Origin of the sequence: Kitasatospora sp. NPDC001261, assembly GCF_042896795.1 — a bacterium.
In the GTDB taxonomy this organism is placed as follows: Bacteria; Actinomycetota; Actinomycetes; order Streptomycetales; family Streptomycetaceae; genus Kitasatospora.
Window position 1 is genome coordinate 1 of sequence record NZ_JBIAXP010000046.1, and the last position, 40,627, is coordinate 40,627.

Consider the following 40,627-nt stretch of genomic DNA (forward strand, 5'->3'; position numbering starts at 1 on the left):
GCCCCTCAAACGCGTCCAACACCGCAACTGGCCACCACCAGTCCCCGCAGTCATCGCGATCACCAGAGCAGCCACAACCTAAGTCACTGGCATTGCGGCTAGACCAGCGCGCTCCAGTACGGGCAGCGGACGTACGGCAGCGGCGGCGCACAGCGGTCGACGCTCCCGGACAGCACCGGGCCCCGCTCCGAGCGGGCCACTCCGGGCGAGCTCGCCGTCAGCCCGGCCTCGCCCGACTCGCCGAAGCGCAGCTCCAACCGGTAGCCGTCCGGCGTGGCCGCGGCGACGCCCGGGCGGTCCCGGCCGGCGTTCAGCGAGGTGATGGTCCAGCCGCGTCGCCGCCAGTGCCGCTCCACCACGTCCGCCAGCGCCGCCCGTCGGGACAGCGAGACGACGGTGAGGAGGTCCCGGCCCCGGGTGACGTACCAGAGCAGCTCCGACTCGCGCCCCGGCAGCGGCAGTCGTGCCCCCGCCCGCGCGGGCGCCCCCTGCCAGACCGGCGCCGGACGGACGGCGTCCAGGGTGTCCTGGAGCAGCGTCTCGCAGCGTTCGGTGGCGTCGAGTTGGTCGATCGTCACCTCCGGCCCCGACTCCGCCCCCGACTCGGACTCCGACCGCCGGACCGGCGCGACCCGCGCACCGCCGGGGCGGCCGGGGCCGCCGCCACCCGGGCATCCGACGTTCAGTTCGGCACCACCTGACTGCACAGGGCCCTCCGTACTCCCCCGGTGTTCAACCCGGGCCGGCATTCCGTCACTGCTTGGACGGCGGGCGGGTACGGGCAGTTCCCCTCCCGGTTCCGTCCCTCACCGTTCCCACACCTTCAAAATGCACTGCACGGTGCAGTTGAATCACTGATCTGCACTGTGTAGTTTACTTCTCGGGCCGACCGGCCGGGCCGGACCGGCCCACCGGCCGCACCCGGCAGGCCTTCTGACCCGCCGTCCGACCCAGCCATCGAGAGGACCCGCCATGCCCGTCATCACCGTCGGCACCGCCCGCATCCCCTACCGCGTCGTCGGCGACGGCCCCGACACGCTCGTCCTGGTGCACGGCACCGGCCCCGGCTCCGCCATGTGGGACGGCCTGCTGGACTCCTTCACCGACCGCTGGACCGTGCTGCTGCCCGACCTCTCCGGCAGCGCGGCCGCCGAGGACGACGGCGGCCCGCTCGCCCTGGAGACCCTGGCCGCCCAGGTCGCCGCCGTGATCGAGGACGCCGGCCGCGGCCCCGCCGACGTCCTCGGCTTCTCGCTCGGCGCCGTCGTCGCCACCGCGACCGCCGCCCTGCACCCCGGGCGGGTCCGCCGCCTGGTCGCCGCCGCCGGCTGGATCAGCGCGGAACAGGACGAGTACCTGCGGCTCTCCATGGCCACCTGGCTCTCCCTCGCCGACCACCCCGCCGCGTTCGGCGGCTACGCCACCCTCACCGCCTTCAGCCCCGGCTTCCTCGACCGGATCGGGCGCGCCGCCGTCCAGGCCAACACCGCCTACATGCGGCCGACCCCGGGCACCCTGCGGCACATCGCCCTCAACCTCGGCCTGGACCTCGGCCCGCTGCTCCCGCGCGTCCAGGCCCCCGCCCTGGTGATCGGCTGCCGCCAGGACTCCACCGTCCCGGTGGAGAACGCCCGCCGGCTGCACGCCGCCCTGCCCGGCAGCGCCTACGCCGAGTTCGACACCGGCCACATCGTGCTCGCCGAGCAGACCGGGGCGTTCACGGGCGCCGTCCGGGACTTCCTCGTCGCCGCGTGACCGCCCGCCGCACGACCACCCGCTGAACGCCGACCACCGAGCGCCGACCGCCGGGAGGGAGCGAACGGCAGCGCGCGGGCGGCCCGTCCGGCGGGCGCGCACGGCCCGGGCGACCGGCGCGTGGAGCACACCGTTACCCGAGAGGCAAGCCCTGCTCCAGAAAGGCCGATTACCGCGCATGGTGATCCTTATCGAATTGACTGAACGTCAACTTCAAAGGTGAGACTGCCTTGTCAGCAACATTCGCAAGGAGACCACCATGCGCATACTCTTCACCGGCCCCGCCGCGGCCGGTCACCTCTACCCGATGGTGCCCACCGCCCAGGCGCTGCGCGCCGTCGGGCACGAGGTCCTGTTCGCCACCGGGCAGCCCGTCGAGCTGATCCGCTCCGCGGGCTTCCCCGTCGCCCAGGTCGGCGACGGCCGGGGCCTGCGGGAGATCATCGAGGAGGCTCTCGGCGGCAAGGTCCAGTACGTCAACCGGGACAAGACCCAGGAAGAGATCCTCGACATGGCGGCCGCGATGTTCGCGCACGCCTCCCGCCCCGACGTGGACGGCCTGCTCGCGGTCGCCACCGACTGGGGCGCCGACCTGATCGTCCACGACTCCTTCGCCGCCGCCGGCCCGCTGGTCGCCGCCCAGCTCAAGATCCCGTCGGTGGTGCAGAACTTCGGTGCCAGCCCCGGCCGCCCGATGGCCGACCTGGTGGCCTCGCACGTCTCCGACCTGTACGAGGAGCGCGGCCTGACCGCTCCGGGCGTCACCGCGGTGCTCAACCTCGGCCCGCTCGGCGGCGACCCGGACGGCCTGCCGATGCGCTACGTCCCGTACAACGGCGGCGGCATCGTCCCGGGCGAGTTCCTCCGCAAGCCCGAGCGCCCGCGGGCGGTCGTCACCCTGGGCACCGTGCTCGCCGAGATCGACGGCGTCCGCGCGGTGGTCCGCCTGGTCGAGGCGGCGGCCGAGGTCGACGCCGACTTCCTGCTCGCGGTCGGCAACGCCGACCTCGCCCCGCTCGGCACCCTGCCCGCCAACGTCCGCGGCCTGCCCTGGGTCCCGCTCAACGAGCTGCTCGGCCGCGCCGACGCGCTGATCCACCACGGCGGTTCGGGCACCATGCTGACCGCCCTCCAGGCCGGCCTGCCCCAGCTGCTGCTCCCCCAGGGCGCGGACCACTTCCTCAACGCCGACGCCATCACCGCCACCGGTGCCGCCCTGAGCTCCACCTCCGAGGCCGTCGACACCCCGCTGCTCACCCGTGTCCTCACCGACGCCGCGCTGCGCGACGCCGCCCACCGCCTCCAGGCCGACAACGCCGCCCTGCCCACCCCGGCCGCCCTGGTCCCCGCCCTGGAGGACCTCGCCGCCCGCCGCTGATCCCCCACCCCGTTGCCGTCGGCAGCCGCGGCGCCGCAAGGCCTCGCGACTCCCGGCGGTACGGCGGGCGACGCCCCTTCTCGACGAGGCCCCGCCGGCCGCGCCCCCGCGATGCCCTCGATTACCAGCTGGAAGCACCCCCGAACCAGATCGATCTCGGCCACTTCCACGCACCGCCGCCCCGAGCACAAGCGCACCCACCGCCCACCGGCCCCACCGCCCGCCGGGCGGCACCACGGCCAGTGCCCCGGGCCCCGTCGCGGCCGGGGGAACCGAACAGGCTACCGCCATCGACGTGTTCGACCGTCTGCGCGACCGGATCGACGAAGAGCGGGGTGCCGCACCAGGCGTGGAGGTCCGTGAACCCCCTTGCAGGTGCTGCCTCGCCGGCTCCGGCCGCACCCATCCCTCGACAGCGCCCGGGCCGGCCTCCTCATCCGCACCTCCGCCGTGCCCTGCCCCTTGCCGCCTGACCGACCACCCTCCCGGACGCCACGACCATCTCCCGGTCGCTCGGTAGAGGCGCCTGCCCTACACCACACCCGTGCCCCATGAGGCGGATTTTGATGTTTCTGTGCACAGGCGCCGAGGACTCGTCATCGTGGCGGCACTTATCCGGCTTATGGAGGAATTCGATGACAGTTCATGTCTGCCACAGCACAATCGAGGCAATCAAAGCCCGTGTCGAAAGCTCGAACGGGGCCGTCATGATCTCGAATGCAACTGTCCGCGCCCTTGAAGAAAAGGAACGCCTCAGGGTGGAGCGACTGCAGAGGGTGTTCACCTTGCTCCGTGCTCGCGGGCTTGAGTGCTACCCGCAGGTACCGCTGTATGCCAACGAGTGGTGGTCGTTCCTGGTGTACCGCCGAGATCCTCTGACAGTCAACCTCCGCACCGCATCGGCTGATTCAACGACGAGGGCGGCTCTGATCTGCGCTATCGACGCGCTCAGCAAGCCTTACTGGCACGAGCAGGCACCAAGTAGCTGGGACCTGCACAAAGCGCTTCGGAAGCTGGGCGCCGCTTCCGTCGATCCGCCCCGCCGCAGCGAGCGACACCTTTCAGTCGCCTGATACGAGGCCCAGAGGCACTCCGAACCAACAGGCTGACGCGGAAATCGATCGGTCAGCGCTCCGTCGTCCACGTGGATCGCACACCGCCCCCCAGCACACACCACCGCAGCTGTCGACAGGTTCCGTCGCTGCGGTGGGCAAATGGATCCAAACCCGACAACGACTCATATGTCGCGAACGCCGCAGGTCAAATGGCCTGCGGCCTTCACATGGTTCGGCTGTATCGGAATGGACGCCACTCGCAAACCCGGATCCGTTCGGGCCCGGTCAGCCCGTCTCCCGGACCAAGGCGCGCAGCGTGGCGGTGTCAAGCACGTGGGCCCTGGAGGGGAGGAGCCGATGGGGCAGGGCGGTGCGCGCGGGGTCGAGCGCGAACGGGCCGGCGGCGGGGGTGGTGGTCATGCGGATGTCCTCCGTGCGGGTGGTGTGCCGGGTACGGCCTCCGGTCGCGCCCGGCCGTCGGCCCGGGGCAGCAGGAGCGGCGTGGCGAGGATGAGCAGTCCCGCGACCACGAGGGCGGTGCGCGGTCCGGTGGCGGCCGCGAGCAGCCCGCCGAGCGCGGTGCAGACGGCGATGGACGCCTGCTGGCCGATCGACCAGGCCGACAGGGTGCGGGCGACCAGGTGCTTGGGCGTGCGTTCGAGCCGGTAGGTGGCGAGCACCGGGTTGAACAGGCTCATGTTGACGATGATCGCCAGCTCGACGGCCATCACGGTGACCAGGCCGACCACGCCGGGGCGGACGAAGGCCAGGCCGATCAGCCAGACGGCGCGCAGGGTGCCGACGGTCCGGAACACCCGGTCCCGGCCGTGGCGTGCCACGACCCGCCGGGCCAACCGGGAGCCGATCAGCCCGCCGAGGCAGGGGGCGGCGAAGGCCAGGCCGTACTGCCATGGGGCGAAGTGGAGTTGGCGGAGCAGGAGGACGGCGAGCACCGGCTCGGTGGCCATGATCAGGCCGGAGACGAGCATGTTGTTGAGGTAGAGCGCCCGCAGACCGGGGTCGCCCAGGATGTGCCGCCAGCCGTCGAGCACCGCGCCCGCCCGCACCGTGTTCCCGCCGGTCCGCCGCGGCGTCTCCTCCCGGCCGCGGATCGCGGTGATGCTCAGCGCGGAGAGCAGGTAGCTGAGCGCGTCGGCCACCACGGTGGTGACCGGCCCGAACCGGCCGACCGCCGCCCCGCCCAGCGGCGGACCGATCGCGATGGAACTCCAGTTCGTGGACTCGAACCGCGCGTTGGCCACCAGCAGGTCGTCCGGCCGGACGAGGGCCTTGAGGTAGGCGCCGCTGGCCGCGCCGAACGCGATCCTGGCCGCGGCGACCACGATCGAGACCACCAGCAGCTGGACGAAGCCCAGCCCTCCCAGGGCGTACGCGACCGGGATCGACGCCATGGCCGCGAACCGGACCAGGTCCATCGCGATCATCACCGGACGCTTGCGCCGGAACTCCACCCACGGCGCGAGCGGCACCGCGATCAGCGCGCCCACCGCCGGCCCCACCGCGGACAGCGCGGACACCTCGGCCGGTCCGGCGCGCAGCACCAGCACGGCGATCAGCGGCAGCGCCCCGAACCCCAGCCCGGACCCGTACGCGCTCACCGCGTACGCCGCCCACAGCCAGCCGAACCGCCGGCCCAGCCGTTTCCCACCCGTCATGCGCGGTGCGCTCCCCTCGACGTCCCGACCCCGACCGGACAAACCGGAGTTGACCGGTGAGAGCCAACCGGGAGGCACCACGGCCGGTCAAACAACCGTTTCGCCCACCCCGCACAACCACAGGTTGTTCTCTACAGTGGATCGGCGTGGACCTCGAAGCAGTGCGCACCTTCGCCGCCATCGCGGAAGCCGGCCAGTTCCAGAAGGCCGCCGTCGACCTGTCGATCACCCAGCAGGCCGTCTCCAAACGCGTCGCCGCACTGGAGCGCGACCTCGGCGTGCGACTGTTCACCCGCACCCCGCGCGGCGCCGAACTCACCATCGACGGACAGGCGTTCCTGCCCCACGCCCGCGAACTGCTGCGCGCCGCCGAACGCGCCGTCGCGTCCGTACGGGCCGGCCGCCGCCCGCTGCGCGTCGACGTGCTCAACTCGCGCGGAGCCGTCTCGGGCCTGATGCGCGACTTCCACCGCGCCCACCCGGACATCGACCTCGACGTGCTGATGCTGCACGACATCGAGACCGCCGTCGCCGCCGTCCGCTCCGGCGCGATCGACGCCACCTTCCGCGCCGTCGCCATGCCCGGCCGGCCGCTCCCCGAGGACATCGCATCCGTCCGGGTGCTCGACGAACCGCTCCACCTCCTCACCGGCCCCGCCCACGCCCTGGCGGGCGCCCGGACGCTGACCGTCGCCGACCTGGCCGGCCACCGGATCTGGATGCCCGGCATCGTCCCCGGCACCGAGTGGGGCGCCTACTACGCCGACCTCGTCGCCGAGTTCGGCCTCACCATCGAGGCCACCGGCCCCAACTTTGGCTCCGACGCCCTCCTCGACACCATCGCCGACACCCCGGCCCTCGCCACCTTCATGAGCGAGCGGACCCGCCTCGTCTGGCCCGCCGCCCACGGCCTGCGCCGCATCCCGGTGACCGACCCGACGCCCGTCTACCCCCACTCGCTCCTCTGGCACCGCGACAACCCCCACCCGGCCCTCCCCGCCCTCCGGGCCCACCTCGCCACCACCGCCCCCACCCCCGGCACCCCCGGCACCTGGACCCCCGCCTGGACCCACCCCCACTGACCGCCCCGACCGGCCCCGGACAACGCGAAAGCCCCAGGCCACTGGCCTGGGGCTTTACTGCTGGAGCGGGCGACGAGAATCGAACTCGCGCTCTAAGCTTGGGAATCTTTGGGCCTTCGGGCCCAAAAGTGCTCTTGACCTGCGGCGATACCGACGCCATCACCCCTCCGGCCACCCGGCGCAGACCGCTGCTGACCGCCGCTCTCCGCCCGTTCTGGCACAGATCTGGCACGACGCGGCTCAGGTCTACGGCCGGGAACGAGGTCACTGGTCCACCAAGACGGTTCCAGGAACAGTCTCAGGGAGCAACACAACGCGGGGCCGACTCGAGCTGATCACTGCAACGACCGCGGCCACCAGAACGACGGCAGCGAGTGCTCCACTAGGTGCGCTGCCGCCCACGCGGGTACACCCTCGCCGGCAGGCCCCACGGAAGTCAGCGCAGGCGATGTGGCCGGCAGCGCCGCACCAGCCAGCGATTCCTTACCCGACACCCTGATGCAACCGCGCACGTGTCGGCGAGGTCGAAACACTCCCACCACATCGACGCCGAGGAGTTCTACCGCACACTCGCCGTGTCGTCGTCAACGACACCGACACCCTGAACAACAAGCCCCGATGAGGGGAGGACTACTACAACTTGCGGCCAGACGCCCTACGAACGCCTCAAGCAGAAGACCGAGACCCACGTGTAACCGAGCTCCGGCAAATGCACACCCTACCGTCTTGCGGGCAGCAGAGCCGGGCTGACAAGCCGGTGCGCGGCCCACGGATCATGGGATGCACAAACCACAAGCAAATTTGTGGGTGTCATAGAGCCAGTCGGATTATGCGGAGCCACGAAGAGTTCGGAATTCTCTAGTCGAGCCGTGCAGCCAGCTGCCGCCTCGCAGCGCCCCCGTGCGGCTACGATACGCAGCATCCACAGCGGCTGGGGAATAGAGACAAAACCCAGCGTAGGATGATTCATTTCGCCAGCAATCCAGGCCTTTGCGTCATAAAAGCTCCAAAGGCTGCTCTTTGTGACGTTACACCATCCACAAGTAAGGCGCAGATTACTTTCATCCGTGACCCCGCCTTCCGCCACCGGTATTTCGTGATCGAGTTCAATCCTGAGATGACGCCAATTCGCCCCTCTGGGGCGAGTGAAGTCGACCATACTAAGTGGCGCCAAATTCGCGCGAGTTCTCCCGAGCAAGAGGTCTCGCGCGTGAATGCTGAAGGAGTAGCCGCAGAGATAGCATCGCTGGTCAGGACCATTGCTCAGCCATACGGCCACCTTCATGGAACGTGTTATGCGCTCCCGCCCAGCCCCCCTCAAAGCCACGACTTCGCGCCAAGCAAGTGATGCCAGCTCAGTCGCAGCACCGTCAATCTCATCAGCTGGGGAATCTCTGCAGAGCGACGTCAGAGATGTTCGCACTTCCTTGAAGACGTGACCGATATTACTAGTTCCGCGAGCATGGCGACGGACATCTATGATTCCCTCCAAGAACCAGCGCCCTACGGTCATGGCATAGTCGGCGCGCAGTAGCCACTCATTCTTGCCAAGAATTCCAGAGGGGGCGTTTAGCTGAGCAATCCGCCGCAACCCATCTTCGGTCCACCGTGTTGGAAATGCATCCGCGAGAACCTTGTAGAAATGCTGGATCTCATGCGTGTCCATGGGCTTTACGGCTTATACTTCCGAGGAAAACCAGCCGTCGGGACCTTTCGATATTCCTGCCAATTCTGCGCCCACAGCCTCTTCACGGGGGCCTGATCCTTCTTGATGTTATCGAGCTTCCAGTCCCTATTGAAGTATGATTCACTAACTCGCCCACTCCTAAGCCAGCTTTCAAGCGCCGTTTCGAATGCGGAAAGATCCGAAAGAGGCTCTTCTTGGGTGTACAGAAATTCAAAGAAGTCGGCAGCAAGGATCGTCAAGGAGATCTTATTGAAAAGATTGCTCTTAGCAGTACTTCCCCAGCCATTGAACGTGTCAGGGTGTGCCTCATCCCCGAAATAGTCCCGGATTCGGCAGAAGAACCCGATGAAGACGGCCCTCCAAGGGCCGTCAGGGCGCGACCAGTCCGCGAACTTCTCCTCGTCAGTGCCAGGATCCACCAATCCACTTTGGGGGAGGAATTCTGCTCTCCAGGCTTTCGCGTAGTCGACCTTCTGGTTATACGGTCGCCCTCCCCGCAATTCTCTGAAGATGGACACCAGGCTGCGCAGCACAGTCCACTGAAGAAGATCAGGATGATCTCCTTGCAGGCCCGTCTGGACCACACCACGGAACGGACTGTCAGCTGAACGAGTCAGATAGGCTACAGCCTGGGAGTCTTCCAGCTTGATTCCTGCGGCGCGAAGGCGGTCGGCTACCGCATCCATCTCGTTGCGACTCAGACTGGTGGAGACAATCGTTCCCAGGAGCGCTTGCCCCATAGGAGTAGCCCGCTGGTTGACTATGATGAACTGGAATACGTGCTCGCTTGGGCTGTCGTCCATCAGTAGGGAAATCGGGAGATGGCGAGAGTTGCCAAGTATCACCTGGCGCTCAGCCTGATCCGGGTCTATGCCCGACCTTACTGCCTGAAGGATCTCAGCCTGGCCGCTTGGGCTCTGCGCATAAGCCACAGCGGACTTGGCGGCGCCACGCAATCGATGCTGCCCATCTACCAGAGCCACAGGTTTCAGGTAGCTGCAAAGGGAATCCTTAGTAAACCCTTGGATTTCTTCGGCGTCATCGACGCCCCGCTGCTCCAGCACTCGCAGCCGGGCACGCAATTCTGCATAGAAGTCGACTAGATGGGTTTCCTCGGAGAGCATGACGGAAGCCGTCGCCTCCGCCTCGTCGATGGAAGAATCATCCGATTCCAAAACGTCATCGACTTCGCGTTCATATTCGTCAGATTCGTCCTGCGGATCCTCGGGCGTGCCCTGAGCGCTCTCGAGTCGCGCTAGTTGAGCAACTCGCTGTTCATCAAGCGGGGCATCTCTTAGGCCGTCTACGCGTGACTCGAGAATCGAGATCAGGCGTTTGAGGATTGCCGCCATAGACAGCTTAGAGTAGTCCTCTTGCGCAATGCACAACCGACCAAAAGGGGAACCGGGGGAGCTGGGCTTGAACTCTACTCGTTGCCTATCTTGGGGGGCTCCAAGAAGAGGGTTTTGGACCACATTGTTAGGATCCTTGAAGAATTTGACGAGGTCATTGACGCGGCTCTGCTTCTCTTCGCGCTGGAAGCCAACCATTTCCCCATTGGTGAGCTTCCTACGTTGTGGAACTCCCGCCCACTCTTCTACCTCTATCGCGGGGGCCGCGAAGAAGACTAGTGCTTTCCCGCCATTGGTCTGCTGTACGAGAAGAGCGTCGTACTCCTTCACGTCAGCGTCGTTTCCGCTCACTGCACGTCCTCCGCTCTATGCTTGACGCAGCGCCAGGCAAGCAAGGGTCTCGAAGAGCCCGATGCTAGCACCGCGCGCCCGTCGCCTCGGTGAGCGGCTTCGGCCACTCAGTCAGCGGGACTGATGCACGCTCAGGATCAAAGACCAGGTGGCTAAAGTGCCTGGTCGAGGTGGTTGTGGACGTCGTCGGTGGTGGCGAGGATGTTAGTCCGGCCGGCAAGGCAGGACAGGCTAACGACAGGCCTTGGCCCAAAGCTACTCAGGCCGAGACCCCAGGCAAGGCTCGGTCCCGCCAGGCTCGTGGGGTATGTCCTTCGTCGACCGAGTGTGTGAGGTCGTGACTCAAGTGGTCCAAGCGCGCTGGAAAAGTGACCGCCGGCTAACCGCAATCAGCCGGAGAGGCCTGTCGGTTCCAGCCCGCCAGGCGGTCATGGACAAACAGATCCGCCCTGGTCACGCGGTGCTCGACTACGGGTGCGGGCGCGGGGAGGACGTGCAGTCGCTCCGGAACATGGGGTGCGAGGCTGTGGGTTGGGATCCGTTCTACCAGCCTGACGGGCGCCTCGAGCCATCCCCAGTGGTACTCCTGACCTACGTGCTGAACGTCATCGAAGACCCGGCCGAGCGGAGCCGGACTCTTCAGCGCGCTTGGGAACTGGCAGGCACGGTACTGATCGTCTCCGCACGCCTCACCTGGGAACGGGCGAAGGTCACCGGCGAGGAGTTCGGTGACGGCCTGTTGACCCGGCGCAACACCTTCCAGCACCTGTACGGTGCCGGCGAACTGCGGACCTACGTGGAGGAGGTCACTGGGGTCAGGGCCGTCTCGGCCTCGCCAGGGACCATCTACGCCTTCAAGGAGGACTCTGCGCGACTGAGCTACCTCGCGCGCCGGATCATCACTGACGACCAGTGGCTGTCCTCGGACGACACGACGTCCGCGATCGCCTCATTGGTCGACCACGTCGAACGGCGGGGACGCCCTCCACGGCTGGAGGAAATGCCCCTGCCGATGGCCCAGCAGCTGGGGCAGCTACGCCCACCCGACATCCATCGGCTCGTACGCGAGTCAGCCGATCCCGCCAAGGTGGCAGATGGCGCCAAGCGCTCCACCCTCAACACCCTGCTGTTCCTGGCCGTCGAACTCTTCAATGGCCGGGGCCCTTTCACCAGCCTGCCACTGACCGTGCAGCTGGACATTCGAGCGTTCTTCTCTTCGTACAAGGAGGCCTGCCAGCGAGCCGACCGGCTGCTGCTCAAACTGCGGGACGACACCTACGTCCGCGGAGCCATGAATGCTTCCGCAGTCGGGAAACTGACCCCGACCGCGCTCTACGTCCATCGGAGAGCAGTGGAACGGATGCCGACGGTGCTGCGGCTATACGAGCACTGCGCATCGATCGCTGCCGGCAGGCCGCAGGCGTGGACGGTTGCCAAGCTCTGCCACCGCGGCCGCGCTGTCAGTTGGCTGGACTACCCCGACTTCGACAGCGATCCGCATCCACGCCTGCTGACGTCCTACCAGGTTGACTTGGGGACCTTCGAGGCCTCCCACCATTCGTACGGTGACCGCGACAACCGGCCGCTGCTGCACCGCAAGCACGAGTTCCTCCACCCCGACGACCCGGACGCGGCCAAGTACCGGCGATTGACCGAATCCGAGGTCCGGGCCGGCCTGTACGCACGTCCGCACCTGATCGGGACCGAGAACGGGTGGGAGAACGAGCTCGCACGGTGCGGATGGGTACTGCGCGGGCACCGGCTCGTCCGGGCCCGGCAGTGACGCTCAGGCCCGGGGACGCAGTTTCTCGACGCCGCGGGCGAGCTCGGCGACGTCCAGTCCCTCGGTCTGCGCCGGGAACCACGAGAACCGCAGTCCGTTGGAGACCACGTTGCCGGGCAGGCCCATCGCGGTGAGCACGTGGCTGGGGGTGTACGAGGCGCTGGTGCACGCGGATCCGGTCGCGACGGCAACCAGGTCCTTGAGCATGACGAGGAACGCCTCCGAGTCGACCTCGTCGAAGGAGAGGTTGAGGATGTGCGGGACGACGTGGTCCTGGTCACCGTTGACGTGAAAACGCAGGTCGGCCAGTCCCTCGAGAAGACGGGACCGCACCTCCTGGGCCGAGGCCCGCCACTGGGCTCGCTCGTTCTCGAAGATCCGCGATGCCTCTGCCAGACCCATGATCAGGGGAACGGGCAGGGTACCCGGACGCAGCTTCCGCTCCTGTCCGCCGCCGAACATGATCGGCTCAAGAGGGGGCCGCTCGTCGTCGAGGTTCTCCCGGCGGCGAGTGACGAGAGCTCCCACGCCCTTCGGGGCGCCGATCTTGTGTCCGCTGATGCTGATCATGTCGATCGGTGCAACCAGATCCTCCGGGATCTTGCCGTACCCCTGGGCCGCGTCGACGTGCAGGTACGTCGCCGTGGTTTGCAGTTCGCGCGCGAGATCGGCGACCGGCTGGATCACCCCGGTCTCGTTGTTCACGTGCATCAGCGACACGAGGAGGGTGTCTGGCCGCAACCTCTCCATGACGGCCTCCACCTCGACCCTGCCGGAGGGGCCAGGCTCGATGAAGTCCACCTCGAACCCACGGCCCGCCAGGTGCTGCAGCGGCTCCAGGACCGCCTTGTGCTCGATGGCGGAGGTGATGATGTGCCGCCGCCCGGTCTGCTCGCCGTGGGATGCGAGCCCCAGCAGTGCGATGTTGTTGCTCTCCGTGGCACCACTCGTGAAGATCAGCTCATCGGTTTCGGCCCCCACCGTGCCGGCCAGGTACTCGCGGGCCCGTTCAACTGCCCGCTTGGCACGCGTCCCGTACTCGTGACGACTCCCTGCGTTGCCGAACTCCGCGGTCATCCAGTGCAGGACGACATCGGCCACGCGCTGATCCACGGGCGTCGTAGCCGCCGCGTCGAGGTACGTCACCATCGAACCAAGCCACCTTCGAGCGTTATTTTGCACGTCGTGTACGTCATTTACCTGACGTACGATAGCGTGATCGGGTGGGTTCTTCAGTTGCTTCTCAGTCTGCCGAGCCGGCGACGTCGGCCGGTTTCGAGTACGTCTTCCCGGCCATCCGCGGCATCCAGGCGGGGCGCGAGTTCTACGTGTCCATGTGTCCGCTGCGACTCATCCCGAAGATCTTCCTCTTCGACGAGGACGAGCTGGCCCCCGAGGTTCGGGCTCAACGGATCTTGAACAAGGGGCGCCTTCCGGCGTTGACCCGCTACATCGTCGACAACCCCGCCGACTACGTCTTCAGTGCGCTGACCGCCTCCGTCGACGGAGACATCCGCTTCGAAGGCATCGCGGACAGCGGCGTGGGGATGCGCGCCGGGCAGATCCGGATCTCGATGGCCGCCCGGTTCCTGATCAACGACGGCCAACACCGGCGTGCCGCGATCGAGCAAGCGCTGAAGGAGAACCCCGACCTCGGCGAGGAGACGATCGCTGTGGTGTTCTTCCACGATGTCGGTCTCGCCCGTTGCCAACAGATGTTCGCCGACCTGAACCGGCACGCCGTACGGCCACCGCGTTCGATCGGAGTGCTGTACGACCACCGCGACGACCTGGCATCCATCGTCCGGCTGCTGGCGATGCGGGCACCCGTGTTCAAGGGGCACGTGGAGATGGAATCGAGCACGCTGTCCCAGCGCTCACGCAAGCTGTTCACCTTGAGCTCCGTGTACTACGCCACGCAGTCGTTGCTACAAGGCCTGGAGATCACCAAGGACCAGTCGCGGGAGGTGGCCGAGGCGTACTGGGACGCGGTCGACGTGGCGATCCCGGAGTGGAAGCTGGTACGACACCGGGAACTGTCGGCTCCGGACGTCCGCCGCGACTATCTGCACAGCCACGGGATCGCGTTGCACGCGATGGGGCGGGTGGGCAACTCGCTGTTGCGCAAGTCACTGACGCCCCGGACCTGGACCCCGGCACTCAAACGCCTGTCGTTGGTGGACTGGTCGCGCGCCAACACCGACTGGGAGGGGCGAGCACTCGTGGCCGGGCGGGTGTCCAAGAGCCACCAGAACCTGACATTGACCGTGAACTACCTGCGTCAGCACCTGAAGCTCGACCTCAGCGCCGAGGAACAGCGTGTCGAAGACGCCTACCTGCGAGGAGATTCATGACCACCCCGAAGCCGGCGGCGTTCCAGGACAGGCCCCTGGCGGAGGTCGTCGACGAACTGACGGACGAGATCCGAGAGCTCTACGTCGCCGACGACGTTCCCTGGGTGATCGGGTACAGCGGCGGAAAGGACTCCACTGCTGTCCTCCAGCTGGTGTGGCTCGCGCTGAAGGACCTGCCGGCCGAGCAGCGCGCCAAGCCGGTCCACGTGATCAGCACGGACACCCTGGTGGAGAACCCCGTCGTCGCGGCGTGGGTCGGCCAGTCGCTGGACACCATGCGCACGGCCGCGCAGGAACAGCAGCTCCCCATCGAGTCCCACAAGCTGACGCCGGAGATCAAGGACACGTTCTGGGTCAACTTGATCGGCAAGGGCTACCCGGCGCCCCGGCCGAAGTTCCGCTGGTGCACGGAGCGGTTGAAGATCAAGCCTTCGAACAGCTTCATCCGACGCGTCGTGCGTCGGCACGGCGAAGCGATCCTCGTACTGGGCATCCGCAAGGCGGAGAGCCAGGCGCGGGCGCGGGCGATGGCCCGGCACGAGAAGCGGCGGGTCCGCGACCGCCTCTCGCCGAACGGCAACCTCCCTAATTCCCTGGTCTACAGCCCGATCGAGGCATGGTCGACCGAGGAGGTGTGGGCGTTCTTGATGCAGTACCCCAACCCGTGGGGACACAAGAACAAGGACCTGCTGACGATGTACCAGGGTGCATCAGCCGATTCCGAGTGCCCCCTGGTCGTCGACGACAGCACGCCCTCGTGCGGGGACAGCCGCTTCGGCTGCTGGACGTGCACGCTGGTGGAGCAGGACAAGTCGATGGCTGCCATGATCAGCAACGACGACGAGAAGCAGTGGATGCGGCCCCTGCTCAAGCTCCGCAACGAGCTCGACGACGTCAAGAAGGAGAGCGAGACGCGGGACTTCCGTCGGATGAACGGGAACGTCCAGCTGCTCGGCGACGGCGACCGGACCATTCCCGGGCCCTACAAGCAGTCGGCCCGCGAGGACTGGCTGCGCAAGCTCCTCGCCGCCCAGACGAAGGTCCGGAAGAAGGCCCCGGAGCACGTCCGCGGCATCGAGCTCATCTCGATGGCGGAGCTGCACGAGATCCGCCGGATCTGGGTGTTCGAGAAGCACGAGGTCGAGGACTCGCTGCCGGGCATCTACGAGCAGGCGACCGGCGAGAAGTTCCCGGGGCTGCCACTGGACGAGCAGCTCGTCCTGGGGGCGGAAGAGATCGGGCTGCTCAAGGAAGCTTGCGAAGAGGATGTGATCCACTTCTCGATGACCCGCGAGCTCCTCGCGATCGAACGCCAGTACCGGACGATGACCCGCCGAGCCGGCCTGTTCGAGTCCCTGGAGAAGGCCATCAAGAAGGGCTACTACGAAGACGCGGACGACGCGCTGCAGTTCGCGAAGAGGCTGAAGGAACTGCGCGAAAGTGACCCGACCCAGCTGGCGCTGAACGAAGAGACCACCACCGATGCACCTGCATAAGCTTACGCTCCACGACTTCGGCGCCTACCAGGGCCGCCAGCACCTGGACCTCCGGGTAAAGCCGAAGCGCCCGATCGTGTTGATCGGCGGCCTCAACGGCTGCGGCAAGACGACCTTGCTCGATGCGATCCAGCTCGTACTGTACGGACCGCGTGCTCGGTGCAGCGGACGCGGTAGCCGCTCGTACGACGCCTATCTGCGTGAGAGCATCAACCGCTTGGCCGACCCCGCCCGTGGCGCCGAGCTCCGGCTGGAGTTCTCGATCACCGTGGAAGGGCGCCTCCGTACGTACGAGGTCGCCCGGACCTGGGCCGTCAACGGCAAGAGCGCACGGGAGAACCTCACCGTCACCGTCGACGGTAGGTACGATGCCACGATCAGCGAGAACTGGGCCGAGCACGTCGAGGAAATCCTGCCCCTCGAAGTCGCTTCACTCTTCTTCTTCGACGGCGAGAAGGTCGAGCAGCTCGCCGACCCCGAGCGCGCCGCGGACGTCATCGAAGCGGCGGTCCAGTCCCTCCTGGGCGTGAGGGCTGTCGAACAGCTGCGGACTGATCTGCTCGCCCTCCAGCGTCGGCAGCGGCTGTCACAGGAGGACCAGGGCGTCCTCGACCAGATCCAGGACCTGAAGGCCAGGTCACAGGCCGCTGCCCAGGAAGTGTCGGACCGGAGTCAGGACCGGGCGCAGGCCACATCGCTCCGTGACAGCGCCCAGGCGGCCCTCGAGAAGATAGAGCGGGACTTCGAACGCGCCGGCGGACGGCTCTTCGAGGAGCGTCGCAGGCTGGAGACTGCCAAGAAGGACACAGGGGACCGCCTGGCCGCGACGCAGAAGGCTCTGCGCGGCCTCGCTGAGGGAGCACTACCGCTGCTGCTGGTACGCGATCAGCTCGCCACACTGCGTGAGCAATCAGTTCGCGAGCACGAGGCGCACGAGGCACAGCAGGTCGTGGGCATTCTCGAATCCCGCGACGCGTGGTTGGTCGAGCAACTGCCCGACAACGTGCCCGGCACGGTGCGCACCACGCTGAAGAAGAAGCTGACCGCAGACAGGAAGAAGCGCGCCTCGGCCGCTGAGCTGACGGTCGACCTCGGCCTGCCCCGCAGCCTCGCACAGAAGCTGTCCGCACTGGACGATGTGCTGCCAGCGGACGAGAGCCGCGCACGAGAGCTCTTGGAGGAAGCCCAGAAGACGGTGCACGAGCTGGAGCAGGCCGAACGCCAGCTGGCAGCGGTTCCCGACGAGCAGCAGATCGAGGCCCTCATCCACGCCCGCCAGAAGGCCGTGGAGGACGTGATCGTCGCCCGAGCTGCTGTCGAGCGCGCCACGGAACTGGTGGCGGAGGCACGGATTCACCACGAGCGCCTTCAAGCGGACCTCGAACGTGCACGGGAGAAGCGGGCTCGGACGTTCATCCGCGAGGAGGAGCTACAGCGCATCGTCACCTATGCCGAGAAGGCCCGCGCCACCCTGGAGAGGTTCGGCTCAGCCCTCTTGCAGAAGCACATCAGCAGCTTGGAAGTGGCGGTCCTGAAGAGCTTCCAGACCTTGATGCGCAAGAACGGATTGATCAAGGACCTGAGGATCGACACCGACAAGTTCACGCTCGCGCTGGCCAACAGCGACAAGGAGCCCATCGATCCCGCACGGCTCAGCGCTGGCGAACGTCAGCTCCTTGCGATCTCCCTGCTGTGGGGACTGGCGAAGGTGGCCGGCAACCGCTTGCCCACCGTGATCGACACCCCGCTGGGCCGCTTGGACAGTCGGCACCGTGAGCACCTCGTCGACCGGTACTTCCCGCATGCAGGACGGCAGGTCCTCCTGCTGTCCACGGATGAGGAGATCGACGAGAACCTCCTGCGCCGACTCAAGCCCTCCATCGCCCACAGCTACGTCCTCGAGCACGACGACACCACCTTCACCACCCGTGTCACGGGGGGCTACTGGTGGACCGAGGGAGCCATGCATGCCGTCTGAAGTCACCATCCGGCTCTCCCAGGCCGCCAAGGACCAGCTGGCCTGGCTCAAGCGTCACACCGGGTTGACCCAGTGGAACGAGCTGTGCCGGTGGGCGCTCACGCTGTCCCTTCGCGACCCCTCCCCCCCGCTCGTCCGGGACATCACCACGGACTCCAACGTGGAGATCTCCTGGAAGACGTTCGCGGGTCCGCACGGGGACATCTACCTGTCCCTGCTCAAGCAGAGGTGCGCGGCCGACGGGGACGAACCCACCGACCCTGCCGTGAGCAAGACGCTGTTGGTCCACCTGCACCGCGGCATCGGCGTCCTCGCCGGTCGCCAGGATCTGCGCTCCATCCAGGACCTCATCGCCATCGCGGCTGAATAGACCGAGGCTCACAGGCCCGCTCCCTCCGGTTCCTTCGGAGGGAGCGGGCCTGCTTCGTTTCAGGGGTCACCGACGCTCCATCAAAAATCGCCCGCACCGTGCGCAACAACTCCGCGTCCCACCCGACCTACTTGGATGAGGGGGGTTCAAGACCGAAGCTGCCATCGGATTCGGCAAGACGCCCTCACCCGTCAGTCCCGCCGCGTACGCTAGGGCGACAACTCCACAACCCCGCTTCACCTTTCGGACGTGAGCCACCGCATGGGGCCCACCACCAGACACCGGAGCGAACGATGATCAGCCACCCCGTCGCCGGGGCGGTCAAGGCTCTGCAGAAGCAGGCCTTAGCCAGTCGCGACATGTATCAGCTCGACCGCATCGACCGTGCCCTGGACGAACTCCTGCGCAATCCGTCGGAGGACACCAGCCCCGCGCCGTACCGCGTGAGATCAGCCATGGGGCACGCCTACGAAGCGTTGGAGCGCCGCCGGGCCATCGCTCCCAGCGTCCCGCTCGACCCGGAACGCACGGATGGTGGTCACACCGACGCCCGCTACCCGGTCGTGGAGATCCTCGCGTGGCTCGAGTCGGAGCCCAAGCTCGCCGCCGGCGAGCGCGTCCTCCTCGACGAGCTCGCCCGCGGACACGACGCCGCGTCCATGGCCCGACGTCACGGCGTAGCTCTGCCCCGCATGCGCGAGCGGATCAGCCGGGCGCGCCGTCGCGCCAGGGCTCTGTGGCAGGCCGCGGAGGAGACTGCGTGACGCCCCGGCCCCTACGGCTGCGACCCTGGCTCGTACGCGCCCTCATACCGCCCCGCCTGATCGGCACTTACGTCCTGTACACCGCCGGCGGCATCCCCACCTATGTCGGCAGGAGCGACACCGACGTACGCCGCCGACTCCTCCGACACTGCACCGACAAGCACGGCGACTACTTCACCTACGACGTGCACCCCAGTGCAGTCAGTGCCTACGACGTCGAATGTGCCCTCTTCCACCTCCTGGCTCCCGGGGTGTCCAACCGCATCCACCCTGACCGGCCCGACTTCCACCCCACCCCCTGCGCGTTCTGCCTGCCCCGGCGCACCCGCCTCCACCTCCAGCCCTCGGGACACCCCGAGCACCTGGCCATCGACGCAAGCTAAGGACCCACGATGACGACCACACCACTGTTCCTCTCCCCAGACGGCCACCGCGCCGAGCTCATCCAGGTGGACCGAGCACTGGACTCCATGCGCGACGCGGGCTTCGACCTGACTGCCGCCATCGGTGAGCCGCTGGACAACTCCATCGAGGCCGAGGCCACCTTGATGCGCGTCCTGCCGGTGTTCGGCCGCGGCAAGAAGACGATCGACAGCATCCTCATCGCCGACAACGGCATCGGCATTGACCCCACTCAGATGCACCACGTTCTCTCGATGGGCTACAGCAGCCGCTACGGGCAGCGCCAGGGCCTGGGACGCTTCGGTGTCGGCCTCAAGCTCGCCGGCCTCAGCCTGGGCGAGCGAATCGACATCTACAGCAAGCGGACCGGCAACCCGAAGGTCTTCCACAGCTACATCGACCTCGAGGAGATCCGGGACGGCAAGCAGCACTTCATCACCACCACCGAGGCCGAGGAGGGCTGGCCGGCGGAAGCCGCCAAACTCATGGTCGGGCGCGACGACCGCCCCTTCGCGTCCGGCACGGTCGTGGTGTTCGGGAAGATCGACCGGCTCGCCAGCGGGGGAACCTACGGCACCTCTCTCGAACAGAAGATCTCCGATCTCCGGAAGTTCATCGCCCGCGCCTACCGGACCTACATCGACACCGGCCGGGTGTTCGAGCTGGACGGGAAGGTCACGACGCTCCACGACCCGCTCTTCCTGCGGGACAATCCCAGGATCATCTCCCGGTACAAGCCCCTGGACCCCCGCGGTGAACTCATCGAGGAGACCGATCTGGAGGTGGACGGTCACAAGGTCCACGTCTCCGTCGCCATCGTGCCGAAGGAGTTCCGCCCCTGGCAGGGCGCCGGTGGTGAGGTGGACTTCAAGGGGCAGGACATCAGCGACTTCCACATCAGCGCCGACAACACCGCGAAGATCAGCATCCTGCGCAACGGCCGCGAGATCTACTACGACGTCATCCCACGGCTGCTGGAGGGCGGACGCGGCGACAAGGTCCTGCGCTACGTCGCCGTCGAGGTGAGCTTTCCCGCCGAGCTGGACGAGTACTTCCAGGTCCGCAACGTGAAGCGCGGTGCGGAGCCCGTGGACAAACTGCGGCGCCAGGTCCGTGAATGGCTCAGGCCCCCGGTGAAGCAGGCGCTCCGACAGGTCCGCGCGGTCTGGAAGGAGACCGAGACGCAGCAGCGCTTCGCGAACGGCGAGCACAGTTCCAGCATGGACACCGCATCCAAGGTGGTTCCGGCTCTCCCCAGCGGCCTCGCCGGCCGCGGTGCGACCCCGGAGCTCGAGGAGAAGGTGGTCCAGCAGGCAGCCGCGGACATGGGGCTGGACGCCGACGCCGACGCGGGCAAGATCGAGAAGCTGCGCGAACAGATCAACTCCAGGCCCATCACCGTCCTTGACGCGCAATGGCCGGGCAAGGAGTTCCTGGTGATCCACCACCTCAACGGCAAGTCGGTGGTCAAGCTGAACCACCGCCACGCGTTCTTCGAGAAGGTGTACGCCCCGCTCAAGAAGGTTGCCGACGAGGGCGCACAGGGCATGGAACCGGAGGAGATCACCGACCTGGCTCGCCGTGCGGAGGCCGCGATCGATCTGCTCTTCATGGGCTACGCGAGGGCGGAGGGGATGTACGAGGACCCGGAGCGCTTCGACGACCTCCGAACCTACTGGGGCATGTTCACGGAGGCCCTGCTGCGGGAGGAGTTCAAGGACCAGTGACCGGCCGTGGTGGTGCACTCCACGGAGTACACCACCACGGCGGCAGCCGCACATCCCACGCACCCGTCAACCGCAGCCCGCACGATGTCCACAGTGACGCTCGCCCTGTGGCGGGCGGTGTGCTCGGAAGTGGCCGCTGCAGCAACCCTCGCCGCCACGCGGCACGACCGTTCTCAGAGAGGCAACGCAAGGATGTTTGGATCGGGTTCCAAGATCACGTTCCGGGACTACGTGCAGGGCACGTGGGGGAGCTTCGACACCCCCGCTGGCCGGGTCGACTACATCATGACCAAGGCACGGCTCGGAGGTGATGCGGACGCGCCGGAGCGGCAGCTCACGAAGAGCCTGGCCCCGGTCCGCGAAGTCATGGACGCCGGCGACCTGGACTTCAACCAGCTGCTGCAACGCGATCTGGACGACCACCGGGTGGCGATCAACCTGATCCCGTACTTGCTCGAACAGAAATCCACCGGGCCGGCCTTCTTCCCTCCGATCGTCGCCGTGCTCCTGCCGTTCCAGAAGAAGCGGCCGACGGCCTTCCCGGCACTCGATGCCCCTCGCCCGGTGGACCACGACGACGCGCCCTGGCAGGAGGAACGGGCCGGTAGTGCCTTCCGGGTCCACCGTCTCCTGGACTCCGACGGCGAGTTGCACGGGGCGAACCTGGGGAAGCTCTGGTGGAACGAGTCGGAGTCGAGCCTCGTTGTCCTCGACGGTCAGCACCGGGCGATGGCTCTGTTGGCCATCGAGCGCACTCTCTCCCGCACTTGGCACGGCAGTGGTGCACAGTTCCGTCCCTTCTACGAGCACCAGGTCGAGCACCTGCTCAGCAAGCACCAGGTCTCCGAGGTCGACTTGGCGAAGATCGAGGTTCCGGTGACCGTCTGCTGGTTCCCGGAGGAGACCGGCGAATCTGCGCGACCGCACGAAGCAGCCCGCAAGCTGTTCGTCGACGTCAACAAGGAAGCTCGCCCGCCGAGCGAGTCGCGGATCATCCTGCTGTCCGACGGCGAGCTGTCCAACGTCCTCACCCGCAGCATGCTGAGCGCACTGCGCGGTCGTAGCGACGACCGCCTGCCGCTCTACGCCGTGGAGTACGACAACCCCGAGGTGAACACCAGCCGGCCCGCACGCTGGTCGGTGATGACGAACATCCACCTGCTCAAGATGGCGGTCAACCGCTGCATCTTCGGCCCGCCCAAGTACCTCACCAACCTCGCCCAGCCGTTCGGAGGCAGGGAGAAGGCGGAGGAGCGCGACCGCTTCATGCGTGCCCAGCTGGACCTCGTCAGCCTCCTGCCGGACTACGTCGACGACGCTGGATACCCGTACACGCTGGACGAGATCGGGGACGCCAAGTTCCCGCTCGGCCGTGCAGAGGCACTCACCAGCAGGTTCATGGACACGTGGGGACAAGCGATCCTGACCGTCCTGTCCCGGACCGCCCCCTACGCGGCCCATGCGGCCAGTCTCACGAGCTTCAAGGAGAGCTGGCACACCACGAGCACGCACGCCTCGCTCGCGCACGACGCCTTGTTCGGCGGTGTCGGGATCTACTGGACCCTCCGCGACAGCTACGACAACTACCAGACCAACCGCTCCGAGGAGGGGTCGAAGCCACCGAAGTCGGACGTGATCCGGGCCTGGGAAGCCCTGAGGGAGCAGGAGAGCGAGTTCGACAAGTACCGCGCCCACGAGTACCTCGGAAACACCCGGCCCGAGACGGTCAGGCGTTGCAAGATCGCCTACAGCGTCTTCAACACGCACGCCTGCCAGCTCGGCATGGTCATGACTCTCGGATCCCTCTGGGAGTTGCGCAAGAACCAGCCCGGTGGGGCCGACCTCAAGGACCTCCCCGCCTTCGCCGAAGCCCTGACCAAGGCGTGGAACGAGTTTTTCCAGATCGACCGCGGCCGCGTCCGCGACCGCAGGTACGCCTTCAGCAAGGACAGCAGCAACCGGCTCAACCAGATCACCAACATGGACACCCCGAATGCGGTGTACTTCCGGTACTTCTGGATGCAGGCCCTCACCATCCCCTCGGTGTGGCAGCACCTTTCCCCGTGGCTGACCGACCGGGAGGCCTTCGATGCGGGGCTGGGCCAGGCTCGACGCCTCTACCTGGACCTGTGCATCAAGCAGCAAGGCAAGGCACTGGAGCTCAGCCAGCCGACGCTCGACCGGACCAAGCGTGCCGACCAGGCGGAGAAGGTGGCTACTGACGCCCTCAAGAAGGCGCTCCGCAATTGGTTCGGGGTGACGGACGAGGAGTTCGAAGCATGGCGGACCAGCCAGCCGCCCCGAGCCATCCAGCCGGAGCTGGACCTCGGGGACGCGTCCGCCGACGACGGAGATGGCAGCAGCGAGTAACTACTTCTCGAACAGGCCCAGCGGGAAGGTCGATCGTTCCTCCATACGGGCCGGCCGGAAGGTAGCACCTGATCACCTCTTCGGCAGTCCAGCCCTGACGTCTCTACGTCAGGGCTGGACGAGCAAAGTAGGACGGGCAAGCCTCGGGGCCGCGCGCTGCGGCCGCCACCAGCCGCCAATCAGATTCTGTCGACCGGACAGGGCTCGAGGTGGCCATGTCGAATCTCCCAGGCGCTCTTGAACGGCGCACACAGGGCGAAGGCATCCGAACCCATTCGCACCAGAGCGTGTGAGCGTGTCGTCGCAAGGTACATGCGCTCTGGCCGGGGCGATTCGGCTGGATCTGCACTTCTGGCGTAACGAGCGGTCCCAAGGTGCAGAAGGAAAGGGCACCCACCCTCGCGACTGGTGGCGGCGAACTGCGCGCACTCCAGGTGCATCGGCGGGTCGAGCGTGAGCCGATTTCTCATGACCCCGGGGCCACCAATGACGGCCCGCCAGTACAAGAGCGGCTTGCCGCACAATCCGCAGAGATTGTCACGCATGCACTCCAGCCGGCGTTCACCATCCACCTGGGTGAAGTCCGGCACGCCGCCAGCCATCAGCACGGTGACGTAGGTGACGGGATAGCCGCGTGAGTCTCGCTCCAGATGGGCGAGCCCCTGAGGGAGGGGCGAGCGAAGTCTGAGTTGGGCAGCGGTTTCTCGGTCCATGAATGGGCAGTCCAAGCGATTGGAGCGACAGGGACGGTCGGGTTCGGACAGCAACCCGCCACCAGTCCCGCTGGTGAGTTTCTACTCCCACTCAACTATTGAGATTCTACTCTCAAAAAGGGGATCTGCAAGCGCCCCAGCTAACTGAAGTGGAACCGACCTGCCCGACCAAAATGGGCTCGCGCTTCCGCACTGCGACACCATTGTCAGAGCAGTGATGGCCCAACGTAACGACTGCCGCTGGATATCCACTGAGCCGATGCCGGCAAGCATTGGGCCAAGCCGTGCCCCACTGTTGCCGATCGCCCCCGTGGCGGCCGAACGCGGGGCTACATCCGGAGCGTGTCAGGGGCGATTTTGCTCAGCCCTGCGTGACGCTCGAATCCCTCTAGGCTTGATCACCGAGCCCTCCCACCGCCGCCCGCGCAATGCGGAGAGGACCTCCTCATTGATCTCCCAGTCGATCTGACGGGCGCCCTCCCGCAAACGCGGTGCCGCTTCGACGATGCGCTCCAGCAACCACAGCGGTGAACCGGAAAGGCTGTAGTCCGGGGCGGGAAGCCGACCCCGCTGGGTCGCCATGGTGACGATCGGCTGCTTCGTCAGCCCGAACAGAGCCATGATCTCCGCGTGCCCTGCCAGCGGAGGAACCTCCCCTGCGTCGAAGACCATCCGTCCAGGGGCCTCCGCCTCCTTCAACCGGTCTAGCGCTGACTGGTCGAGGGGTTTCGGACGAGGTGTTGTCTCCCCGAATCGACACGCAAAGCCCAGCGGCCAGTACGCAGAGCCGGAGACGACGACTGCCTGGGAGTAGTCAAGCACGCCGCGGTGCACCCACTTCGCAGGCATGTCCGGCTTCACCCCGTACAGGGCAGCGAACTCCTGGACACCCACGAGGAACGGCTTGGGCTCCACCGCCTGTTCGGGCATGGTCGCTCAGTGATCCTCTCCGGGCCCGTCGGGTGTCGGAGTAAGGATATTGGGGGGCTCACTGACACGATGCCCTCGGCCCAGAGTGTGCTGCCCTCATCGCGGATCGCGTCCGAGTCCTTGCCCATAGGATCCCCTCCCCGCAAGAAGTGGCAGTAGACCTTCCACTCAGCTGCTGAGAATCGTCGAGAACCGAACCGGTTGCTGCGTTGTCCCAACGTGCGGACTGCGTCCGCAAGCACCTGTTCCTACGCCGCCAAGACCGCGCACTCTCCCTTGCCTGTGCTCAAACTGCAGGTGCCAGGAGCCGTGTTCCGCTAGCCTGCGTGAGGTGACAGATGCGACCTTCGACGCTCCTAGCGACGCTCGGTACAGCGAGATTGCAGAGGACCTGGCGGTTCTCGGCGAGGCTTTCGGGCTGGGTGAGGTTCGGGAGTGCCGCTTCCTGTCGGCCGGCTTGATGAACGGGAACTGGCGGCTGGATACGGCCAAGGGCTCGTTCGCGTTGAAGCGGATCATGGACGTGCCGTTGGCGGTGGCGCGTCGGAATCTTGCTGTGCTGTCGGCGCTGGCCGATGATGGCCTGCCGGTGGGCAGGGCACGGCTCTCCTCGGCCGGGGAAGCGGTGGTCGAGGTCGCTGGCCGCGGGTACTGCCTGATTCCGTGGATGGAGGGGAGCCACCTGCCGGGTACGGCGCTGTCGATCAGGCAGGCCGGTGACCTCGGTGTTCTGCTCGGTCGGATCCACCGGAGCTTGAACGGTGAGCGGCTGGCTGGCCTGCTGCCGCCAGGGCCGGAGCAGATGACCGTCTCGGTGACCACGTCCGTCGAGGCTCACCGGGAGGCAAACCGTTTCCTCGCCCTGATCGCGGGGCTGGTGAGCCGGACGGCGTTCGACGTCGAGGCGTCCGTAGCGTTGGCCGAGCGCAAGGCGCTGCTGGAGAAGTACGGGCACGAGCGCCCTGCCAGCGAGGTGGCGGTCGGCCCGGTGGGGTGGACGCACGGTGACGTGCAGCACCGGAACGTGCTGTGGCGGGACGGCGGGATCGCCGGGGTGATCGACTGGGACCGGATCCGGGTTAGGCCGTTCGGCGAGGAGGTCGCCCGCACCGCCACGGTGCAGTTCGGCGGTGAGGACGGCTTCCTCGACTTGGAGCGGACTTCCGCGTTCGTGGCCGGCTACCGGTCGATCGTGCCGATCCCGGTGCCGGCGCTGGCGGACGCGGTGGAGCGGCTGTGGTGGAAGCGGATGTCGGACTACTGGCAGCTGGTCTTCCACTACGACCGCGACGACCATTCCTGCGACCACCTGTTCCTGCCCGCCGAGCGCTTCCTGGCCTGGTGGACGGAGCGGCGTGCGGACGTGCAGGAGGCGTTCGCGGCTATGCCGTGAGCACGGTGCGGGACAGGACGGTGGCGAGGGCCTCGGCCACCTGTTCCATGTAGTCCGGAGCGGGGATCTGCGGCACCTTGAGGACGATCATCTGGCGCAGGGCCTTGTAGTAGTTCGGCAGTGCTTCCCCGCTCGGCGGCTGGTAGGGGCTGTCGGAGAGGTGGGGCCAGTAGCGGGCGGCCAGGTCGAGACGTTGCAGCAGCGGGGTCTGGGTCCAGTCCTCGTACTGGGAGCGGACGGGGATGCCAGCGGCCCGGCACTTCTCGTGGAGCGCCTTCGGGTCGGGCACGCGGACGTTGATCGTCAGCGGGGTGCCGTACCAGCCGCGGACGGAAAGTTCGCCGATCTCCGGCCAGGCGACGGGCCCGTCGTACTCCTCCAGGGTCTGGCGGAGGGTGGCCAGGTTCTGTTCGGCGGCGAGCATCCGGTCGGGCAGGGAGCGGAGTTGCTGGCGGGCGATGACGGCGGAGAGGGCGGGCATCCGGTACTTGTAGGCGGCCCCGGTGGCGGCGAGCGGCTTCAGTTCGGGGAGGGTGAGTTCGTCGGCCAGCCGCGCGGGGTGGTGGCCGAGGGTGAGGGCACGCTCGTAGACCTCCCGGTCGAAGGTGGTGAGAACGCCGCCTTCGCCGCCGGAGACGGACTTGGACTCCTGGAGACTGAAGCACCCGGCGGCGCCCCACGAGCCGACGGCCCTGCCCTGGTAGAGGGCTCCATGGGCGTGCGAGCAGTCCTCGACGATCGGCAGGTCGGTGGCCTCGGCGAGCTGGTCCATGCGGGCGGGGATGCCCCAGGTGTGGGTGGCGAGGACGGCGGAGCACTCGTCGGCGGCCTGGGCGACGGAGGTGGCGGCGATGTTGGGGCTGTCCGACTCGATGTCGCAGAAGACGGGGTAGCTGCCGGCCTGGAAGACCGCGGTGATGCCGGAGATCCAGGTCATCGGGGAGACGGCGACGCCGGCCTCGGGGTTGGCACCGACCGCGTGGAGCGCGGCGTGCAGGGAGGCGGTGCCGGAGTTGAACGACAGCGCGTGGCGGGTGCCGGTGAGGCGAGCGAAGGCGGCTTCGAGGGCATTGGTGGCCGGGCCGCGGTTGATCTCGGAGAGGTGCCCGTCGTCGAGGAGCTTGAGGGCGGCGTCCTTCTCGGTCTGCCCGTACTTGGGCTCGCGGGGAAACGGGAGGGTGACCTTGGGGTCGTTCATGGCGTCCTTCCAGTCGGGGGCGGGGCTGCCTACGGGCGGCGGCGTCCGGAGGAGTGCTGGTCTGGGGCGATGCGGGGGATGGCGGTGAGGTGGCCGTGGTCGAGGTCTTCGAGGTCGGCCTGGATCTGGGCGGCTCGGAGCCGGACCATGCCGTGGTCGTCGCAGGCGGCATGGAAGTGCAGGAGCGAGACCGCGATGCGCAGGCGGAACAGGACGAGCGACAGCAGGCTCTCGGCGGGGAACGGTCCGGCGAAGTAGCCGGCGAAGAGGGCCTCGGTCATCGGGGCCGGTTCGCGCAGGGACCAGCCGGCGAGTTCGGCCAGCGGGTCGCCGCCGCGGGCGCTCTCCAGGTCGACGACTCCGGTGATGCGGTGGCCATCGGTGAAGAGGTGGCGGCCGACCCAGTCTCCGTGGAGGAGCTTGGGTGCCGCTGCGGGGAGGCGGTCGGCTCCGGCTTCGAGGATCAGGCGGGCGCGGTTCAGCAGTCCGGGCAGGTCGAGGCCGACCAGGTTGGGGACGTGGCGGGCGGGTAGGGCGAGGAACCAGCCCTGGACGGTGGAGTGTTGGCCGATGCCGTGCCCATCGAGCTGGCCGAAGCTGCTGACCCCGACGGTGTGCAGGCGGCGAAGGACCTCGCCGGCCCGGACGGCGGCATCCACGTCCTGTGGCTGTGGCGGTTCTGCATCGATCGGGCGGCCCGGGCAGCGGGTTTCGACGCAGGCCTCTCTGCTGTACCAGAGGACGCGGGCGGCGGGGATGCCTGCTTCGCGCATCCGGGCCGAGGCCCAGGCGGCGGTCGGGTAGCGCGAGCGGCTGCCCGCACGGCGGGCCTTGACGACCAGTTCGTCGCCGTCGCGGGTGATGGCGGCGAAGGGGAGGCTGTCCGTTCCGGACCGCAGAGCTGTGAAGCGCGCGCCGGTGGCGTCGAAGCCCGCTTCGGCGAGCGCGTCGAGCAGCAGCGGGTGCGGGCGGTTGATCACGGCGTCAGGGGCGGACATCGGGCACCTCCGGCACCGGGACGGGGCGGCGGATGGTGGCGGACTGGAGGGCGGCGTCCAGCAGGGCGACGGATCCGAGGTTGCCGACCGCGGGGACGGGTGCGGTGCCGGGCTGGTGGAGGGCGTCCACCATGGCGGTGATGCAGCGCTGGTAGGCCGGCGGCCCGGCCTCGGCCGTCTTGTGCCTGATGGCGGGGTCGGGAGCCCAGCGGGCGGCGAAGCCGTGGGCCTCCACACGCCAGTCGCCGTTGGCGTCGGTCCGCAGGAGCGGGTCCACGATGTACCCACCCCGGTAGGTGAACAGGGAGCCGTCGGCGAACCGCACGGTGATCGTGGCGATCGAGCTGTGCGGTGCCAGGAAGCCGGTCGGCGTCTCGGAGCAGGTGACCTCGGTCGGCGGTGCGGTGATCAGGGCGCGGACCTGGTCGAAGGCGTGGACCGCGAGGTCGGTGGTGACGGGCAGGTGCTGGCTGCTGCGGAAGCCCGGGCCGGGGAGGGTGACCAGGGAGTCAGCGGCGACGACGAAGGGCGGCCGGCCACCGACGCGGACCGTGTCGCGGAAGGCGAGGAAGCCGGGGTCGGTGCCTCGGTTCTGCATGACGGCCAGCAGCAGGCCGCGCTCGCGGGCGAGGTGGACGAGGTCGAGGGCGTCGGGCAGGTTCAGGGCCAGGGGCTTCTCGGTCAGGACGTGGAGGCCGTGGGCAAGGGCTTCGCGGCTGACGCGGTAGTGGTGGTCGGGCGGGGTGAGGTTGACGACGATGTCGACCGGGGTCAGTGCGAGCGCCTCGTCGAGCGTCGTGGCGAACGCCGGGCTCAGCTCGTACCGGTCCGAGAGAACCCCTGCCGACTGCTGGTCGGGATCGACGAGGGCCGCGATCTCGATGCGGCCGTCCGCGAGCAAGGAGCGGACCCAGCGGCTGGCGATGGCGCCGCAGCCGATCAGCGCGGCCTTCACGATGCCTCCCGCAGCGGGTGCTCGCCGGCCTGGCGGCGGCGGAGGTGGTCGAGGGCGCGTTCGGCGAGCTCCTCGGGCGACCCGGTGGTGGTGTCGAGCCGGACCACGGCGGGGGCAAGCGGGTGGTCGAAGTAGGCGTTGAAGTGCTCGCTGAAGTGGCGGTCGTAGAAGATCGTCGGCATGCCCTTGCGCAGGCGGGCTCGGCGGGCGAGCACGTCCGGGTCGGCGGTGAGGACGACCGTCAGGTCGGGCATCGCCACGGCCCTGCTGATGACGGCGTGTTGGGCCTGGTCGTCGCAGTCGAAGCCGTTCATCCGGCCAACGGCGTGGGCGTGGGCGAGAAGGGTGTCCACGGTGCGGTCGAGGATCACGTCCTGGCCCTCGGCGAGGGCCTGTCGGGCTCGGGCGAGCCGGAGGTCCTCGACTCCGAGGAACTGGGCGATGTTGGCGAGTTGGTGCTCTGCGGTGAAGGGCTCTGGGGCCGGCAGCCGGGCGGGGTCCGGGCTGGCGTGGAAGTAACAGGGGATGACGGCGGGCTGGTTGAGGTGAGGGGCGAGCATGGCGGCCAACGTGGTCTTGCCGACGCAGCTCACGCCCTCGATGCCGAGGATCACGGTGTCTCCCTGTCCTTGGTGCGGCGGTTGCTCTTGGGGGCGAGCGCCGAATGCCTGGTGCCGGTGACGGCCCAGCGGCCGAGGGCGGTCAACGGGCCGATGCTCTTGAGCAGCAGTCCGGCCAGCGTCTCCGCGCTCTGTACGGCGGTCTCCCGTACGGTCAGCGGGCGGCCTTCGGCCCTGGCGAGCCGGCGGACCGGTGCGACGGTGGCCGCCCAGAGCGCGACCGTGGCCGCTGCCCGGGCCGGCGGGCGCGTGCGCGGGCCGAGCGCGAGGGCCAGGCAGGCGGCCATAGCGGGCGAGACCAGCAGCCAGGCCATGCCCCGGTAGGTGCCGATGGCGAGCGCCGCTGCGTGGTCGAAGTGGCTGCCGTGGCCCTGGGCGTGCCAGCGGGCGGCGCACTGCGGGTAGTCGAGGTAGCTCTGGAACCAGCGCTCGCTCTGGGACAGCAGCTCGGGCAGGTACTCCGCCGCCGGCACGGTGGTGGTGAAGGGGAGGCTGTCTACGGGGATGCCGTCCAGGGTGAGCCGGTAGCCGAAGGCGACGTCGTCGAGGACGGTGAAGGTGGGCAGCCCGCCGACCTGCCGGAAGGCGTCGGCGCGGACGAGCAGGCCATGGCCGACGGTCTGGGCGAGTCCCCTGGGCTTCCAGCGGCGGACGGAGTCGGTGTACCGGCGGAGGTTGGGAATCTCGCGGCGGAGGGTCCACAACGTCTGCGCTCGGGCGGCACCTCGACACAGGCGCCGCTCCCACCAGGTGCCGCTGGCACCCTGGGTGGCGAAGCGGGCGGACTGCTGGACGACGCGAGGCAGTTCGCCATGCTCAGCCCGGTAGCGGGCCAGGAACTCGGCGGTTCGTCGCAGCAGCTCCAGGCTGGGGCGGGAGTCCACGTCGTAGACGGCGACGTACTCCTCGGCGGAGTCGGCCGCGAGCTGTTCGACGGCGGCGTTCACCTGCGCCGCCTTCCGTCCGTCACCCTCGTAGTGGACGTGCCCTACCACCAGGTCCCGGAGGTTCGCGATCTCGCTCGCGATGACGTCCACCGTCGTGGGGAAGGCCGACAGGGTCTCGGCGGCCGCCGCCAGGGTGAGCACACGCTCGCCGGTCTTGGCCAGGGTTTCGGCGAGGGCGGTCAACTCCTCACCGGTCAGCTGTGGGAAGCGCTGCACCGTGAGGTCGACCGCCGTCGCCCCGGCGAGCCGGCCGACGAGGTGCGCGCGTTCGCGCTCCTCGCGCGCCGTGGACACCAGGGTCAGCGTCGAACCCGGGAAGTCGCGCACAAGCGGCACGAACCACGCGAGGGCGCCGACGATGTGCTGCTGCTCGCGGAGCACCGGGATGACGACATGCAGCAGCATCGGCTCCGCCGCCAAGGACGGAGTGGGCTGGTCGACCCGGGCCAGCGTCTGGCGGACCTGCCGCAGCCCGTTCACATTGCGCGCGGCCACGGCGGCGGCGACCCACCAGGACGGCCGCCGCCAGAACGGCTTCCGGCCGTTCATTCGGCGCCTCCCGAGCCTACGTAGTCGTGGAACAGCCGGTAGGTGTCCCGGAGCTGTCCGGCCGGGTAGCCGTCCTGCCAGGGCTTGTCGGGACCGGCGAAGTGCACCAGGGCGGCAGTCGCCTCGTCTTCCAGGAGCCGGGCGAGCGGGCTGTCGGCCTCGGCGTAGTGGACGAACCCGGGCTGGGCGGCCTGCGGCGACATGGCGAAGGTGTTCCAACGCCGCTCCAACCGGTGCCAGTTGTCGTCGACGGCCCAGTTCAGGGCGTCCTGGTCCCAGAACCGGACCTTGTCCGGGTGCTCGGACAGGAACTGCCGCGACCGGTCGAAGACGCCGAGCCGCCGGCAGCGGTCGAGGTCGATGAACATGACGCCGCTGTTGAAGTAGTCCCGGCCGTACGGGACGCCGAGCTTCTCCCAGCCCGGCAGCTGGATGCCCCGGCCGATGACCGGGTTCTGCGGGTCGCGCACCGCGCCGATCGGGCGCCCGTCGAGGGAGTGTCGCAGCAGCGGACGCAGGTCCCCGAGCACCAGGGTGTCGGCGTCCAGGTAGAGCACCCGGCGCTCGTCGGGGATGACCTCCGGGATGGCCAGGCGCACGTACACCGCGCCGCTCACCCAGTCGGAGACCGGGTAGCGCGGGTCGGTCATGGGCGCCGGCCGTAGCTCGGTCCGCAGGCCCGTGCGGTCGGCGTCCCGCAGGATCGCCTGCCGGTTGGCGCCGCTGATCTGTTGGTCGAGGACGATCAGGCGGAGCTCGTCGACGGCGCCCGGATGGGCGGCGGCGATCGAGTGCATCAGTGTCCGAAGCGGGCGGGCGTATCCGTCGTCGACCCCGCAGACGAGCGCGGGCAGCGGGTGGGAAGTGGTGTTCACTAGGCGCTCCTTCCGGTGGTGGTGGCGATGGCGGCCTGGCGGGGGAAGTGCTGCTCGGCCCAGTCGAGGGTCCGGCGCAGGCCGTCGCGCAGGTGGGTGGTGGGCTCCCAGCCGAGGTTGGCGCGGGCAGAGGCGATGTCGGGGCAGCGGCGCTTCGGGTCGTCGGCGGGCAGCGACACGAAGGTGATCGCGGACGAGGAGCCGGCCATCGCCCGGATCTCCTCGGCGAGCTGGAGCATGGTGATCTCGTGCGGGTTTCCCAGGTTCACCGGGTCGGCGTGCTCCGCCGCGGCAGCGGCGAGCAGGCCCTCGACGGTGTCGGCCACGAAGCACAGGGAGCGGGTCTGACTACCGTCGCCGGCCACAGTGATCGGCTCGCCCGTCAGTGCCTGCTGGATGAAGGCGGGCACCGCGCGGCCGTCGTCGGCGCGCATCCTGGGCCCGTAGGTGTTGAAGATCCGCACGATCCGGGTGCGGGTGTTGCCGGAGCGCTGGAAGCACGAGGTCAGGGCCTCGGCGTACCGCTTGGCCTCGTCGTACACACTGCGGGGCCCGACCGGGTTCACGTTGCCCCAGTACCGCTCCGGCTGCGGGTGCACGAGCGGGTCGCCGTACACCTCGGACGTCGACGCAAGTAGGAACCGAGCGTGCTTGGCCTCGGCCAGCTCCAAGACGTTGAGCGTGCCCATCGCCCCAACCTTCAGGGTGGCCAGCGGGTGGCGGGCGTAGTCGATCGGCGACGCGGGCGAGGCCAGGTGGAAGACGAAGTCCACCGGCCCGGCCACGGCGAACGGCCTGCTCACGTCGTCGGTCTGGAAGCTGAACCGCCCGGCCGAGCGCAGGCCCGACAGGTTGTCGAGGCGGCCGGTCAGCAGGTTGTCGACGCCGATCACCTCTGCCCCCAGGTCGAGCAGGCGCTCGCACAGGTGCGAGCCGATGAACCCGGCGGCCCCGGTGACGACGGCGGTGCAACGGGCGAAGGCGCTGGTCACTGCCGTGGCCGGCGGTAGTTCTTGCGGGTGAGACACGGTGCTTCTCCTCCAACTCGTGGGCGGATGGCGGGCTGAGCACGGAGCCGTGGCTCCTCAGGCGGTCGGCTCCCGATCCGGGACGGCGCGTGCCGGCGGCGCCGCGAACTGGTGATCGGCGCCGAGCTGGTGCTGGGCGACGGTCCCGAGCAGCACGAGCGTCGTGATGTGGCCGAGTCCCCACAGCAGGGTGAACGTGACTCCCAGCGGGTCGCGGTGCGCGCCTCGATGGCGGCCTCGCTGTGCGCTCGCGGCTCTGTCCATGGGCCCTTCCCTCCGCTCTCCTCGGACGACGGCCGGTCCAGCGTCACGGCAGGGCGGAGCGTCGCGGAACGTTTCCAGGGGGTTTCTCTCCGAGAGCGCCCCGGTCGCGATGGGTAGCAGTACGCTCACCAACAGGGCCTGAAAAGCCGGGGGTTGAGATGGTCGAAGGCACGCTGGCAGTCCACCCGCTCACCTACCTGCTGCAGTCGCGCGGGTGGGGAAAGAACCAGTTCGCGGGCATGATGCGCGACCGCGGCGCCGCTCTGAAGATCCACCTGGCGACCAACCGGACGTTGGTCTGGAAGTGGGAGCAGGGCCAGGAACCGGAGCCGGACGCCCAGTACGTTCTGGCCGATCTCCTGGGCGTCAATCCCCGTACTCTGGTTGCCAATCCGTGGCCGGGATGGCTTCCTGTCTGGGAGGTGACCGGCGTCACGGCGCCGTGGACGAAGGCCGGTACCGTGGACGTACTGGTGGAACTGGTCAGGAGTGGTCGTATGGATCGGCGGGGCTTTCTCACCATCACCGGGGCCGCCATGGCCACCGTCGCCGCGAGTTGGGCATCCGCATCGCCCGCTTTCGTCTCTGCCCTGAACGGCGACAAGGTGACCGACTCCATGGTCGACACCCTCGAAGCCCGCGTCGCCACCCTCCAGACCCTGGACGCCCAGATGGGCGGCGCCCGACTCATCGAGCAGGCCCGCGGCGACCTGGCGATCATCACCACCCTGCTCAAGCAGGGCCGCCACACCGAAGCCGTCGAAGCCCGCCTGTACGGGCTGGCCGCCCAGGTCAACTACATCGCCGGCTGGATGGCCTACGACAGCGGCCTGCGCTCAGCCGGTCAGCAGTACTACCTCGGTGCCCTGCGTGCCGCCAAGACCGTCGGTGACGACGCCCTCGGCGCCTTCCTGCTCGCCGAGATGGGCGTCCACCTCTCCGACGCCGGCAACCCCGCCGAGCGCGTCGCCCAGGTCGAGACCGCGCTCGCCAACACCCCCGCGACGATGCAGCCCGGCGTCCGCAGCTACCTCGAACTCCACCACGCCGAGAGCCTGTCCCGCGACGGCCAGCACCAGAAGGCCGGCTCCGCCCTCAACCGCGCCCACGACCTCTGGTCCAGGAACGGCGGCGATCAACTCCCCAGCTGGCTCTCCTGGTACGGCGACGCCCAGCTCAGCTCCACCGAGGGCAAGATCATGCTCCGCGCCGGCCAGGTCGAACGCGCCACCAGCGCCCTCGCCTCCTCCATCGACCACGCTGTCCCCCGCGACCAGGCCGTCCGCTCCGGCCGCCTCGCCACCGCCCGCCTCGCCGGCAAGGACCTCGACGGCGCCCTCGACGCCGCCAACCGCGGCCTCGGCCTCCTCGAAACCAAGGTTCACTCCGTCCGCGCCGTCAGCCGCCTCACCAAGTTCGACGGCTACCTCAAGCCGTACGCGGCCGAACCCGCCGTCGCCGAATTCCGCGAGCGCCTGCGCGCGCTGCCGGCCATGGCAGCCTGACCGTTGCCGACTCGGTGACGCTGGTGCCGCACTACTGGGCTGCCGCCAGGCTGCCCAGGTGCAGGCCGGCGGTCTTGGCGGCGCGCAGGGCGTCCCTGGCGCGGGCCGCCCCACTGCGGGTGACCGCCTCGCCCCCACGGACGGCAACCGTTCGCGCGCCAAGGCCCGCGCACGCCCGGCAGATGCCCGGCTGGGGCACCGGGTCGTGGCACTTGACGCACTCGGCGTACCGGGCCGCTGCGGGCCGTACGGCGGCCTGGACGGGCGGCATCTTGCGCTCCAGGCGGTAGCGGAGCACCGCGACCGCAGAGTGCATCGGGGCAGGAAGGCCCGGCAGCAGGGCCTGGGCGAGGTCAGCCTGGGTCGCGCCGCGCTCCAGCCACTGCCCGACCAGGGGTGCGAGTTCCTCGGCTTCGGCCTGGCCGAGCCGCAGGCGCGGCTCGGGGCGGATCACCCGGAACAACGTGGCGACCGCCTCGCGGACCCGCTCGTCCGGCACCACCTCGGACTGCTCGTCGGTCTCCGCTTGGTCTTCCTCCCGCCCTCCCGTCCTCTCCTGCGGCTCGGCGGCGAGGACGGGCTCGCCAGCCTGCTGGGCAGGGAGGGGGGTTTCTTTCACCAGGTCCTTTACAAGGGCGTCAGCACCGCCGGTGGTCGCTTCACCGGAGACCGGACGGGTGACACCCGGCTCCGCCAGCTGCGGGGTGTCGTAGACATGGGTCTCGGTGATGATCGTGCCGTCCGGCATGCGGATCTTCTCGACCCGGTAGAAGCCGGCGTCGGTCAACTCCTTCAGGGCCTTGCGGATCGCACCTCGGCCCTGGGGACTGGTGTCGGCCATGTGCCGGCCGTCCTCGCGCCAGCCGTCAGGGCGGGAGAGGAGGTCCGCGAGTAGGCCGCGAGCGGTGTAGGACAGCCGCCGATACTGCAGGACAGCGTTGGGCAGCACGGTGAAGTTGCGCACGTGGGCGCTACGATGGACACGCATCGGGAGTGGAAGCTCCTGTTGCCGGACCCCGGAGCGTTGGCGCGCTGCCGGGGTCGCCTATTTTCGATTGGACTACGGAACGTAGCACACGTACGGCCGGAAGAGCGAAGGATCGCGAGCGATCACGATCACACTCTGCGACCAATGGCAGCAGGGAAGTTGACTCCCCGAAACTCCCTTCTCTGGTGGGGGAGGCACGCCAGCCGCCGGTCAGCTTCGCGGCTGCCTGGTGGTTACCTGGTCCTTCTCGGGATGCCCCGCGCGTCGGCAGCGGGTCAGTTTCGACCGGTGAGCGACGTACCAGCTTCACGGGTGAGGAGGTGCTCGGCGAGAGCCTGTGCCTCGGGCACCAGGCCGTCGAGGACCTCGCGGGTGAAAGCGCTGTCGGGCCGGAGGGCGAGGTTGCGGATGGTGGCCCAGTGGTCGGCGATCAGGTGGAGTGCCTGCTGGGAGTGCTGGACGGCTTCCTGGCGCTGGGTGTGGAAGTGGTCGGCCCGCTGGGCGGCCTCGGGCCAGTCGATGACGCCGTCGTCGACCAGCTGGGCGAAGGCCGGCTGGGTGTCGCCGTCGGCGGCGCGGAGGGCGTCGGCCTGCTCGACCCGCGCGCGCAGCCGTTCCTCCTCCTGGCGGCGCTCGAGTTCGGTGAGCGCCGCGGGCAGGTCGAGGTCGCCCTCGGTGACGCGTGTGGCGAGGTCGGGGGCCTGGTCGCGGAGAAGGTCGTACTGGGCCTGCTTGGCCTTGGCGTCGGCCTTGTTCTTGCGGGCCTGCTCGTAGGCGGCGTCCAGGCCCATCGCCCCGGTGATCACCGGGCGGACGAGGCTTGGGGCGTACTTGATCACCGTGGCGGCGAGGGATATACGGGCGGGGCTGATGCCGTAGGTGGCGGCGTCGGCTCGCGCGGAAGATTTCGAAACTGAACGCTCCATGGCGATGATCATGGCGCGCTGGCCCTGGGTGAGGTTGCGGCGTCGGGCGTTGAGCGACCAGGCCGCGTCGCCGGCGGGGGCATCGCCCTTGTAGGTGGTGAAGCGGGGGGCGACGCCGGCGAGGTTGCAGGCGGCGAGGCGGTTGCGGCCGTCCAGCAGGACGCCGTCGGCGTCGAGCAGGATCGGCTCGTACTGGCCGTCCTCCTTGATGCCCTGGGCGAGGTCGAGCAGTTCGTCCTCGCTCATGGTCGGGAACGTGGCGGTGAGGGGGTGGACCTTCACATGACTCCTTGAAGGGGTAGAGGTGCGGGTTGGCCGGTGCGGCGACAGTCAAGGGCCCGGCATGAGCCGGGCGGTTACCGCCTGGGGCGTCCCGTACCAGGGGCGGGCGGCGCCGACGGCCCGGGCGGCTGCACGGTCACCGTCACCGCAGGAGCGGTGGGGCGGCCGGTGGTGCTCCTGGAGCGGGCCGCGGCGGTGCGCAGTTCCTCCTGGGTCACGGTCGGCGCGGGTGCGGGAAGGCGTGCGTCGCGGCGGATGCGCCAGGTGAGGACCGCGGCGGGTAAGTCGGCGGTGGCGAGTTCGCGCCGTCCGGCGGCCTGGGTGAGCAGGGTGGTGGGGTCGTGGCCTGCTGCTTCGGCTTCGGCGAGGGTGGCAGCGAGCGCGGCCCAGCCGTCCTCGGTGAGCAGGCGGGCGGCCTGGTCGGCGGGCAGGACGCGGCGGAGGGCCGCTTCCTGCCGGTCCCGAACGGCACCGGGCAAGTGCCGGCCTTCGAGGTCGAGGTGGGCGAGCGGCTTGGCGGCGTGCCGGGAGTAGGCAGCGCGCAGGTGTCCCGCCGCCGTGCGGGCAGCTTCGGCCTGGTGCCGGTGCCCTTGGGCGGCGTGCCACTTGGCGATCACGATCGCGAGCAGCACGAGGCTGGTCAGGATCGTGGCGGCGGCCGTGCCGTCCTCGCCGCGGCTGGTGGTGGGTCCGGCGTAGAGGAGTTCGCGGGCGGCGGAGCGCATCGCGCGCAGGTCGGCGCCGGCGGCGCGGGTGTGAGCGATGCGGGTGTACTCCAGGGCCCGTGCGGCCTGGTGGATCTCCTTCCTGCTGAGGGTCGGGCTGGTGGTGGCGAGCGCGTCGAGGACTTCGAGGCCGCCGCGGATCACCGCCTCCGCGCGGGCGGCGTCCTGGTCGTCGTCGAACGCCGGGTAGGCGCGTTCGACGGTGGTGCTGGCGCGGTGGCGGCCGGCGGCGGGCCGATCGCGTGGATCGGGTGTGGGGTGGGCAGGCCGGTCGATGCCGAGGCAGAAGCGCGCTTGGATCTGGGGCTGGGTGAGGTCGGCGGCGAGCTTGCTGCCGGAGAACCAGACCGGGCCGCCCTCGTCGCCGTTGGAGAGCGCGAACTTGTAGCCGGTCACGTCGCCGGACGGCGCGCGGCGCACCCCGAGGAGCACACCCTTCGCGGCGAGCCGGGCGGTGAACTCGTCCTCGTCCGCGGCCCCGGCCAGGGCCTGGCGGACGGCGGCACGCAGGCGGTCGCGGTCGGTGCCTTCCCGGCCGAGGCGCTGGGCCTTGCGCAGTTCGGAGCCCTTGGCGCGCCTGGGGATCGCATCCCGGTACTCGCGGGTGCGGGTGTCGGAAAGGTCGGCGAGCTTGTACTCGCGCTCGATCCTGGTGAGTTCGGCCTCGACGCGGTACTGGTCACCGCGCAGGCGGGCCTGCTTGAGGTCGGCCCGCACGACGGTGGCGAGGATGTGGACGTGGTCGTCGGCGTGGCGCACGGCGACCCAGCGGCAGGCGTCCTCGTCGCCGTCCGGGGCGATGCCGGCGGCGGACATCACCCGGCGGGCGATGGCCGCCCAGTCGTCGTCTCCGAGGATGCGGTCGCCGGGGTCGGCGCGGATCATGCGGTGGTAGACGTGGTTGTTGATCTTCCTTCCGTACTGGACGACGTGGAGGTCGAGGGCGTCCCGGAGCTGTTCGAGGGTGGCTGCCGGGTCGCGGCCGGGGTCAGGGACGAAGCCGTCCCAGGAGGCGACGATGTGGGGGTCGGTGTGCTCGTTCGCCTTGCCGGGCCCGAACAGGTAGCGGAGCGCGCCGAGGGTGTTGTTGCCGTGGACGGCCTTGCTGATCAACCGTGCTTCGCCTTCGCCAGCCGCATCGCGGCGGAGTCGGCTGCGGCAATGGCCCGTAGCCCCGCCTCGAAGGCGTCGCGGACGGCGGTGGCGGCGTCCTGAACCGCGGCAGGTTGCACGCTGGCGCCCGAGTGGTAGATGTGGGTGAGCTGGTTGAGGTTGTTCATCGCGCCGGCCTGCTGGCGGCGGGTCGCCCTGAGTTCGTCGACGGCCGCGTCCAGGCTCGCGTCCCGTCCGCCGAGGCCGGCGCCGTCTTCGGAGAAGGCCTTGCGGAACAGGTAGTGCGCGACGGTCAGTCCTGCGGCCTTCGCCCGGTTCTCGATCTCGGTCTTCGCTGCGGGGCTGACGCGGAACGAGAGCTTGGTGTGCTTCGGGTTCTCGTCGTCACGGCGGCGGCGCTTGGGCTTGCGGCGCGCGTCGGCACGATCAGCAGGGTGGACGGCGGCAGCGCCGGCGGCGGTGGGTTTCTCCTGGAGTGCCGCGCCCTCGCGGTACTCCTGCGGTGTTGCCGGGCGCGCCCTCGCGCTCGGCAACACCGCCTCGCCCCCGCCCTCCTGGGCGGGGGCGTTCGCATCCGGGCCCCGATCAGGGGTCCGGATGCACTCGCTTGCTCCGCCGTTGGCGTGGGGGTGGTCAACTCCGTTGGGGCTGTTAGAGGTTATGGCACCAGCCGGGTACTGGCACGCTGCGGGTCGGATGTCGGTCAGAGGATGCTCCTCAGGTACGGGTTTGCGAGCGCGGAGGCAGTGTCCGCGCGGCGTCCGGCTTGGCGGTGCCGGACATCGCTGGTACGGGTCGGCGGTCGCGCGGCGTCGGGAACCACGCGGTCGACGGGACGAGAGCTGCCGGTCCCGCCAGGGTCAGTCATCGACCGCAGGCGGGACCGGTGAGCGGAGGACTTCTGCGCATCGGCAGAAGTCGGGGCGGGGCGCCCGCCCCGGGGGGGGGGGGGCCGCCGGCGGGGGGGGGGGGGGGCGGGGGGGGGCGGGGCGGGGGCGGGCGGGGGCCCGGGGGGGGGGGGTGGAGAAGGTCGCTGTG

33 protein-coding genes are annotated in these 40,627 nt (G+C 68.8%); 14 read left to right on the plus strand and 19 right to left on the minus strand.

All coding sequences use genetic code 11. The features are described from left to right. Nucleotides 1–98 precede the first annotated feature (98 nt). Nucleotides 99–578 (minus strand): hypothetical protein, encoded by a 480-nt coding sequence (locus ACFY4B_RS40320; RefSeq protein WP_074001845.1) that lies wholly within the window; start codon nt 576–578, stop codon nt 99–101. Nucleotides 579–972: 394 nt separating this feature from the next. Here ACFY4B_RS40320 and ACFY4B_RS40325 point away from each other — a divergent pair, with 394 nt between their 5' ends. The 3 genes from ACFY4B_RS40325 (at nt 973) to ACFY4B_RS40335 (ending at nt 4,206) form a co-directional block, all read left to right on the plus strand. After that, complete coding sequence (locus tag ACFY4B_RS40325) at nt 973–1,755, plus strand: alpha/beta fold hydrolase (protein ID WP_387976393.1); 783 nt, start codon at nt 973–975, stop codon at nt 1,753–1,755. A 259-nt stretch (nt 1,756–2,014) separates the two neighbouring features. Beyond that, nucleotides 2,015–3,133 carry a nucleotide disphospho-sugar-binding domain-containing protein gene (locus ACFY4B_RS40330; RefSeq protein ID WP_387976396.1) on the plus strand — a complete coding sequence of 373 codons (1,119 nt, stop codon included), beginning with the start codon at nt 2,015–2,017 and terminating at the stop codon, nt 3,131–3,133. Between the two features lie 635 nt (nt 3,134–3,768). Further along, nucleotides 3,769–4,206: a hypothetical protein gene (locus ACFY4B_RS40335; protein ID WP_387976399.1), complete on the plus strand. Its 438-nt coding sequence runs from the start codon at nt 3,769–3,771 to the stop codon at nt 4,204–4,206. Between the two features lie 267 nt (nt 4,207–4,473). Here ACFY4B_RS40335 and ACFY4B_RS40340 read toward each other — a convergent pair whose 3' ends face one another. Beyond that, nucleotides 4,474–4,608 (minus strand): hypothetical protein, encoded by a 135-nt coding sequence (locus ACFY4B_RS40340; RefSeq protein ID WP_255357423.1) that lies wholly within the window; start codon nt 4,606–4,608, stop codon nt 4,474–4,476. Beyond that, nucleotides 4,605–5,864 carry an MFS transporter gene (locus ACFY4B_RS40345; RefSeq protein ID WP_387976402.1) on the minus strand — a complete coding sequence of 420 codons (1,260 nt, stop codon included), beginning with the start codon at nt 5,862–5,864 and terminating at the stop codon, nt 4,605–4,607. Before ACFY4B_RS40345 ends, ACFY4B_RS40340 begins: the two co-directional genes overlap by 4 nt. 146 nt (nt 5,865–6,010) lie before the next feature. Here ACFY4B_RS40345 and ACFY4B_RS40350 point away from each other — a divergent pair, with 146 nt between their 5' ends. Beyond that, nucleotides 6,011–6,946: a LysR family transcriptional regulator gene (locus tag ACFY4B_RS40350; protein WP_387822256.1), complete on the plus strand. Its 936-nt coding sequence runs from the start codon at nt 6,011–6,013 to the stop codon at nt 6,944–6,946. 718 nt (nt 6,947–7,664) lie between these two features. Here the strand turns inward: ACFY4B_RS40350 and ACFY4B_RS40355 are convergent. Together ACFY4B_RS40355 and ACFY4B_RS40360 are read right to left on the minus strand one after the other, a co-directional pair. Beyond that, nucleotides 7,665–8,612 carry an HNH endonuclease gene (locus ACFY4B_RS40355; RefSeq protein WP_387976405.1) on the minus strand — a complete coding sequence of 316 codons (948 nt, stop codon included), beginning with the start codon at nt 8,610–8,612 and terminating at the stop codon, nt 7,665–7,667. A 5-nt stretch (nt 8,613–8,617) separates the two neighbouring features. Continuing rightward, on the minus strand, nt 8,618–10,336 hold the full coding sequence (locus tag ACFY4B_RS40360) for a hypothetical protein (protein WP_387976407.1): 1,719 nt from the start codon (nt 10,334–10,336) through the stop codon (nt 8,618–8,620). A 307-nt stretch (nt 10,337–10,643) separates the two neighbouring features. Here ACFY4B_RS40360 and ACFY4B_RS40365 point away from each other — a divergent pair, with 307 nt between their 5' ends. Continuing rightward, the gene (locus ACFY4B_RS40365; protein WP_387976409.1) at nt 10,644–12,119 is read left to right on the plus strand and encodes a DNA phosphorothioation-associated putative methyltransferase; all 1,476 of its coding nucleotides are present in this window, start codon (nt 10,644–10,646) and stop codon (nt 12,117–12,119) included. Between the two features lie 3 nt (nt 12,120–12,122). Here ACFY4B_RS40365 and dndA read toward each other — a convergent pair whose 3' ends face one another. Beyond that, the gene (gene dndA / locus ACFY4B_RS40370; protein WP_387976411.1) at nt 12,123–13,268 is read right to left on the minus strand and encodes a cysteine desulfurase DndA; all 1,146 of its coding nucleotides are present in this window, start codon (nt 13,266–13,268) and stop codon (nt 12,123–12,125) included. A gap of 74 nt (nt 13,269–13,342) precedes the next feature. Between dndA and dndB the strand changes: the two genes are divergently transcribed. The 7 genes from dndB (at nt 13,343) to ACFY4B_RS40405 (ending at nt 23,580) form a co-directional block, all read left to right on the plus strand. Continuing rightward, nucleotides 13,343–14,473: a DNA sulfur modification protein DndB gene (gene dndB, locus ACFY4B_RS40375; RefSeq protein WP_387976413.1), complete on the plus strand. Its 1,131-nt coding sequence runs from the start codon at nt 13,343–13,345 to the stop codon at nt 14,471–14,473. Then, nucleotides 14,470–15,969, plus strand: a complete 1,500-nt coding sequence (dndC, locus tag ACFY4B_RS40380) for a DNA phosphorothioation system sulfurtransferase DndC (protein ID WP_387976415.1) — start codon at nt 14,470–14,472, stop codon at nt 15,967–15,969. Before dndB ends, dndC begins: the two co-directional genes overlap by 4 nt. Next, nucleotides 15,956–17,947, plus strand: a complete 1,992-nt coding sequence (gene dndD, locus ACFY4B_RS40385) for a DNA sulfur modification protein DndD (protein ID WP_387976418.1) — start codon at nt 15,956–15,958, stop codon at nt 17,945–17,947. Before dndC ends, dndD begins: the two co-directional genes overlap by 14 nt. Further along, nucleotides 17,937–18,317 (plus strand): DNA sulfur modification protein DndE, encoded by a 381-nt coding sequence (dndE, locus tag ACFY4B_RS40390; protein ID WP_387976421.1) that lies wholly within the window; start codon nt 17,937–17,939, stop codon nt 18,315–18,317. The genes dndD and dndE overlap by 11 nt, the downstream gene beginning before the upstream one ends. Nucleotides 18,318–18,610: 293 nt before the next feature. Beyond that, the gene (locus tag ACFY4B_RS40395) at nt 18,611–19,081 is read left to right on the plus strand and encodes a hypothetical protein (RefSeq protein ID WP_387976424.1); all 471 of its coding nucleotides are present in this window, start codon (nt 18,611–18,613) and stop codon (nt 19,079–19,081) included. Between the two features lie 392 nt (nt 19,082–19,473). Further along, the gene (locus tag ACFY4B_RS40400; protein WP_387976427.1) at nt 19,474–21,210 is read left to right on the plus strand and encodes an ATP-binding protein; all 1,737 of its coding nucleotides are present in this window, start codon (nt 19,474–19,476) and stop codon (nt 21,208–21,210) included. Between the two features lie 93 nt (nt 21,211–21,303). Then, nucleotides 21,304–23,580: a hypothetical protein gene (locus ACFY4B_RS40405; protein ID WP_387976430.1), complete on the plus strand. Its 2,277-nt coding sequence runs from the start codon at nt 21,304–21,306 to the stop codon at nt 23,578–23,580. A 1,058-nt stretch (nt 23,581–24,638) separates the two neighbouring features. Here ACFY4B_RS40405 and ACFY4B_RS40410 read toward each other — a convergent pair. Further along, nucleotides 24,639–25,223: a hypothetical protein gene (locus ACFY4B_RS40410; RefSeq protein WP_387976433.1), complete on the minus strand. Its 585-nt coding sequence runs from the start codon at nt 25,221–25,223 to the stop codon at nt 24,639–24,641. Between the two features lie 331 nt (nt 25,224–25,554). Between ACFY4B_RS40410 and ACFY4B_RS40415 the strand changes: the two genes are divergently transcribed. Next, complete coding sequence (locus tag ACFY4B_RS40415) at nt 25,555–26,616, plus strand: phosphotransferase (RefSeq protein ID WP_387976436.1); 1,062 nt, start codon at nt 25,555–25,557, stop codon at nt 26,614–26,616. Here ACFY4B_RS40415 and ACFY4B_RS40420 read toward each other — a convergent pair. The 8 genes from ACFY4B_RS40420 to ACFY4B_RS40455 all read right to left on the minus strand — a co-directional run bounded on the left by ACFY4B_RS40420 (nt 26,606) and on the right by ACFY4B_RS40455 (nt 34,050). Beyond that, nucleotides 26,606–27,814, minus strand: coding sequence for a DegT/DnrJ/EryC1/StrS family aminotransferase (locus tag ACFY4B_RS40420; protein ID WP_387976439.1), 1,209 nt, complete (start codon nt 27,812–27,814; stop codon nt 26,606–26,608). The genes ACFY4B_RS40415 and ACFY4B_RS40420 overlap by 11 nt on opposite strands. A 29-nt stretch (nt 27,815–27,843) precedes the next feature. Then, nucleotides 27,844–28,812: a phosphotransferase family protein gene (locus ACFY4B_RS40425; RefSeq protein WP_387976442.1), complete on the minus strand. Its 969-nt coding sequence runs from the start codon at nt 28,810–28,812 to the stop codon at nt 27,844–27,846. After that, a complete protein-coding gene (locus ACFY4B_RS40430; protein ID WP_387976445.1) occupies nt 28,799–29,767 on the minus strand; it encodes a Gfo/Idh/MocA family protein in 969 nt (322 codons plus the stop codon). Before ACFY4B_RS40430 ends, ACFY4B_RS40425 begins: the two co-directional genes overlap by 14 nt. After that, nucleotides 29,764–30,381: an AAA family ATPase gene (locus tag ACFY4B_RS40435; RefSeq protein ID WP_387976448.1), complete on the minus strand. Its 618-nt coding sequence runs from the start codon at nt 30,379–30,381 to the stop codon at nt 29,764–29,766. Before ACFY4B_RS40435 ends, ACFY4B_RS40430 begins: the two co-directional genes overlap by 4 nt. Continuing rightward, on the minus strand, nt 30,378–31,883 hold the full coding sequence (locus ACFY4B_RS40440; protein WP_387976450.1) for a glycosyltransferase family 2 protein: 1,506 nt from the start codon (nt 31,881–31,883) through the stop codon (nt 30,378–30,380). Before ACFY4B_RS40440 ends, ACFY4B_RS40435 begins: the two co-directional genes overlap by 4 nt. Continuing rightward, nucleotides 31,880–32,758, minus strand: a complete 879-nt coding sequence (locus tag ACFY4B_RS40445) for a glycosyltransferase family 8 protein (protein WP_387976453.1) — start codon at nt 32,756–32,758, stop codon at nt 31,880–31,882. Before ACFY4B_RS40445 ends, ACFY4B_RS40440 begins: the two co-directional genes overlap by 4 nt. Continuing rightward, a complete protein-coding gene (locus ACFY4B_RS40450; RefSeq protein WP_387976500.1) occupies nt 32,758–33,750 on the minus strand; it encodes a UDP-glucuronic acid decarboxylase family protein in 993 nt (330 codons plus the stop codon). Before ACFY4B_RS40450 ends, ACFY4B_RS40445 begins: the two co-directional genes overlap by 1 nt. A 93-nt stretch (nt 33,751–33,843) precedes the next feature. Next, complete coding sequence (locus tag ACFY4B_RS40455) at nt 33,844–34,050, minus strand: hypothetical protein (protein WP_387976455.1); 207 nt, start codon at nt 34,048–34,050, stop codon at nt 33,844–33,846. A gap of 158 nt (nt 34,051–34,208) precedes the next feature. Between ACFY4B_RS40455 and ACFY4B_RS40460 the strand changes: the two genes are divergently transcribed. Then, nucleotides 34,209–35,555 carry a transcriptional regulator gene (locus ACFY4B_RS40460; RefSeq protein ID WP_387976458.1) on the plus strand — a complete coding sequence of 449 codons (1,347 nt, stop codon included), beginning with the start codon at nt 34,209–34,211 and terminating at the stop codon, nt 35,553–35,555. A 31-nt stretch (nt 35,556–35,586) separates the two neighbouring features. On the opposite strand, the gene ACFY4B_RS40465 is transcribed toward ACFY4B_RS40460, so the two are convergent. The 4 genes from ACFY4B_RS40465 to ACFY4B_RS40480 form a co-directional block, all read right to left on the minus strand. Then, nucleotides 35,587–36,543, minus strand: coding sequence for a hypothetical protein (locus ACFY4B_RS40465; RefSeq protein ID WP_387976461.1), 957 nt, complete (start codon nt 36,541–36,543; stop codon nt 35,587–35,589). Between the two features lie 275 nt (nt 36,544–36,818). Continuing rightward, on the minus strand, nt 36,819–37,751 hold the full coding sequence (locus ACFY4B_RS40470) for a ParB N-terminal domain-containing protein (protein ID WP_387976464.1): 933 nt from the start codon (nt 37,749–37,751) through the stop codon (nt 36,819–36,821). A gap of 74 nt (nt 37,752–37,825) precedes the next feature. After that, on the minus strand, nt 37,826–39,589 hold the full coding sequence (locus ACFY4B_RS40475) for a relaxase/mobilization nuclease domain-containing protein (RefSeq protein WP_387976467.1): 1,764 nt from the start codon (nt 39,587–39,589) through the stop codon (nt 37,826–37,828). Next, entirely contained in the window at nt 39,586–40,122 is a 537-nt protein-coding gene (locus tag ACFY4B_RS40480) for a plasmid mobilization protein (protein WP_387976470.1), read from the minus strand. The genes ACFY4B_RS40475 and ACFY4B_RS40480 overlap by 4 nt, the downstream gene beginning before the upstream one ends. Nucleotides 40,123–40,627 lie beyond the last annotated feature (505 nt).

Coding starts and splice junctions, on each gene's coding strand:
- ACFY4B_RS40455 (WP_387976455.1), bottom strand. CDS start 34,050: ATGGACAGAGCCGCGAGCGCACAGCGAGGCCGCCATCGAGGCGCGCAC.
- ACFY4B_RS40400 (WP_387976427.1), top strand. CDS start 19,474: ATGACGACCACACCACTGTTCCTCTCCCCAGACGGCCACCGCGCCGAG.
- ACFY4B_RS40365 (WP_387976409.1), top strand. CDS start 10,644: ATGTCCTTCGTCGACCGAGTGTGTGAGGTCGTGACTCAAGTGGTCCAA.
- ACFY4B_RS40330 (WP_387976396.1), top strand. CDS start 2,015: ATGCGCATACTCTTCACCGGCCCCGCCGCGGCCGGTCACCTCTACCCG.
- ACFY4B_RS40460 (WP_387976458.1), top strand. CDS start 34,209: ATGGTCGAAGGCACGCTGGCAGTCCACCCGCTCACCTACCTGCTGCAG.
- dndD (WP_387976418.1), top strand. CDS start 15,956: ATGCACCTGCATAAGCTTACGCTCCACGACTTCGGCGCCTACCAGGGC.
- ACFY4B_RS40425 (WP_387976442.1), bottom strand. CDS start 28,812: ATGTCCGCCCCTGACGCCGTGATCAACCGCCCGCACCCGCTGCTGCTC.
- ACFY4B_RS40420 (WP_387976439.1), bottom strand. CDS start 27,814: ATGAACGACCCCAAGGTCACCCTCCCGTTTCCCCGCGAGCCCAAGTAC.
- dndC (WP_387976415.1), top strand. CDS start 14,470: ATGACCACCCCGAAGCCGGCGGCGTTCCAGGACAGGCCCCTGGCGGAG.
- ACFY4B_RS40410 (WP_387976433.1), bottom strand. CDS start 25,223: ATGCCCGAACAGGCGGTGGAGCCCAAGCCGTTCCTCGTGGGTGTCCAG.
- ACFY4B_RS40345 (WP_387976402.1), bottom strand. CDS start 5,864: ATGACGGGTGGGAAACGGCTGGGCCGGCGGTTCGGCTGGCTGTGGGCG.
- ACFY4B_RS40395 (WP_387976424.1), top strand. CDS start 18,611: ATGATCAGCCACCCCGTCGCCGGGGCGGTCAAGGCTCTGCAGAAGCAG.
- ACFY4B_RS40340 (WP_255357423.1), bottom strand. CDS start 4,608: ATGACCACCACCCCCGCCGCCGGCCCGTTCGCGCTCGACCCCGCGCGC.
- ACFY4B_RS40335 (WP_387976399.1), top strand. CDS start 3,769: ATGACAGTTCATGTCTGCCACAGCACAATCGAGGCAATCAAAGCCCGT.
- ACFY4B_RS40325 (WP_387976393.1), top strand. CDS start 973: ATGCCCGTCATCACCGTCGGCACCGCCCGCATCCCCTACCGCGTCGTC.
- dndE (WP_387976421.1), top strand. CDS start 17,937: ATGCCGTCTGAAGTCACCATCCGGCTCTCCCAGGCCGCCAAGGACCAG.
- ACFY4B_RS40355 (WP_387976405.1), bottom strand. CDS start 8,612: ATGGACACGCATGAGATCCAGCATTTCTACAAGGTTCTCGCGGATGCA.
- ACFY4B_RS40465 (WP_387976461.1), bottom strand. CDS start 36,543: ATGCGTGTCCATCGTAGCGCCCACGTGCGCAACTTCACCGTGCTGCCC.
- dndA (WP_387976411.1), bottom strand. CDS start 13,268: ATGGTGACGTACCTCGACGCGGCGGCTACGACGCCCGTGGATCAGCGC.
- ACFY4B_RS40440 (WP_387976450.1), bottom strand. CDS start 31,883: ATGAACGGCCGGAAGCCGTTCTGGCGGCGGCCGTCCTGGTGGGTCGCC.